General features: G+C 69.5%; 57 protein-coding genes and 1 tRNA gene (2 of these 58 only partly in view). 37 read left to right on the top strand and 21 right to left on the bottom strand.

What is annotated here, in order from left to right:
- Together F9C12_RS27285 and F9C12_RS27280 are read right to left on the bottom strand one after the other, a co-directional pair.
- Nucleotides 1-29, bottom strand: the start of a protein-coding gene (locus F9C12_RS27285; protein ID WP_409184639.1) for a YciI family protein. Its footprint begins 328 nt before the window's first position; 29 of the gene's 357 nt are visible here — the first part of the coding sequence; it begins with the start codon at nt 27-29; the stop codon falls past the left edge of the window.
- Nucleotides 29-454, bottom strand: a complete 426-nt coding sequence (locus F9C12_RS27280; RefSeq protein ID WP_409462257.1) for a YciI family protein — start codon at nt 452-454, stop codon at nt 29-31. Before F9C12_RS27280 ends, F9C12_RS27285 begins: the two co-directional genes overlap by 1 nt.
- Before the next feature lie 135 nt (nt 455-589).
- On the opposite strand from F9C12_RS27280, the gene F9C12_RS27275 reads away from it, so the two are divergent.
- Nucleotides 590-1,588 carry a small ribosomal subunit Rsm22 family protein gene (locus tag F9C12_RS27275; RefSeq protein WP_409462256.1) on the top strand — a complete coding sequence of 333 codons (999 nt, stop codon included), beginning with the start codon at nt 590-592 and terminating at the stop codon, nt 1,586-1,588.
- Nucleotides 1,589-1,674: 86 nt separating this feature from the next.
- On the top strand, nt 1,675-2,433 hold the full coding sequence (locus F9C12_RS27270; RefSeq protein ID WP_409462255.1) for a maleylpyruvate isomerase family mycothiol-dependent enzyme: 759 nt from the start codon (nt 1,675-1,677) through the stop codon (nt 2,431-2,433).
- A 5-nt stretch (nt 2,434-2,438) separates the two neighbouring features.
- Here F9C12_RS27270 and F9C12_RS27265 read toward each other — a convergent pair whose 3' ends face one another.
- On the bottom strand, nt 2,439-3,710 hold the full coding sequence (locus F9C12_RS27265; RefSeq protein ID WP_409462254.1) for a cytochrome P450: 1,272 nt from the start codon (nt 3,708-3,710) through the stop codon (nt 2,439-2,441).
- A gap of 47 nt (nt 3,711-3,757) precedes the next feature.
- On the opposite strand from F9C12_RS27265, the gene F9C12_RS27260 reads away from it, so the two are divergent.
- Nucleotides 3,758-4,486 carry an alpha/beta fold hydrolase gene (locus F9C12_RS27260; RefSeq protein WP_409462253.1) on the top strand — a complete coding sequence of 243 codons (729 nt, stop codon included), beginning with the start codon at nt 3,758-3,760 and terminating at the stop codon, nt 4,484-4,486.
- Between the two features lie 21 nt (nt 4,487-4,507).
- Nucleotides 4,508-5,332 (top strand): acyl-CoA thioesterase, encoded by an 825-nt coding sequence (locus tag F9C12_RS27255; protein ID WP_409184633.1) that lies wholly within the window; start codon nt 4,508-4,510, stop codon nt 5,330-5,332.
- 20 nt (nt 5,333-5,352) lie between these two features.
- On the opposite strand, the gene F9C12_RS27250 is transcribed toward F9C12_RS27255, so the two are convergent.
- Complete coding sequence (locus tag F9C12_RS27250) at nt 5,353-5,907, bottom strand: hypothetical protein (RefSeq protein ID WP_409462252.1); 555 nt, start codon at nt 5,905-5,907, stop codon at nt 5,353-5,355.
- Nucleotides 5,908-6,234: 327 nt separating this feature from the next.
- Here F9C12_RS27250 and F9C12_RS27245 point away from each other — a divergent pair, with 327 nt between their 5' ends.
- Nucleotides 6,235-6,447: a hypothetical protein gene (locus tag F9C12_RS27245; RefSeq protein ID WP_037354589.1), complete on the top strand. Its 213-nt coding sequence runs from the start codon at nt 6,235-6,237 to the stop codon at nt 6,445-6,447.
- Nucleotides 6,448-7,345: 898 nt separating this feature from the next.
- On the opposite strand, the gene F9C12_RS27240 is transcribed toward F9C12_RS27245, so the two are convergent.
- On the bottom strand, nt 7,346-7,891 hold the full coding sequence (locus F9C12_RS27240; RefSeq protein ID WP_409467082.1) for a TetR family transcriptional regulator: 546 nt from the start codon (nt 7,889-7,891) through the stop codon (nt 7,346-7,348).
- Between the two features lie 682 nt (nt 7,892-8,573).
- Between F9C12_RS27240 and F9C12_RS27235 the strand changes: the two genes are divergently transcribed.
- Nucleotides 8,574-9,191 (top strand): nuclear transport factor 2 family protein, encoded by a 618-nt coding sequence (locus F9C12_RS27235; RefSeq protein WP_409462251.1) that lies wholly within the window; start codon nt 8,574-8,576, stop codon nt 9,189-9,191.
- Nucleotides 9,188-9,802, top strand: a complete 615-nt coding sequence (locus tag F9C12_RS27230) for a response regulator transcription factor (protein ID WP_409184630.1) — start codon at nt 9,188-9,190, stop codon at nt 9,800-9,802. Before F9C12_RS27235 ends, F9C12_RS27230 begins: the two co-directional genes overlap by 4 nt.
- Here F9C12_RS27230 and F9C12_RS27225 read toward each other — a convergent pair.
- From F9C12_RS27225 to F9C12_RS27210, 4 genes are all read right to left on the bottom strand, one after another.
- A complete protein-coding gene (locus tag F9C12_RS27225) occupies nt 9,792-11,006 on the bottom strand; it encodes an amidase (protein WP_409462250.1) in 1,215 nt (404 codons plus the stop codon). The genes F9C12_RS27230 and F9C12_RS27225 overlap by 11 nt on opposite strands.
- Nucleotides 11,003-11,251 (bottom strand): hypothetical protein, encoded by a 249-nt coding sequence (locus tag F9C12_RS27220; protein ID WP_409467081.1) that lies wholly within the window; start codon nt 11,249-11,251, stop codon nt 11,003-11,005. The genes F9C12_RS27225 and F9C12_RS27220 overlap by 4 nt, the downstream gene beginning before the upstream one ends.
- A gap of 33 nt (nt 11,252-11,284) precedes the next feature.
- Nucleotides 11,285-11,791, bottom strand: a complete 507-nt coding sequence (locus F9C12_RS27215) for a flavin reductase (protein WP_409184628.1) — start codon at nt 11,789-11,791, stop codon at nt 11,285-11,287.
- A 96-nt stretch (nt 11,792-11,887) separates the two neighbouring features.
- A complete protein-coding gene (locus tag F9C12_RS27210; RefSeq protein ID WP_409462249.1) occupies nt 11,888-13,345 on the bottom strand; it encodes an ATP-binding protein in 1,458 nt (485 codons plus the stop codon).
- 135 nt (nt 13,346-13,480) lie between these two features.
- Between F9C12_RS27210 and F9C12_RS27205 the strand changes: the two genes are divergently transcribed.
- The 9 genes from F9C12_RS27205 to F9C12_RS27165 all read left to right on the top strand — a co-directional run bounded on the left by F9C12_RS27205 (nt 13,481) and on the right by F9C12_RS27165 (nt 21,331).
- A complete protein-coding gene (locus tag F9C12_RS27205; RefSeq protein ID WP_409462248.1) occupies nt 13,481-14,602 on the top strand; it encodes an acyl-CoA dehydrogenase family protein in 1,122 nt (373 codons plus the stop codon).
- Between the two features lie 32 nt (nt 14,603-14,634).
- Nucleotides 14,635-15,015 carry a hypothetical protein gene (locus F9C12_RS27200; RefSeq protein ID WP_409184625.1) on the top strand — a complete coding sequence of 127 codons (381 nt, stop codon included), beginning with the start codon at nt 14,635-14,637 and terminating at the stop codon, nt 15,013-15,015.
- Between the two features lie 13 nt (nt 15,016-15,028).
- A complete protein-coding gene (locus F9C12_RS27195; RefSeq protein ID WP_409184624.1) occupies nt 15,029-16,300 on the top strand; it encodes an aromatic ring-hydroxylating oxygenase subunit alpha in 1,272 nt (423 codons plus the stop codon).
- The gene (locus F9C12_RS27190) at nt 16,293-16,796 is read left to right on the top strand and encodes an aromatic-ring-hydroxylating dioxygenase subunit beta (RefSeq protein WP_409462247.1); all 504 of its coding nucleotides are present in this window, start codon (nt 16,293-16,295) and stop codon (nt 16,794-16,796) included. The genes F9C12_RS27195 and F9C12_RS27190 overlap by 8 nt, the downstream gene beginning before the upstream one ends.
- Nucleotides 16,793-17,536, top strand: a complete 744-nt coding sequence (locus tag F9C12_RS27185) for an SDR family NAD(P)-dependent oxidoreductase (protein ID WP_409462246.1) — start codon at nt 16,793-16,795, stop codon at nt 17,534-17,536. Before F9C12_RS27190 ends, F9C12_RS27185 begins: the two co-directional genes overlap by 4 nt.
- Before the next feature lie 21 nt (nt 17,537-17,557).
- Nucleotides 17,558-18,514: a PDR/VanB family oxidoreductase gene (locus F9C12_RS27180; RefSeq protein WP_409462245.1), complete on the top strand. Its 957-nt coding sequence runs from the start codon at nt 17,558-17,560 to the stop codon at nt 18,512-18,514.
- A gap of 180 nt (nt 18,515-18,694) precedes the next feature.
- Nucleotides 18,695-20,020 carry an MFS transporter gene (locus tag F9C12_RS27175; protein WP_409184620.1) on the top strand — a complete coding sequence of 442 codons (1,326 nt, stop codon included), beginning with the start codon at nt 18,695-18,697 and terminating at the stop codon, nt 20,018-20,020.
- A gap of 45 nt (nt 20,021-20,065) precedes the next feature.
- Nucleotides 20,066-20,635: a helix-turn-helix domain-containing protein gene (locus F9C12_RS27170; RefSeq protein WP_409462244.1), complete on the top strand. Its 570-nt coding sequence runs from the start codon at nt 20,066-20,068 to the stop codon at nt 20,633-20,635.
- 72 nt (nt 20,636-20,707) lie between these two features.
- Nucleotides 20,708-21,331, top strand: a complete 624-nt coding sequence (locus tag F9C12_RS27165; protein ID WP_409462243.1) for a DUF4190 domain-containing protein — start codon at nt 20,708-20,710, stop codon at nt 21,329-21,331.
- A 73-nt stretch (nt 21,332-21,404) separates the two neighbouring features.
- Here F9C12_RS27165 and F9C12_RS27160 read toward each other — a convergent pair whose 3' ends face one another.
- The gene (locus tag F9C12_RS27160; RefSeq protein ID WP_409184617.1) at nt 21,405-21,728 is read right to left on the bottom strand and encodes a 2Fe-2S iron-sulfur cluster-binding protein; all 324 of its coding nucleotides are present in this window, start codon (nt 21,726-21,728) and stop codon (nt 21,405-21,407) included.
- Between the two features lie 13 nt (nt 21,729-21,741).
- Complete coding sequence (locus tag F9C12_RS27155) at nt 21,742-22,932, bottom strand: cytochrome P450 (protein ID WP_409462242.1); 1,191 nt, start codon at nt 22,930-22,932, stop codon at nt 21,742-21,744.
- An 88-nt stretch (nt 22,933-23,020) separates the two neighbouring features.
- Here F9C12_RS27155 and F9C12_RS27150 point away from each other — a divergent pair, with 88 nt between their 5' ends.
- Both F9C12_RS27150 and F9C12_RS27145 read left to right on the top strand, forming a co-directional pair.
- Nucleotides 23,021-23,941, top strand: a complete 921-nt coding sequence (locus F9C12_RS27150; RefSeq protein ID WP_409462241.1) for a LysR substrate-binding domain-containing protein — start codon at nt 23,021-23,023, stop codon at nt 23,939-23,941.
- Between the two features lie 147 nt (nt 23,942-24,088).
- Entirely contained in the window at nt 24,089-25,099 is a 1,011-nt protein-coding gene (locus F9C12_RS27145) for a helix-turn-helix domain-containing protein (protein ID WP_409462240.1), read from the top strand.
- Here F9C12_RS27145 and F9C12_RS27140 read toward each other — a convergent pair.
- Both F9C12_RS27140 and F9C12_RS27135 read right to left on the bottom strand, forming a co-directional pair.
- Nucleotides 25,090-25,392 carry an EthD family reductase gene (locus tag F9C12_RS27140; protein ID WP_409462239.1) on the bottom strand — a complete coding sequence of 101 codons (303 nt, stop codon included), beginning with the start codon at nt 25,390-25,392 and terminating at the stop codon, nt 25,090-25,092. The genes F9C12_RS27145 and F9C12_RS27140 overlap by 10 nt on opposite strands.
- Entirely contained in the window at nt 25,392-26,651 is a 1,260-nt protein-coding gene (locus tag F9C12_RS27135) for a styrene monooxygenase/indole monooxygenase family protein (protein WP_409184612.1), read from the bottom strand. The genes F9C12_RS27140 and F9C12_RS27135 overlap by 1 nt, the downstream gene beginning before the upstream one ends.
- Nucleotides 26,652-26,964: 313 nt before the next feature.
- Between F9C12_RS27135 and F9C12_RS27130 the strand changes: the two genes are divergently transcribed.
- From F9C12_RS27130 to F9C12_RS27095, 8 genes are all read left to right on the top strand, one after another.
- Nucleotides 26,965-27,462, top strand: coding sequence for a flavin reductase family protein (locus F9C12_RS27130; protein WP_409462238.1), 498 nt, complete (start codon nt 26,965-26,967; stop codon nt 27,460-27,462).
- Nucleotides 27,463-27,528: 66 nt separating this feature from the next.
- Nucleotides 27,529-27,604: transfer RNA gene (locus F9C12_RS27125), tRNA-Thr, on the top strand.
- 194 nt (nt 27,605-27,798) lie between these two features.
- Entirely contained in the window at nt 27,799-29,304 is a 1,506-nt protein-coding gene (locus tag F9C12_RS27120) for a threonine/serine exporter ThrE family protein (RefSeq protein ID WP_409184610.1), read from the top strand.
- Between the two features lie 84 nt (nt 29,305-29,388).
- The gene (locus tag F9C12_RS27115) at nt 29,389-30,840 is read left to right on the top strand and encodes a trehalose-6-phosphate synthase (RefSeq protein ID WP_409462237.1); all 1,452 of its coding nucleotides are present in this window, start codon (nt 29,389-29,391) and stop codon (nt 30,838-30,840) included.
- A gap of 41 nt (nt 30,841-30,881) precedes the next feature.
- Nucleotides 30,882-33,416, top strand: a complete 2,535-nt coding sequence (gene otsB, locus F9C12_RS27110; protein ID WP_409184608.1) for a trehalose-phosphatase — start codon at nt 30,882-30,884, stop codon at nt 33,414-33,416.
- 131 nt (nt 33,417-33,547) lie between these two features.
- A complete protein-coding gene (locus tag F9C12_RS27105) occupies nt 33,548-34,081 on the top strand; it encodes a hypothetical protein (RefSeq protein WP_409184607.1) in 534 nt (177 codons plus the stop codon).
- A gap of 39 nt (nt 34,082-34,120) precedes the next feature.
- Nucleotides 34,121-34,726 carry an RNA polymerase sigma factor gene (locus tag F9C12_RS27100; protein ID WP_409462236.1) on the top strand — a complete coding sequence of 202 codons (606 nt, stop codon included), beginning with the start codon at nt 34,121-34,123 and terminating at the stop codon, nt 34,724-34,726.
- On the top strand, nt 34,723-35,817 hold the full coding sequence (locus F9C12_RS27095) for a hypothetical protein (RefSeq protein WP_409462235.1): 1,095 nt from the start codon (nt 34,723-34,725) through the stop codon (nt 35,815-35,817). Before F9C12_RS27100 ends, F9C12_RS27095 begins: the two co-directional genes overlap by 4 nt.
- Here the strand turns inward: F9C12_RS27095 and radA are convergent, their stop codons facing one another.
- The gene (radA, locus tag F9C12_RS27090; protein WP_182895735.1) at nt 35,818-37,179 is read right to left on the bottom strand and encodes a DNA repair protein RadA; all 1,362 of its coding nucleotides are present in this window, start codon (nt 37,177-37,179) and stop codon (nt 35,818-35,820) included.
- A gap of 44 nt (nt 37,180-37,223) precedes the next feature.
- The gene (locus F9C12_RS27085) at nt 37,224-37,904 is read right to left on the bottom strand and encodes a hypothetical protein (protein ID WP_409462234.1); all 681 of its coding nucleotides are present in this window, start codon (nt 37,902-37,904) and stop codon (nt 37,224-37,226) included.
- Between the two features lie 275 nt (nt 37,905-38,179).
- Between F9C12_RS27085 and F9C12_RS27080 the strand changes: the two genes are divergently transcribed.
- From F9C12_RS27080 to F9C12_RS27030, 11 genes are all read left to right on the top strand, one after another.
- Nucleotides 38,180-38,671 (top strand): CarD family transcriptional regulator, encoded by a 492-nt coding sequence (locus tag F9C12_RS27080; protein WP_009084200.1) that lies wholly within the window; start codon nt 38,180-38,182, stop codon nt 38,669-38,671.
- A 67-nt stretch (nt 38,672-38,738) separates the two neighbouring features.
- Nucleotides 38,739-39,383 (top strand): 2-C-methyl-D-erythritol 4-phosphate cytidylyltransferase, encoded by a 645-nt coding sequence (locus F9C12_RS27075; protein WP_409186865.1) that lies wholly within the window; start codon nt 38,739-38,741, stop codon nt 39,381-39,383.
- A 5-nt stretch (nt 39,384-39,388) separates the two neighbouring features.
- The gene (gene ispF / locus F9C12_RS27070; RefSeq protein ID WP_409186864.1) at nt 39,389-39,853 is read left to right on the top strand and encodes a 2-C-methyl-D-erythritol 2,4-cyclodiphosphate synthase; all 465 of its coding nucleotides are present in this window, start codon (nt 39,389-39,391) and stop codon (nt 39,851-39,853) included.
- Nucleotides 39,854-40,054: 201 nt separating this feature from the next.
- Nucleotides 40,055-42,052 carry a hypothetical protein gene (locus F9C12_RS27065; RefSeq protein WP_409184603.1) on the top strand — a complete coding sequence of 666 codons (1,998 nt, stop codon included), beginning with the start codon at nt 40,055-40,057 and terminating at the stop codon, nt 42,050-42,052.
- Nucleotides 42,049-43,521 (top strand): hypothetical protein, encoded by a 1,473-nt coding sequence (locus F9C12_RS27060; RefSeq protein ID WP_409462233.1) that lies wholly within the window; start codon nt 42,049-42,051, stop codon nt 43,519-43,521. The genes F9C12_RS27065 and F9C12_RS27060 overlap by 4 nt, the downstream gene beginning before the upstream one ends.
- A 70-nt stretch (nt 43,522-43,591) precedes the next feature.
- Entirely contained in the window at nt 43,592-44,278 is a 687-nt protein-coding gene (locus F9C12_RS27055; protein ID WP_409462232.1) for an HAD family hydrolase, read from the top strand.
- A 44-nt stretch (nt 44,279-44,322) separates the two neighbouring features.
- Complete coding sequence (cysS, locus tag F9C12_RS27050) at nt 44,323-45,708, top strand: cysteine--tRNA ligase (protein WP_409462231.1); 1,386 nt, start codon at nt 44,323-44,325, stop codon at nt 45,706-45,708.
- A 30-nt stretch (nt 45,709-45,738) separates the two neighbouring features.
- Nucleotides 45,739-46,695, top strand: coding sequence for a 23S rRNA (guanosine(2251)-2'-O)-methyltransferase RlmB (rlmB, locus tag F9C12_RS27045; protein ID WP_409184599.1), 957 nt, complete (start codon nt 45,739-45,741; stop codon nt 46,693-46,695).
- Nucleotides 46,696-46,734: 39 nt separating this feature from the next.
- Complete coding sequence (locus F9C12_RS27040; protein ID WP_409462230.1) at nt 46,735-47,406, top strand: TetR/AcrR family transcriptional regulator; 672 nt, start codon at nt 46,735-46,737, stop codon at nt 47,404-47,406.
- 570 nt (nt 47,407-47,976) lie between these two features.
- Nucleotides 47,977-49,410, top strand: a complete 1,434-nt coding sequence (locus F9C12_RS27035; protein WP_409462229.1) for an MBOAT family O-acyltransferase — start codon at nt 47,977-47,979, stop codon at nt 49,408-49,410.
- A 202-nt stretch (nt 49,411-49,612) separates the two neighbouring features.
- Nucleotides 49,613-49,978 carry a hypothetical protein gene (locus tag F9C12_RS27030; RefSeq protein WP_101437200.1) on the top strand — a complete coding sequence of 122 codons (366 nt, stop codon included), beginning with the start codon at nt 49,613-49,615 and terminating at the stop codon, nt 49,976-49,978.
- A 1,075-nt stretch (nt 49,979-51,053) separates the two neighbouring features.
- Here F9C12_RS27030 and F9C12_RS27025 read toward each other — a convergent pair.
- The 6 genes in view from F9C12_RS27025 to F9C12_RS27000 are tightly spaced (at most 53 nt apart) and all read right to left on the bottom strand, a layout consistent with a single transcriptional unit that may run on beyond the window.
- Complete coding sequence (locus F9C12_RS27025) at nt 51,054-51,704, bottom strand: class II aldolase/adducin family protein (RefSeq protein WP_409462228.1); 651 nt, start codon at nt 51,702-51,704, stop codon at nt 51,054-51,056.
- The gene (locus tag F9C12_RS27020) at nt 51,705-53,153 is read right to left on the bottom strand and encodes an FGGY family carbohydrate kinase (RefSeq protein WP_409462227.1); all 1,449 of its coding nucleotides are present in this window, start codon (nt 53,151-53,153) and stop codon (nt 51,705-51,707) included.
- Nucleotides 53,150-54,190, bottom strand: a complete 1,041-nt coding sequence (locus tag F9C12_RS27015) for a 2-hydroxyacid dehydrogenase (protein ID WP_409462226.1) — start codon at nt 54,188-54,190, stop codon at nt 53,150-53,152. The genes F9C12_RS27020 and F9C12_RS27015 overlap by 4 nt, the downstream gene beginning before the upstream one ends.
- A 53-nt stretch (nt 54,191-54,243) precedes the next feature.
- On the bottom strand, nt 54,244-54,699 hold the full coding sequence (locus F9C12_RS27010) for a ribose-5-phosphate isomerase (protein WP_409184593.1): 456 nt from the start codon (nt 54,697-54,699) through the stop codon (nt 54,244-54,246).
- Complete coding sequence (locus tag F9C12_RS27005) at nt 54,699-56,384, bottom strand: dihydroxyacetone kinase family protein (RefSeq protein WP_409462225.1); 1,686 nt, start codon at nt 56,382-56,384, stop codon at nt 54,699-54,701. Before F9C12_RS27005 ends, F9C12_RS27010 begins: the two co-directional genes overlap by 1 nt.
- Before the next feature lie 3 nt (nt 56,385-56,387).
- On the bottom strand, nt 56,388-56,535 hold the 3' portion of the coding sequence (locus F9C12_RS27000) for an HAD family hydrolase (protein ID WP_409184591.1). Its footprint extends 536 nt past the window's final position; the window shows 148 of its 684 coding nt (coding positions 537-684); its start codon lies beyond the right edge, outside the window — the gene reads right to left on this strand; it ends in the stop codon at nt 56,388-56,390.

Below are 56,535 nucleotides of genomic sequence, written 5' to 3'. Positions count from 1 at the left end.
CTGGCTTTCACCAGCACCATGAACCGCATCAGTTCTGCGCGGCCTGCTCGCGCAGCTTCTCTTCGGCCTCCCGCAGTTCCGGGGTGAGGTTGTCGCCGAAGTCGTCGGCCTCGAAGATCCGCCGGATCTCGATCTCGTGGTGCGCGCCGTCGGTGTTGGGCACGCGCTTGATCCACTCCACGGCTTCCTCGAGCGAGCGGACCTGGAGGATCCAGAACCCGGCGATCAGCTCCTTGGTCTCGGCGAACGGACCGTCGACCACGCTCGGCTCGCTGTCCCCGGAGAACTTCACGCGAGCGCCTTCGGAGCTGGGTGCCAGGCCCTCGCCCGCGAGCATGACGCCGGCCCGCACGAGTTCCTCGTTGAACTTGCCCATCTCGGCGAGCATCTCGGTGCTGGGCAGCTGGCCCGCTTCGCTCTCTTCGCTGGCCTTCATGATCACCATGAATCGCATCTTCGGTTCCCCTTCGGTCTCGGCTTGCTTCCACCACTGCGTCGAACGGGCCGCGGCCGGATCGACAAGGTCCGCGAACTTTTTTTCTGGACGCGAAACTAGCAGGTCAGGCGAGCCTCGGAGGACGAAACGGGCATGGGAGAATCAGTGCCCGTGGCAGTACTCCCCGAATCTCTCCGCGCCGCGCTCGACGACGAGCTGGCCCGGTTCCCCGAATCCCGGCTCGCACAGGCCGTGGACCGGCTCAGCAAGCGCTATCGGCAAGGCGGCTCGGCGACGTCGCCGATCCTCTCGTCGGAGCTGGATGTCGCCGCATACGCCGGGTACCGGATGCCAGCGACGTACGCGGCGGTCAGCGCCGTGCTGGACGAGGTGGCTGCCGCCGCGCCCGGGTTCGCCCCGAAGACGCACGTCGACGTCGGCGGCGGGACCGGAGCGGCAGTGTGGGCCGCGGCCGACGTCTGGCCGTCGCTGGAGAAGTGCACTGTCCTGGAGCAGGTGGCGGCCGCGCTGGCGCTGGGGCGCAAGCTGGCGGCGAACGCCGACGAACCAGCCGTCCGCGCCACGGTCTGGCAGCGCGGGCTGGTCGATTCCGCCTCGGCCGCGCCGGAGGCCGACCTGGTCACCCTGTCGTACGTCCTCGGCGAGCTTCCCGAACGCGGTCGCGCCGACGTCGTCCAGTGGCTCGCTGCCAAAGCCAGCACCGTCGTGCTCATCGAACCCGGAACGCCGGCGGGATTCGAGCGGATTCGCGAGGCCCGCGAAGTCCTGCGCGAAATGGGCCGCAGCGTGGTGGCGCCGTGCCCGCACGACGACGCCTGCCCGATCAAGCCGGGAGAGGACTGGTGCCACTTCTCCGCCCGGCTGCCCCGAAGCGGGGTGCACCGGCGGATCAAGTCCGGCACTCTGGGATTCGAGGACGAGAAGTTCTCGTACGTGGCGGCCACGTCGGCACCGGTCGACCGTCCGCCGGCCCGGATCATCCGGCATCCGCGCAAGCACAAGGGGTTCGTGCAACTCGACCTCTGCACGGTCGACGGGCTCGCGCCCGGGACCGTCGTGTCGAAGCGGCACGGCGTGCGGTACCGCGCCGCCCGCGACGCGGAATGGGGAGACGCCTGGAGCGTGGAGTAGCCGGGTTTCCCCGGCTGGGGTGTCTGGATGGCGGGCCCGGCTCCGACTTCCTGGTGTCAGCGGCTCTGAACCGGAGAGGACACCCCATGGACTTCCACGAGCGTTGCGCCGAGATCGTCCGGCAGACGGAACTGCTCGCCGCGGCCGTCGAGGGCGCGGACCGGACGGTGCGGGTCACCGCGTGCCCGGAATGGACTCTCGGACAGCTGCTCGAGCACGTCAGCACCGGGCACCGGTGGGCGGAGGAAACCGTCCGCACGCGGGCCGATCACTGGCTGCCGGACGACGCGCTCCGGAATCCGGTGGACACCCCGAGGCCGGCGTCGTGGCTCGTGGACGGCGCGAAGGCGTTGGTGTCGACGCTGCGCGAAGCGGGTCCAGACGCCGAGGTCTTCACGCCAGTCCCGAACGGACCGCCGCGAGCAGCGTTCTACGCGCGCCGGTTCATGAACGAGACACTGATCCACCGCGCGGACGCGACGCTGGCCGCGGGCGGAGACTTCACGGTCGCACCGGAGGTCGCGCACGACGCGATGGAGGAATGGCTGGAACTCGGGTCGCTGCCGCAGTTGCTGGAATACGTCCCCGAACGCCGCGGACTGCTCGGCCCGGACCGCACGATCCACCTCGCGCCGACCGACCACGCCGCTTCTTGGACGGTCGATCTCACCGGCGATCAGCTGGCCTGGCATCCCGGCCCGCCGGCGAACGCGGCGGTCACCGCGGCCGCGCCGCTGGGCGATCTGCTGCTGATGGTCTACGGCAGGCTGTCGTCGGAGATCGCGCACCGCACCGGCGACACGGAGTACCTGGACCGCTGGCTCTCGCTCGTCGGCTTCGGCTGAGCCGGTCAGTCCCAGCGGATCGGGAGGCTCTTGATCCCGTTCTGGAAATTCGACCGCAGCCGGCGGGGCTCGCCCGCGAGCCGGACCTCGCCGAGCTGGTCGAACACCGCCGCGAACAACGCCCGCATCTGCATCCGCGCGAGGTGCGCACCGAGGCAGAAATGCGGTCCGTGGCCGAACGTCAGGTGCTCGGTCGGCGCACGCGTCACGTCGAACACGTCCGGGTCGGGAAACACCGTCTCGTCGCGATTGGCCGAGGAGAACCACACCACGACCTTGTCGCCGGCCTTGATGTCCACATCGGACAACCGAGTGTCCTGTGTCGCGGTGCGGCGGAAGTGCATCACCGGCGTGTGCCAGCGCAGCATCTCTTCCACCGCGCCGGGAAGCAGGCTTCGGTCGTCGAGCAGTGTGCGGTACTGCTCGGGATGCGCCAGCAACGCGGCCATTCCGCCGGGCAGACCGTTGCGCAGAGTTTCATTGCCCGCTACGGAAAACAGCCAGAAAAGGTTCTCGAACTCCGCGATCGACACGCGGCCGCCGTCGTCGTCCACGTACCGCATCAGGTTGCTCATCACGTCGTCGCCAGGGTGCGCGCGTTTGTGCTCGCCAAGCGCGTGCGCGTAGGCATAGAGGTCCGGCATTCCGGCGCGGCTGCGCGGATCCGGCATCTGGCCGTCCGGACCGAGTTCCGGGCGCACGGCCAGCGCGGCACGGGCGAGGTCGGTGACGTCGTCGGCATTGACGGTGGCGCTCACCGCGTATTCGGCGTCCTGGAAGCCGATCACGCGGTTGCTCCAGTCGAACATCAGGCGGCGGTCCCGCTCCGGCACGCCGAACACCTCGGCGAGCGTGAGCAAGGGCAGATCGGCGGCGATGTCCTTGGCGAAATCGCATTCGCCGCGATCGGCCACTGCCGCGACGAGATCCCGTGCCCAGCCTTCGATCCGTTCGGCGATCCGGCCGACCGCGCGCGGCGTGAACGCCTTCGTGAGCAGCCCGCGCAGCCTGCCGTGCTCGGGCGGGTCCATGTTGAGCATCATCCGGCGCACGTAGCGCAGGTCCTCGGGGGTGGCCGGGTCGCGGATCTGCGTGCCGCCGAGCTGCGACGAAAACACCGCCGGGGTGCGGAGCACGTGCCGGACGTCGGAGTGGCGCAGCACCGCCCAGAAGTCGCCGATCCGCGTCACCGGCGTTTCCCGGCGCAGGCGGGCAAGCAGGTCGTAAGGCACGCCCGTGACGTAGGTGTCCGGGTCGGCGATGACAGCACTCGACACGTTCCGACCCTAGCCCCGAGACCGCCGCCTGCGGAAAGATCCGTCCGGTGGAAAAGCTGAAGCTGCGCGTCACCGGACAAGGCGAGCCGCCGGTCCTGCTCCTGCACGGGCTCGGTGCCACCGGCGCGGTCTGGGACGGCCTCGCCGGCCTGCTCGACCGGCGGCTGCTCGCACCCGACCTGCCTGGTCACGGCGGCTCGTCCCGGCTGCCCGAGTACACGTTCGAGGCGCTCGCGGCCGCGGTCGCCGAGGCACTGGACGAGCGCGGCCCGGTCGTCGTACTCGGCCATTCGCTCGGCGGTGTCCTCGCGCTGGAGCTGGCGAGCGGCCGCTACGGGCTCGACGTCAGCAGCGTGGTGGCGGTGGGCATCAAAGTGGAATGGAGCGAAGACGACCTGGCCCGCGCCGCCGCGATGGCCGCCCGTCCGCCACGACTGTTCGACACCCGAGAGGAGGCCGAAACCGCCTACCTGAAGATCGCCGGGCTGACCGGCCTGGCTCCGGCGGACCCGGACGGCGTCACCGAAACCTCCGATGGCTGGCGGCTGACTCTGGACCCGCCCGCCTTCGGTGTCGGCCGCCCGGACCTGGCGGGCCTGCTGTCGGCGGCGCGCTGCCCGGTGGTGCTCGCCGCCGGCGAGAACGATCCGATGTGCCGTCCGGAGCAGCTGCGTGCCCTTGTTCACGACGCAGTGGTCCTGCCCGGGCTCGGGCACAACGCGCACGTCGAGGATCCGGCCGCGGTCGCGGCGCTGCTCACCCCGCGAGGCGACTGAGCACGCGCTTAGACTGGCCTGGTGACGACGATCGATCCGACCCGGACCGGGCTAGACCAGCTGCTGAAGCTCGAACCGCTCGAGCTGAACCTGTTCCGCGGCTGGTGTCACCAGGGTTCGCCGCAGCGGGCGTTCGGCGGTCAGGTCGCGGCGCAGGCGCTCACCGCGGCCGGCGCGACCGTGCCCACGGCGCGGCACGTGCACTCGCTGCACGGCTATTTCATCCGCGGCGGCCGCACCGACATGCCGATCATCTACGAGGTCGAGCGCACCCGCGACGGCGGTTCGTTCACCACGCGCCGGGTCGTCGCGATCCAGAACGGCGAGAGCATTTTCAGCCTGTCCGCGTCGTTCCAGACGGAGGCGGAAAGCAGCGCGCACCAGGCCCGGATGCCGGACGTCCCCGCCCCGGACGAGGCGGGCGTCGTCGAACAGGACCGCTCGCCGATCGTGCTGTCCGCCATCGAAGTCCGGTTCGTCAGCAACCCGGAAACCGGCCTGCCCGACACCGGCCGCGGCCCGCGCCAGCAGATCTGGGTCCGGGCGAAGGACGCGCTGCCGGACGCTCCGCTGGCGCACGTCTGCGCGCTCACCTACATTTCCGACATCCGCCTGGCGGGAACCGCCCTGCTGCCCCACCGCGACGACCCGGGCGTACCGCAGCTGACGTCGCTGGACCACGCGGTGTGGTTCCACCGCCCGTTCCGCGCGGACGAATGGCTGCTGTTCGACATGGAAAGCCCGAGCTTCGCGAACACCCGAGGCCTCACCCACGGCGAATTCTTCACCACCGACGGACGGCTCGTTGCCTCGGTGACCCAGGAAGTACTACTGCGCAGGCGCTGACCCAGTCCGATGTAGACAGTTCAGCCAAGCCGAACCCGAACCGGCCCGACCGCCTCCGCGGCGGCCTCGGCGACCGGCTCGCGCAAGATCTTCGACAACTGCCAGGCCTCAAGCCCGGCAAGCACGGTGTTGGCGACCACGAGAACCAAGTACAACCCAGCCTGCACCGAAAGCCGGAACGGATGCTGGTCGGAAGACCCGGCCAGCAACGAAATATGGCACGCGACGACGACCGCCATCGAAGCCGCGGACAACCCGCCGAGCACGATCAGCAACACTCGCAGCACCCGGGTGCGCCGCCAGTTCAGGTAACCGGTCTGGACCAGGTCCGGGGTGCTGACCATGACCAGCCCGCAGCCGTAACCGGAAAACCCGCCGACCACCCCGCCGCCGGCGACCAGCGCGGTCGTCAGGTGGTACGAAACCGGAACCCGGTAGGCGGCGAGGATCGCGGCCACGCAGACCAGCAGCCCCAACGGCAGGTGCGGCCAGCCGTACCAGGGAAGCCGCCGCTCCATCCGGAGAATCGTCGGCAGATCGATGTCGCGGTACGCCTCGGGGTCGCGCAAAGCCATTCGCACCGTTCCTCTCGTCCCGGAAACCCCCGGTGTGTGCGCGGTGACCGGCGAAGCCTAGGGCAGGCCGCCCGGCCGTGCAAAATCCACCAGGACCCGCCCCGGCGAGGCACCAGGTCACCTGACCCCTACTTTCGCATCCCCTCTCCCCAGCGCCCGCTGCCGGCGAAGACCGCGTGACCCACACCACCACCGAGGTCAGGCACGTCCTTCCGACCAGCAGGAACTATTCCCGAACCCGCATTCATTTCTTGCGCCTGCCCTGGAGTTGTCCCGGGATGTCCGGTAGAGGGATTTTCTGTCGGTGGGGCCAGTTAGGCTGCAGGCATGAACACCGACGAACCCACCGTCGCCGCCGAAGATCTCGCCCAAGGCCAGTGGTTCTGGCACGAACCCGCGCCCGGCCTGCGTTCCTGGCCGCTGCAGGTGGCCACGGCCGAGATCCTGGAAGACGCCGTCCGCATCATCACCACCGACGAGGTCCGGGAACTGGTCTCGTACGCCCGCGACCGCCGGGTCCGCCTGGCCGTCGCCTCCTGAAAGACCACCACAACCGCACTACCACTGGGGAAATCTGGGGGGACTGGGCCGACCGCGCAGGCGAGCGGCCCGTCCAATATGGACACCACACCCGGGGCGACAGCCTCCGGTCTGATCTTGCGCTGAATTTCCTTAGCTTCCACCGCTCGTCATCGCCGCTCGCCCCGCTACGGTCGCCGCGAGGCGCTTCACTCACGCCGTAATGTCCCCGCTGGGTACGTTCGCCGTGCCCGGCTCGCGCACCACTTCGCCGCGGGCACGGCGTCGGCGTTGCCCCGCTCCCTGCGGTGCACTGCCCGCTGGGATTGTCTGTACGTCTCGGCACCACGATCACCGGACCGCGCACGGTCGTAACCGCGCCACAGCACAGCCCGCCACCGTCACAGCCGCGCGACGCTGCCTCACGCAGCTGCGCGGCCCGAACGTTTCCTGATGCCGCTCTCAACCGGACAGCTCTCGGGGACGGAATCTGGACAACACGCAACGCTGCGCGAACGGTGCCTGGCACATCACCGCAGCCACACGGCGCAGGACGTTTTCTCATGCCTCACACAGCCGCACCGCGCATCACGAGACGGTGCCTGATGCGTCACGCAGCCCCGCAGCCAATCACCAGCCGTCCTCGACCACGCAGCGCAGCCCCTTCCCAGCACCGCAGCCACACAGCACGGGGCTTTCCCATGACTCACGCGATCGAGCAGGGCCATCACGCGCATTGTCTGCCACACCTCGAAGTCCACGCAGCGATCACCGCCGATTGCGCGTAGTTCCGTTGCCTTGCAAGCAGTCCTCACCCCGGGCGGTTCGCGGTTATGCATGAATGAGACCGCCACCAGGCTGGTCATGAGCCGAAAGCCGCGTCGTCAACCGCCTGTTCAACGGCAAGGCGCGGATCGGGTCAGCGGGAAAGGACTCCTTGCAGCAGGACGTCCAGGAGGTGCCGAGCGCGGGAATCCCACTCGTCCTCGTCCAGGCGGGTCAGGTAGCCCGACAGGATGAACAAGTCTCGGGCGTCGATGTCGGAACGGAAGGCACCCTGGGCCTTTCCGGCGTCGAGCAGGAGGGTGATGGCGTCGCCGAGCGGACCGTGGCTTTCTTCGGACAGGCCTTTCCACACCGCGGTTTCCAGTGCCGCGAAGACGCCGCGCTTGACTCGGGCGTATTCGGCGATCCGGTCGAACCAGCGGGACAGCGCCTCGACCGGTCCCCAAGCAGACAGCAGTTCCGGGGCCAGTGCGACCAGGTCCTCGACCTCCTGCCGGTACACCTCGGCGAGCAGGTCCTCGCGCGTGGGGAAGTGCCGGTACAGCGTTCCCTGCCCGACACCCGCCGACTTGGCCACCGCGTTCAGCCGCAGCTCTCCCGAGGAGGCGATCGCCTCGCGGGCGATCTCGACGATTCGCTCCCGGTTCTCCCGGGCGTCCGCCCGTTGAGCCGCGCTCATCGGCGAGGCCCGGTACCAGTGGAAACGCACATGCCGCAACGTTATCGCGTACCGCGCGAGTGCCGCATAATCCGCGGCCGGTCAAGGCGGCAACGCCCCATCGGCATCCCGAGCAGGCCGAGGTGCGCTCGGCGAGCAAGAAGGCACTCAGAAGAGGGCGGCATCCGGAGCGCGCAACCGACCGGCGACCACATCGATATCCCGACCAGACAGGACACGCCCGGCCAGCAAGAAGAAGCTCCGAATCGGCGGTTCACCCCAGCAACCCGACCACACCAGGCGCGCTCCACGAGCAAGAAGACACTCCGAAAAGAACGACCGACAGAGCAACGACCACCCACAAGCCTTGCCCGACAACACCCCGAACGACCCGGGGAGACCCGACCTCCGAAGCCGGACCGCGCGGTCACCGACGCCTGTCCCCGCGTATCTGTCCGAACCAGAACACTGGGAACACCGCTATCCCACCCAGCCCATTGATAACCACCACCCCGGGGTTGAAACACGCCTCGCATAACTGCCCGTTTCGATTGACAACCCTTCCGCCCCGAGCAGAGGCTGGTCAGCAAGCTGTCTGTGCCCGGAGCGGTCCGGTTACCCTGTCCGCGAGCCGAAAACCGCAGCGAAAGGCCGACCCGGCGCTGAACCGTCAACCGTCGCTACCCCCTGGTGAGGAAAACACATGTCCCCCAACCATCCCGCACCGTCCGACTCCGCCGCTCTCAGCCAGGACCGGCGGGTGGCTGCGCTGGAGGAGACCGTCGCGGGGCTGGTGCGGCGGGTCGGGGTGCTTGAGGCCGAGGCGGAGATCCGGCGGGTGCAGGCGCGCTACATGTTCCTCTGCGACACGCCCTGCCCGGAGTTCGGCGTCGCGGACGACGACGAGCGGATCGATCTCATCATGGAGCTCTACACCGAGGACGCGGTCTGGGAGGGCGTCGGCGAGTACTACGACGGGCAGTTCGGCCGGGCGGAGGGCGCGGCCGCTATCCGGGCGCATTTCCAGCGGTTCTGGGGCGAGAAGAAAGACCCCGAACTTCTGCTGAACGCGCATTATCTCACCTCGGAGCAAATTCACGTGGACGGCGACGAGGCCACCGGGCAATGGATCCACATGCAACCGTGGCTGTTCTCCGACGGGAAAGCACTCTTGCGGTCCAGCCGGTTGAACAACGCGTTCCGGCGCGTCGGCGACACCTGGCGGATCACTCGCACTCGCACCGAAAACGTCTTCATCGCCCCGCTTCCGGAAGGCTGGGCCAGCGACTATCCGTCGGCGTCGGTGCTGATGAAGCCATGAGCGACGATCCGGTCGTGCACGTGGTGGACGACGACGAGGACCTCCGGCAGTCCCTGGTTTTCCTGCTGGAGAGCGTCGGCGTGCAGGCCTTGACGTACCCGGACGCCCAGACGTTCCTCGACGAATTCGATCCGGCCGAACCCGCGGTCGTGATCGTCGATGTGCGCATGCCCGCGATCAGCGGCTTCCAATTACAGGAAAAGCTCGCGGAAATCGACTGTCCGGCTCCGCTCATTTTCTGTTCCGCGCACGGCGACATTCCGATGTCCGTCCGCGCGCTCACCGCGGGGGCGGTCGATTTCCTGGAGAAGCCTTATCAGGCCCAGCGCATGGTCGAGGTGGTCCAGACCCAGCTCGTCGAGGCGCGCCGCCGGTTCGCGGAGCACGCGGAGCGGCAGGCGGTCCGGGCCCGGCTCGACACCCTGACCCAGCGCGAGCGGGAGGTGCTGCGGCTGGTGGTCGACGGGATGCCCAGCCAGGCGATCGCGCACCGGCTGGGCACCAGCGTCAAAACCGTCGACGTGCACCGGGCGCGGATCAAGGCGAAGACGTCGGCGGACAGCCTGGGGACGCTGGTCCGCGACATCCTCACCCATCGCGTCACCGTGTGAGCGCGGCCTCCACCCAGCAACCCGTGCCCAGCAGCGCGGACTCGCCGGAAGCACTGCCGACCAGCTGCAAGCCCAACGGCAACCCAGCCTCGTCGCGCAGGCCCGGCACGGCGACGGCCGGCAGGCCGAGCGCTTGCCACGGGCGGCTGAGCACGGGATCGCCGGTCGCGGCCAGGCCAGCGGGGGCTGAGCCGAGTGCGGCGGGGGCGAGGACGGCGTCGTAACCGCCAACGATCTCGGCGAGGCGGGAAGCACCGGAAGCGACGACCTCCAGCGCGGCCTCGTACTCCGCGCGCGGCATCTCCGCGCCGGTACGCAGGAGTTGCGCCAATGGAGCACTGAGCCGGTCCGCGGAAGCAAGCTCGACCGAACGTTCCCGCGCCGCCTCGTAGGCCATCACCACGGGATGTGCGGCGGTCAAGGCAGGCACCAGAGCCGGGTCCGGGAATTCGTCGACGACGGCACCGGCGGCACGCAGCCGAGAAACCGCAGTGCCGACCGCATTCTCCATCGCGGGGCTCACGTCGGCAGACGACCACACCAGCAAACGCGGGGCGACGGGAGCGACCTCTGGCTCCCCCGACAGCGCGGACCAGGCCAGGGCCAGGTCGGAAACCGTCGCGGTGAACATGCCGTGGCTGTCCAGGCTCGGGCTCAGGCCAGTGACGCCGTCGACCGGGTACCGGCCCCGGGTCATGACCAGCGAGGCGACTCCGCAGAACGCGGCCGGTCGCGTCACCGAGCCGGCGGTCTGCGAGCCCAAAGCCAGCGGGACGTGTCCAGCGGCGACGGCGGCGGCGGAACCGCTGGAGGAACCGCCGGGGGTGTGGCCGGGCGCGGCGGGATTGTCCGTGGGTCCGGGAGCGAAAAACGCGAATTCCGTAGTCACCGTCTTGCCGATCGGCACCGCTCCGGCGCGACGCCATTCGCGGACGATCGAAGCGTCCACAGTGGCCGGTGGAGCGTCCGCGCGCAGGACCGAACCGCAGCGGGTCGGGAGTCCGGCCAGGTCGATGATGTCCTTGACACCCAACGGAACTCCGCCAAGCGGACCCGGCGAAACAGGCACGTAAGCCGACGAAACCCAAGCGTCGAAGGAAGCCGCGGCGATCCGCGAACGAGCCTCGGCAACAGCGGCTTCCGGCGTCGTCCGGCCGGCGGCCAGATCGGCGACCAGCGCGCGCAGCGACCACCGGGCGGTCACGGCTGGATCCAGGCGGCGTCGGCGGTCCAGTAGTCCATGCCGCTCGCGCTGACCGCGTGCCGCCACTCCGACGTCCGGCGCAGCAGCGGTTCGACGCGGGCGGTGGCCTCGTCCGCGGCGTCCGGGCCGTCGGCCGGGGCCTGCCAGTGCACCCAGTCCAGCTCGCAGCCGTTTTCGTCGTGCACGAAGAGATCGACGTGCCGCCAGCCGTAGCCGTGCGTGTCGTTGTAGCAGGTCAGGGTCATCCGGTCCACGGGTTCTCCTCGATCAGGCGTCGATCAGGCGCTGAGTGCGGCAAGCCGGTGGAAGCGGCGCTGGAAGTACACCAGAGCGCCGGTGTCCGGCGCGGTCAGCACCTTCTCGATCTCGACGAACAGCACCGAATGCGAGCCGTGCTCCTGTTCTGCGACGATCCGGCCGACCAGCGAGGCCGCCGCGCCGCGCAGGACCGGGGCGTCCTCGCTGTCGAGGTCCCAGCAGTCCTGGTCGAAGCGTTCGGCGGTCGGCACCTTCGTCGCGCCGGCGAAGTGCATGGCCAGGTCCTCCTGGCCGGGGCCCAGGACGTTGACGCAGACCCGGCCGTTGCCGACCAGGATCGCGTGCGACCGGCTCGCCCGGTTGACGCACACGAGCACGGTCGGCGGGCTGTCGGTGACCGAGCAGGCGGCGCTCACCGTCATCCCGGCGAGGCCGTGCGGGCCTGCGGTGGTCACGACGTTGACGGCCGCGGAGAGGTTGGCCATCGCGGTGCGGAATTCGCGCTGGGTCCGGGTCAGCTCGGACACGGTGCCTCCTAGGACTGGGGCCGGGACTGCCTCGACCGTACAAAGCCGCACCGCTCGCGGGATATCGAGAACTTCCCCGGCACAGCTGAAGAATTCCTAACCCGGGCCGGTGGCGGGCAGTGCGAAGCCGAACCGCGAACCGCCGCCTGCCCGGTGTTCAGCCCAGATCGTCCCGTGCTGGCGGGTGATGATGCGGTGGCTCAGCGCCAGCCCGATGCCGCTGCCGCGCTCCTTCGCGGTGAACGACTCGTCGAACGGGTTGCGCGGGAAGCCGCGGCCGCGGTCGTCCACGGTGACCACCCCGGTGTCGCCGTCGCGGCGCGTGGTGAGCACCAGGCTGCGCCGCTGCTGCGGGCACTGCGCCATTTCCTCGATCGCGTTGAAGCACAGATTCAGCACGACCTGGCCGGTCAGCACGCGTTCGCAGTGCACCGGAACCGGCTCGGCGGACCGCTCGAAGGTCACCTCGATCGCCGCCGGTTCCGCCCGCAACCGCACGAAATACAGGCATTCCTCGACGATCTCGTTGAGATCCGCCACCTGCTCCACGTGCTCCAGATGCCCCACGAACGCCCGCACGGACGACACGATCTGGCTCGCCCGCTCGATCTGCCGGACCGCGCTGTCGATGCCGTACACGACCGGCGCGGCGTCGAGCGTCCGCGACCGGACCCCGGCCAGGAAGTTGCCCGCGGCGGCGAGCGGCTGGCTCAGCTCGTGCGCGATCGCCATCGCCATGTCGCCCATCGCGGTGTAGCGCGCCAGGTAATTCTCCCGGTGCAGTTCCCGCTCACGCCGGACCTCGCCGCGGACGCGTTCGGACACGTCGTAGAGCAGCAGCAGAAACGCGTCCCCACCAGGCTCGCGAAGCCGTTCGACGCTGCCCTCCAGCCACACGCGACCCTCGATCTCCAGCCGTACCTGGGTGGCCGGCGCCGCGCGTTCGCGGACCTCGTCCCAGGTGGCCGGACGGTCGTCGAGGCGCAGGCCGGCGTAGTCGGTCAGGCGGCCGAGCGGTTCGTCCGGCGTCGCGCCGAACAACGCGACCGCGGAGTCCGTCGCGAACCGCAGCTCGCCCGAGCCGTCGAGCATCAGCGCGACCGCCGACGTCTGCCGGGCCAGCGCGTCCACCCACGACGTGGTCAACCGCAGCTCGCGCTCGATTTCCTGCTCGCGTTCGATGTCGCGGAACTGCACCATCACCGCCGGGCCCTGTTCCAGCTCGACCCGCGTGGCCACCGCGTCCGTCGGGATCACCCGGCCGGATTTCGTCCGGTAGTGCCATTCGATCCGGCTGACGCCCTTGTCGACCGCCTCCTGCAGCCAGGCCCGGCCGATCACCCGGTCGTACTGCTGCGCGGAGCTGCTCATGTGGTTCGCCTTGAGCGGCCGCAGCTCGGTGACGCTCCATTCGAGCATCTCGCAGGCAGCCGGATTGGCCCACAGGATGTTCTTCGTCGCGCCGTCGTGCACGAGCACGCACGTGCGGCTGGCGTTGAGCATCGCGACGAAATCGTGCGTCGTCAGCTCGGGCGCGCGCGGGTCCGCTTCCATCGGCTCAGGGTAAAGCCCCTGGCTGGCGGGCCGCACTGAAGAAATCCCCTACGCCCGCTCAGGCACTACCAATTCCCGCGCGAGGGCGGGATTCGTACCGTCAGTGCCACCGCACCGGCATTCTGAGGAGCAGCGATGAGCGAAGTCACCGTCGAGGAGGTGCTCGCCGAGCTCGCCCAGCGCAAGGACGAGTTCCAGCAGCAACGCTACGTTCCGCGCGACTTCGTCGACCGGCTCAAGCAGCTCGGCGTCTACCGGGCCAGCACGCCGGCGAAGTTCGGCGGCAACCCGCTCCCGCCCGCCGAATTCCTCCGCCTGATCGAGCGGATCTCCACAGTGGACGGTTCGACCGGATGGGTAGCCAGCTTCGGCTCGTCGCTGGTCTACCTCGCCGCGCTGCCCCTGGACACGCAGGCCGAGCTGTACAAAGACGGTCCGGACGTCGCGTTCGCCGGCGGGCTCTTCCCGGTCCAGCCCGCCCCGGCGACCGAAACCGGCTTCCGCGTGAACGGCCGGTGGAAGTTCGCCAGCGGGTGCATGGGCGCGGACATCCTCGGCGTCGGCATCCCCGGCGACGAATCGACCGGCGGGAAACCGCGCACCGCGCTGCTGCGGCCCGAGCAGGTCGAGATCGTCCAGGAGTGGGACGTCGTCGGCATGCGCGGCACCGGTTCTTTCGACCTGGTCGTGCGCGACGTCGAGGTCCCGCGCGAGTGGACGTTCATCCGCGGCGGCGCGCCCACCGTGGACGAACCGCTCTACCGCTACCCCACGATCGCTTACGCCGCACAGGTTCTCGCCATCGTCGGCGCGGGCGTCGCACGGGCCGCGCTCGACTACGCCCGGGAGGTCGGCGCTGGCTACACCGGCGTCACCGGCGCGCCGAAGCTCGCCGACCGCGGCTACTACCGCACCGGGTACGCCGAGGCCGAGGCCGCGCTGCGGTCCGCCCGCGCCTGGTTCTACGAGGTCAGCCACGAGGTCTGGGACACCGTCGTTTCCGGCGACGAGGCCACCGACGAGCAGAACGCCCAGCTGCGGCTTTCGTCGGCGCACCTGGCCAAGACAGCGTCCGAGGTCGTTTCGAAGCTCGTCGAGATCTCCGGCACCGCGCCGATCTACTCGACCCATCCGTTGCGTGGACTTCAGGGCGACGCACTGGTACCCAAGCAGCATGCGTTCCTGGGCCCGGCCATCCACGACGCCGCCGGCGCGGTTCTGATGGGACAGCCGCCGACCAGCCCCGGATTCCGCTGACCAGCCACCACCACGACGAGGAGTCTCCGACCGTGAGCACGCAGCCCCTGCGGGTGCTTTTCTGCATCGGCATCAACCAGAACTTCTTCGACCTGCCCGCCGACGGCATCACTATCGGCGACGTCTGGCAGGCGTTCGTGTCCATGATGGACCAGCTGAAAGCGTTGCCGGGCATCACTTTCATCGGCGACATCGACGACGACTCGCACATGGTCGGCCCGTCCGACGGCTGGCCGTGGACCTGTTACATCCTCGCCGACGCTGACAGCCAGGAGACCGTCAAGGCCGGGTGCAACCTGCTGCGCACCACGGAGGTCGGCTCGAACGGCGTGAAGCTGTGGCGCTTCGCCAAGATCGAAGCCCGGATCGGCCGTCCGCTGACCGTCCGCGAAGACGTCGAACTGCCCGACTGAAATCGGAGACCTGATGACTGAAAACGCGACAGTTCCCGCCGATTTCGCCGAAAGCGACCGGGTCGCCGCCCGGCTTTACACCGACCCGGACATCTTCGAACGCGAGATGACGCAGATCTTCGAGCGTTCGTGGGTATGGGTCGCGCACGAAAGCGAATTGGCCCAGCCGGGAAACTTCAAGTCCACTTACGTCGGCCGCCAGCCGGTCATCGTGACGCGGGACCGCAAGGGCACGCTGCACACGATGCTCAACCGCTGCCGCCACCGCGGCGCGAGCCTGTGCGAGAAGCCGAGCGGCAAGGCCAACGGCTTCACCTGCCCGTACCACGCCTGGAGTTACGGCCTCGACGGCAAGCTGCGCGGCATCCCTTACCCGGACGGCTACGAAGGCGTCTTGGAAAAGGGTGAACTATCGCTGAAGAAGCTGCGCACCGAATCGTACGGCGGCATGGTCTTCGCGACCTTCGTCGAGGACGGCGAATCGCTGGAAGACTTCCTCGGCGACGCGAAACTGTGGATCGACCGCTTCATGAAGCAGGGCGGCGGTTACCCGATCAAGGTGCTGGGCAAGCACCAGTTCAAATTCCGCGGAAACTGGAAGATCCAGCTGGAAAACACCACCGACGGCTACCACTTCCCGATCGTGCACCGGTCGTGGATGGCTTCGGTGGACGCGGAAACGGCCGACATGATGTCGTTCATGACCGATCCGTCGGCGATCACGCACGCGCTCGGCAACGGCCACAGCGTCATGCAGATGGTGCCGGAACACTCCGACCTTGACGTCGACGACGGCACCGAGCCGCTGCAGGCCCGGTTCGACCACGTCGTGGCCGAACTGTCGAAGACGCTGGACGAGGCGCGGGTGCGCAAGGTGGTCCGCGCCATGCACGGCACCGGATTCAACCTCAACCTCTTCCCGAACGTTTCGATGTCCGCGGCGTTTTTCCGGGTGCTGCGGCCGATTTCGGTCAACGAGACCCTGATCGAGCACGTCGCGATCGGTCCGGACGGACCGCCGGAGCTGGACATCGTCAACCGCGAACGGCTGCGCATCCACGAGCATTTCCAGGGCCCGTTCGGATTCGGCACGCCGGACGACGCCGAGGGCTGGGACCGCGTGCAGCGCGGCGCGCACGGCGGCCCGGACCTGCCGATCCTGGTCAACCGCGGGCTGGCGCGCGAAAAGGCGAGCCCCGAAGGCTGGCCGACCTCGCACGTCACCGACGAAACCGGCATGCGCGCCGCGTACGCCCAGTGGAAGGAGATGATGGGCGATGACTGAAACCATCCCCACCACTGACGCCCGGGTCGCCCGCGCCGTCGACCTCGTCAACCGCGAGGCGGAACTGCTCGACCGCACCGAATACCACGCGTGGGAAAAGCTGTTCACTGAGGACGGTATTTACGTCATCCCGATCGACCGGGAAACCGACGATTTCGCCGGCTCGCTGAACATGGTCTACGACGACGCGCGAATGCGGCAGATGCGCGTCGCCCGGATGACCGAGGGGTACGCGCTCGCCGCGGTCGATTCCGCTCGCACGGTGCGCACGGTGGCGCGATTCGTGCCGGAATCCGTTTCCGACGAGGAAGTCGTGCTGCGTTCGGCACAGATTCTCGTCGCTTACAAGCGCGGCAACCACGACCTGTGGGCGGCGGATCTGGTGCACCGCATCCGGTTCTCGCCGGAGGGCCCCGAGGGCGACCGGATCGCGTTGAAGATCGTCCGGCTGGTCAACAGCGACGACGCCGTTCCGGCCGCGGGTTTCCTGCTGTGAACGCGCCGGCGGAACCGCACGTCGCGGTCGTCACCGGCGGCGCGAACGGTCTCGGCGAAGCGATCGTGCGGCAGCTGCATGCCGAGGGTTACCGCGTCGCGATCGCGGACGTCAACGGAGAAGCGGCCGAGAAGCTTGCCGCGGAACTCCGCGGCTGCCGCGGCTACGAGGTCGACGTGCGGGACCGGGCGGCGCTCGCGCAGCTGAAGGACGAGGTCGTCCGCGATTTCGGCAGCGTCCAGGTGCTGGTCAACAACGCGGCCCGCACGCAGGCGCGGCCGCTCATGGAGATCACGCCGGAAGACCTCGACGAGGTCCTCGCGGTCAACTTCACCGGCACGTTCACCGCCTGTCAGATCTTCGGCGCGTACTTCGCCGAACAGGGCTACGGGCGGATCGTGAACATGGCGTCGCTGGCCGGGCAGAACGGCGGGACGGCCACCGGCGGGCACTACGCGTCGTCCAAGGGCGCGATCATGTCCGCCACGAAGGTGTTCGCGCGGGAGCTCGCGCCGCGCGGGGTCACCGTGAACGCCGTGTCCCCCGGGCCGCAGGACAGCCCGATGGTGCGGTCGATCGTCGGCGAGGACAACCTCGAAGCCTTCACGAAGAACATCCCCGTCGGACGGCTCGGCGACCCGGCGTTCATCGCGCGGATGGTGTCGCTGCTCGCCTCGCCCGGCGCGGCCTCGGTCACCGGGGCCTGCTGGGACGCCAACGGCGGACTTTACCTGCGCTGACCCGCTTGAAACGGAGAGCCGATGCCGAACACCGTGGTCCGGGTGGCCGAGATCGTCGAGGAAGCGCCCGGGATCCGGGCGCTTCGCCTCGTGCGCGCCGACGGCCTGCCGTTCGAACCGCATCCCGCCGGTGCGCACGTCGACGTCACCGGTCCGACCGGGATCCTGCGCCAGTATTCGCTGTGCGGGCGGCCGGACGACACGTCGTCGCTGCTGATCGCGGTGAAACGGGAGCCGGATTCGCGCGGCGGTTCCGCGGCGCTGCACACCGTCGCGGAAAACGACAAGCTGGAGATCGGCGAATCCCGGAACCTGCTTTCACTGGCTCCGGACGCCGACCGGCACGTGCTGATCGCAGGCGGCATCGGCATCACTCCGTTGCTGAGCCTGGCTTATCAGCTGCACGCGGACGGCGCGGAATTCGAACTGCACTACTTCGCGCGCAGCCGGGAGTCGGCGGCTTTTGTTTCCCTGCTGGAAGAACAGGTTGAATTCCGGGACCGGGTGCTGCTGTATTTCGGCGTCCCGCGCGACGAACAGCCAGCCGTGCTCGCCGAAGTAGCGACTGGGCTCAGCACCTCCGGGCACGTCTACACCTGCGGTCCGGAGGGATTCATGGAGCAGGTCACCGACGTGTTCGCGCCGGTGGTCGGCGAGGCGCAGGTGCACGTCGAGCATTTCACCGCGGCCGAGGTCGACACCAGCGGCGACCGCCCGTTCACCGTCGAACTCGACACCGGCGAGGTGTTCGAGATCCCGGCCGGGAAGTCGATCCTGTCGGTGCTGACCGAAAACGGGATCGAGGTGTTCAAATCGTGCGAGGAAGGCATCTGCGGTTCGTGTGTTTCCGGGGTGCTGGAAGGCACGCCGGAGCACCGCGACCAGTGTCTTTCGGCCAGCGACAAGGCTTCCGGCGACCAGATGGCGCTGTGCGTGTCGCGGGCCCGCTCGGAAAAACTGGTGATCGAACTGTACTGAGCCGCCGCGGCCGGAATCCTCGCGATTCCGGCCGCAGTGCGCCTTGATTGATAGATTTTATTTATCAATCCTCCGCAAATCGGACTTTGCCTCCTTCGTCACGTTTTCCCTAAGCTGTGTCCACCGTTTCCCACCACCGGACACTCCGCGCATTCCGCGCGAGACGACGAAAGGCCGGCTATGGCCAAGCGCGACGAAGCGCATTCCCCCGGCGTGCTGCGGCTCGGATTCGCCGCCGGCGTCGGCACTTCCCTCGAAATGTACGATTTCTCGATCTACGGCACCGCGGCCGCGCTCGTGTTCGGGTCGGTGTTCTTCAAAACCGGCAACGCCTGGTTCGGCACCTTCATGAGCCTCGCGACCTTCGCGATCGGTTTCGTGATGGCCCCGCTCGGCGCGGCGCTGTTCGGCTGGCTCGGCGACCGTCGCGGCCGCCGGACCGCGCTGTACGCCGCGTTTCTCCTGATGGGTTTCGCGACGCTGGGCATGGGCGTTCTCCCGCCGTACGCGGTGCTCGGCATCGCCGCGCCGTTGCTGCTGGTCGGGCTGCGCCTGCTGCACGGCGCCGCCCGCGGCGGGGAAAGCGCCGGCGCGGCCGTGTTCGCCGTCGAACACGCGCCGGAAAACCGGCGCGGCCTCTACGGTTCCTTCGTCGCACTCGGCTCGCCGATCGGCGTCGTGCTGGCGAACCTGGCTTTCGCGCTGGTTCTCCTGCTGCCCAACGACGACGTCACGAGCTGGGGCTGGCGGCTCCCGTTCCTCGCCGGCGGGATCGTGCTGGCGATCGGCATCTGGGTCCGCCGCGGCGTCGCGGAAAGCCCGGAATTCGAGAAAATGGCCGCCGCGGAAACGCGCGCGAAAAAGCCGCTCGCCGACGTCCTCCGCTCGAATTGGCGACGGCTGCTGCTGATCGCCGGCGCGAACCTCGGCCTCACCGCCTGCACTTTCGCGCTGGTCACGTTCATGCTCTCGTACGCGACCGCCGCCGCCCCGGAAGGCCTCGGCCTGCCGCGCGCCCCGATCGTCACCATCTCGACGATCACCCTGCTGTGCCACGCCGCCGCGAACGTCGGAGCCGCCTGGCTGTCCGACCGGATCGGCCGCAAACCGGTGATGCTGACGGGTTCGGCCTTGTCGATCCTCGCCGCGCTCGTGATGTTCCCGATCGCGTCGGCGGGCACCATCAGCTCGGTGTTCCTCGCGCTGCTGCTCGGTTTCACCGCCACCGGAATCCTTTTCGGACCGATGTACACCTGGTTCGCCGAACTGTTCCCGCGGGAGCAGCGCCAATCCGGTCTCGGCGTGGGCTACCACGTCGGCGCGGTGCTGGGCGGCGGGCTGTCGCCGATGATCGCCAACCGGATCGTCGCCGCGACCGGCGACGCCATCGCGGTCGGCTACTACCTGGCCGCGCTGCTCGTGCTGAGCCTGGTCTGCCTGCTGCTCCTCCCGGAAACCGCCCCCGCGCGGCGCGCCGCGAAACCGGCTCCCGAACTGGTCGGCTGACGCGGACCCACCCCAGTCCCGCTGTTTCGGCGAGACTGGGGTGTTATGGCGGAGATCGACGAAGTCCTGGACGCGGTCGGCCCCCGGTTGCGGACCCTGCGCAACCGGCGCGGCATCACCCTTGCCGACCTGTCGGCGGAGACCGGCATCTCGGAGAGCACCCTGTCCCGGCTGGAAAACGGTCAGCGCCGGGCGAACCTGGAACTGCTGCTGCCGCTGTCGCGCGCCTACGACGTGCCGGTCGACGACCTGGTGGGCGCGCCCCGGGCCGGCGACCCGCGCGTCCATCTGCGCCCGATCCACCGGCACGGGATGACCTACGTGCCGCTCACCCGGCGGCCGGGCGGGGTGCACGCGTACAAAATGCTGATCCCGGCCGGCTCCGCGGAACCCGCGCTGAAAACGCACAGCGGTTACGAATGGCTGTACGTCCTCAACGGCCGCCTCCGGCTGATCGTGGGCGCGAAGGACCTGACCGTCCCGCCCGGCGAGGCGGCGGAGTTCGACACCACGGAACCGCATTGGCTCGGCTCGGCCGACGGAGGCGCGGTCGAGCTGCTGATCCTCTTCGGACCGCAGGGGGAACGGGTGCACGTGGAGCCGCGCCAGAATTAATTCCGGACATCGCGTAACACTCGTGGCGATTCGAGCGACCTGTCTGTGCACGTTCGATCACGAAAGGCTCGCATGTCCGCCCCTGACTTTCCTCCGCCGCCCGCGCCTCACCCGGCCCCGGCCGCCCCTCCCGCCCCGCCGAAGAACGGGCTGGGCACCGCCGGGTTCGTGCTCGGACTGGTCGGCCTGATTTTCGCGTTCCTCCCGATCATCGGGATCATCGCCTGGCCACTGGTGATCCTCGGGATCATCTTCTCCGCGCTCGGCTTCGTCCGGACGCGGTCCGGAAAGGCCACGAACAAGGGCCTCTCGATCGCCGGTCTCGTGCTGTCGGTGATCGGCCTGGTGATCTGCATCGTGTGGACCGTGACGGCCGCCAAGGTGGTCAACGAGGTCAACAACGAGGCAAACCGTTCGGTAACGGTCCACTACGAGGTCACCGGCACCGCGAAGGACGCCTCGATCACGTACACCACCTTCGGCGACGGCAGCACGGCCACCAACCAGGAACACCCGCAGTCCCTCCCGTGGTCGAAAGACATCACCACGAAGGGCCTGTTCAAGGGCGGCAGCCTGCTGGTGACCACCGGAGCCGAGGGCGGAGAGGTGACCTGCAAGGTCACCGTGGACGGCAAGGAAACCAAGACGTCGAAGGCGGCAGGCAACTTCGCAACCGCCACCTGCGACGGTTTCTGATCTTCCGGATTACGGGTGGGCCTAGCGCGTTCGCCGGGCCCACCCGTCGTTCTGGACGCGGCATTCTCGCGATTCAGATTTGCGTCTCCGGCAAATCCACCTCAACCTCCTCCAGCCCACCACCCAACGTGAGCTGGCAACCCAACCGGCTGCGTCGCCCGTCCCGGTCCGCCGCGGTGCACTCCAGCATCTCGTCTTCCTCTTCCGACAGCGGTGGCAACGCGGGCAGATACGGTGCCCGGACGTACACATGGCAAGTCGCGCACATCGCTTGCCCGCCACATTCGCCGACAATCCCGTCGATGCCGTTTTCGACCGCAGCGCGCATCACGTTGCTGCCGTCCTTCGCGACGACCGTGCTGACGTTGCCGTCGTAGTGGAAAGTGACCTTGGGCATCCGAAGCTCCTCGTCAGTTCCAGTGCACGGGCAGGGTCAGCACGCCCCGGAAGACCCAGCCGCCGACGGTTGCCGGGCGGGCTGGATCCAGGCGCAGCTCCGGGAAGTCCTCGAACAGGCGCGGCAAAGCGACCCGGACCACCGACGTGCGGGCGACCCAGGCTCCGGCGCAGAAATGGTTGCCGCCGCCGAAGGCGAGGTGTGGTTTGCGGGGACGGTCGATGTCGTAGGAATCCGGGTCGGCGAACGCCGCGGGATCGCGGTTCGCCGCGCCGATCACCACTCCGAGCCGGGTGCCGCGCGGGATTGCCACGCCTGCCAGTTCGGTGTCGCGCGTCGCCTGCCGCGGGTACATGCCGATCGGCGCGATCCAGCGGATGCACTCCTCGAAAGCGTCCTGCCAACGGTCCTGTTCCCGCACCGCCGCCAGCTGATCGGGATGAGTCAGCAGCGCCCACGCGGTGGTCGCGAGTGCGTCCCGCGGTTCGTTGAGTCCGCCGCCGATGGTCATTTTCACGTTGGCCCGCAACGCTTCCAGCGGCATCCCAGAAGCTCCGAGCGCCGACAGCAGGCTGCCGTCCGGCCGGTCGCGCACCACCGGCAGCATTTCGTCCACTGCCTCGTCGACCTCACGGGATGAGCGCTCCGCGGCAGCCCACACCTCCGGGTCGTCGGCGTAGTTTCCGGTGCCGTCGATGAGGGTTTGCGACCAGCGCTGCAGATCCTCCGGGGCTGCGTTGGGGAAACCGAGTACCGCCCGGAGGTTTTCCGCGGCGTACGGCGCGGCGAACTCGGCGACCAGGTCCGCGCCTGGACCCGCGGCTCGCAACCGGTCCGCGCAGGTGCGGTAGTTGCGTTCGAAGACCGCTTCCCACTCTTGTTTGATCGCCTTCGGCCGCAGCACGCCGCCGTAAGCCTTCCGGTCCTCGGCGTGTTCCGGATCGTCCTTGCGCAGCATGCTGTGCCCCATGGACCGCTTCATCAGCGACTGTTCCTCGTCGGCGGAAAAGCGTTCCTGGTCGACTTCGATCTCGTGGCTGGCTTCGTAACCCACGACCAGGCACCGGTCGAGCGCCGGAATCCAGTGGATCGGCGAGCGTTCCCGCAGTCGCCGGTAGATCGGGTACGGATCGGCGTAGAGGGCGGGAATGTCCACCCACTCCGCGGTCGGGATCTCCTGGGCCGTCGTGCTGTCGGTTGTCATCTCGACCTCCTCGCCGATCAGCGTGATCCAGCACACCACCGCAGGTAAACTTCAAATAACCTGCCAATAACCACAGGTGAGGTTGGTTATGCCGCGCTACACCCTGCGTCAGCTCGAGTACTTCGCCGCCGTCGCGGAGGCGGAATCGATCTCGTCGGCGGCCGCCGCACTGCACGTCACGCCGACCGCGGTGGCCTCCGCGCTCACCGAACTGGAACGCGTCCTGCGCAGTCAGCTCGTGGTCCGCCGCAAGGCGCACGGCATCACGCTCACGCCGACCGGCCAGCACCTGCGCACGCGGATCGCCGCGCTCCTGCGCGAGGCCGACGAACTCGAGCGGGCCGCCGCGGGCGGGGCCGGCGAACTCGCCGGACCGCTCGTGCTGGGCTGCTATTCGACCGTGGCCCCGACGATCGTCCCCATCCTGATGAAGTGGGTCCGCGACCACCATCCGCGCGTGGACCTGTCCGTCGTCACCGGCAATCAGGCCGAACTGCCCCGCCGCCTCCTCGCCGGGGAACTGGACTTGGCGATCGGCTACGACATCGCCTTGCCGGACGGCCTCGATTCCGTGCGGCTGTACAGCGCCCCGCCGTACGCGCTGCTGCCCGCCGGACACCGGCTGGCCCACCGTGAGACGGTCTCCGTCGCCGAACTGGCCGTCGAGCCGATGATCATGCTCGATCTCCCGCCCGCCGCCCAGCACACCCGGATGCTGTTCGAGCGCGCCGGCACCGAGCCCCGGGTGGAGCAGCGGACCACCGATTTCGAACTGACCCGCTCGCTCGTCGCGCGCGGCTTCGGCTATTCGGTGCTGATCCAGCGCCCCACGGTGAACCGGTCCTACGAAGACCTGCCGCTCGCCTTGCGCGAGATCACGCCGGCGGTCCCGGTCGCGAACGTGCTGATGATGTGGTCCCGCGAGGTACGGCTCAACGACCGCGCCGAGGCACTGGCCGCCTTCGCCACCCGCAACGCGGAATTGCTCGACCCGCGCCGCCGCGGCTGAATCCTGCGGGCGGAGTGCACTGCTGTGCGCGCCCGGACAAGGTCCGCGCTCGCCGCACCAACGACAATCAGAACGGCCGTGCATGCGGGGAGCCCGCCGTTTACATTCGGAAGCAGGCCGTTCGACGCTGGAGTCGGAGGAGGATCCATGGCAGCCCCGGCGACCAGGAAACGGAGCGCCACCCTCCTGCCGCCGGTCGCGTTCGCGACCGAATCGGCGCTGGCCTGGCAACGCGTGGTGTCGTCCTCGTTCGTGCCGCTGATGGTCGACGACCTCAGCGACGGCCAGTTCGCCGGCACCATTCGCGGCCGCGTCATCGACGACGTGTTCTTCTCCCGGTTGCGCGTGACGCCGCACGAGGTGCACCGAACCCAAGCGCTCATCGACGTCTCCCGGCGGCTGTTCTACAAGATCACCTTGATGATCGAAGGCACCGGAGAACTGGTGCAGGACAACCGCACCGCGCTGATGCTCCCGGGCAGCATCAGCGTGTACGACACCGCGCGCCCCTATGACCTGCGTTTCGCCAGCCCGGTCGACACCGTGGTGATCATGTTCCCGCGCGATCTGGTCAGCCCGAGCCCGGATCAGATCCGGACGATCACCGCCATTTCGCTGGGTCCGGAGGAATCACTGACCCGGCTCGTCACGCCGTTGCTCACCGAGATCTCGCACGATTTCGCTTCGCTGGAAGGCCCCGCCGCGACGCGCGTGGTGCACACCGCGGTGGAGCTGATTTCCGCGCTGCTGAGCACTGCCGCGCTAGCGCGCACCACCGAAGGCGACCGCGAACATTTGTCGTTGCTGCTGCGGATCCGGGAGTACATTCTGGACCACCTGGGCGACGCCGACCTGAATCCGGACCGCATCGCCCGCGCGGTATTCATTTCCACCCGGCATTTGCACGGATTGTTCCAGCACCAGGGCACCACCGTGTCGGCCTGGATCCGGGAGCGGCGCATCGAGGCGATCCGCCGCGAACTCGGCGATCCGCTGCACGCGCACCGGGCCATCGCGGACATCGCCGCGGGCTGGGGTTACCCGGAGGCCTCGCATTTCTCCCGCACCTTCCGCCAGCAGGTCGGCATGGCGCCGAGCGCGTTTCGCCGCGCCGCGCTGGACAACGCGCGACGCGGCGAAAGGCGGGGTCAGGACTGAGCGACCGGGTAGTCGAGCACGATGGCACCGCCGGTGGCGTAGTTCGGCACGTCTCGGCGGACCGCTTCGCCCTGCGGAGTCGCCATCGCCGCGGCGTAGGCAGCCGCGTCGGCGAATTCCGCTTCGAAAACCGCGAAGTACGGGCTTTCCGGTTCGGCGTGCACTTGCAGGCTGTACCGCCAGCCGAGCAGTCCCGGCAATTTCTGCACCAACGGAAGGTGATGCTTTTCGTAATACTCGGCGAAAGCCGCGGGATCGTCCGGAGGCGGGTACAGGACCAGGAGTTTGTGCATCAATTCCTCTTTCGCTCGGTGGGATCCGCTCCGATCGCGGCGTGTCGCGCGATCGCCGCGGCGACCCGTTCCGGAGTGGCCAGCATATCCCCGTTGCGGTGCGGATAGCTGAAGTTCTCGGTGAACTCGTCGCACAGCGTCCGCATGCCGGACATCGCCCCAAGGAGTTCCTGGACGTGCGGCGGAGTCGGCGTGGCGATCATGGTGTTGACCCAGGTGCTCAGCCCGTCGACCCGTTCGCGGCGGCGCAGCGCGACCTTCTGGGCGAAGCGCTCGTCGACCACGCCGTCCTCGATCACCGCGTCCGCGGCGACTTGCGCTTCGAAGGACGCGGAGTTGGCCCCCTGCCCGGTGACCGGGTCGACCGTGGAATGCGCGTCGCCGAGCGCCAGCACCACCGTTCCGTCGTCGAGCAGCCGGTAGTCCTCCCGCACCACCGGCCGGACCGCGCCCTGCAGGATGTCGCCGGGACGCATCAGCCGGAACCGGGACTGGTCGATGCGTTCGTAGACGGTCGGATGGTGCTGTTTGAGCTTTTCCAGCATCAGCAGGCGATAGGCCTCGGGATCGTCCGATTCCCGTTGGGTCATCAGCACTTCCAGATCCCCGCCCGGAACGTTCTCGCACAGCAGCGCGCTCGCCCAGCCGTCGAACGTGGTGATCGGCAGGTCGAGCAGTTCGCCGTGGCCGGGCGAGATGCTCATGGTCACCGCGCGCGGATCGGTCTGCGCGACGCCGTCCCAGAACCCGACCGCCAGGTGCCGTTGCGGCTTCGAGTAGGGGGAAACCTCCGGCCGTTCTCCGAAATACTCGGCGAACGACCGCTTCCCGGCCGCCACCACGATCAGGTCGTGCCGGCGGGCCAGCTGGTCGAAATCGCCCGGTTCGACCGCGCGCTGCTCGATCGTCCCGCCCCGGTCCTCGTATTCGGCCATCAGCCGCGGCAGGTAGATCCGGTAGTCCAGCACTCGCGAGGGACGCAGGAAATCGCCGCGGAAGACCGGCGGCCCGCCGGGCACGTTCAGGTGGTGGAAATGCACCTGATAGCCGTATTCCTCGGCGGGCCAGAAATTGACCCCCATCGCGCTCTCCCGCGCGATCGTCGGCGCGTGGTGCGACACGCTGTTCTGCGGACGCCCCGCCGCCACCTGCCCGGCGGTCTGGTTCGTGTAGATCCGGGTGGGGATCCCGGCCTGCTGGAGCAGCAGCGCGAGGTGCAGGCCCGCGGTGCCGGCTCCGATGATCCCGATGTCTGGCATCTGCGTCTCCTCGTTGAGGCGTGGACGTGCCGACAGCGCGGTCGGCCCGGCCATGGTGACCCGGAGCGGGGACGTGCGGTAGCGCGCGGAGCCGCTGTTCGCTGTGGTTCCAGAACCGCTGCGCTGGATGTCAAGTCGGCTCGGACCGCGAATGGCCAAGGCGCGCAGGAGTCTGTGCAATCCCCGCACAGCGCCTGATTCGCCTGGTCCGGCCGTTGCCGCGGGTTTCCGGCAGTTCCTACCGTCGTCCGCACTCGTCCGCCGCGCCTTCGCGGCGGGCAGCCCCGACGACGTGACACAGGAGCGTTCGGAGATGACCGTGACCAACGACTTCCCCCGGCTTCCCGCGCAGTTCCGCGGCTGTCTCGGCCGGTTCGCGACCGGTGTCGCGGTGGTGACCTTCGACGGCGTCGACCGCACCGGCGCGGCGAAACGGCACGGGCTCACGGTGAACTCGTTCACCTCGGTTTCGCTGGATCCTCCGCTGGTGCTGGTGGCGATCCAGCGTTCGGTCCGCGCGCACGCCTTGCTCGCCGGGAGGCCGTTCACGGTGAACGTGCTCGGCGCCGAACAACGTGCGGTGGCGTTGCACTTCGCGGGAAAGCCGGCGGTGGAACCGGAGTGGGTGGAAGGCGAGTACGCCCCGCGGCTGGCGAATACCGCGGCGTGGTTCGAATGCACCCCGTGGAAGGAGTACGACGGCGGCGACCACACCCTGTTCGTCGGCGCGGTGGAACGCTTCAGCCAGCGAGACGGCGCCTGCCTCGGCTTCGTGGACGGTTCGTTCGTGACCATCGACAGCGCTCGATAGCCCAATGCCCGAAAGCCCGCGCGGCGCGGCACCCGGATACACTTCCCGGTGCCTGATACAGGCGACGCCGGCATAGCTCAGTTGGTAGAGCAACCGCCTTGTAAGCGGTAGGTCAGGGGTTCAAGTCCCCTTGCCGGCTCCACGCGGTTCCTCCCCTCGCCGCCTGCCCTTCCCCCGGCGGCCGACCCGTTCCCAAATTCCCAGGTCAAGGCCGGAAATCGGCAAGATCCACCCCGGTGCGGCACGATCGTGCCCAGGTGTGTCGGACACCACTGCAACAGCTGGGGCGAAACGGCCGATGGTCCCCGGGAACGAACGAGGAGGTGGGGATCGATCATGAAGATCAACGAGCGTGCCGGCCAGGGGGCAGCGCGCAGACGGTGGCCGATTCTCGAGCCCCCGCACCCGAGGTCGAACCAGCGGCACCGGCCCAATCTGCTGCGCCGGCGCGCCTGGCACATTCTCGAGGCTCCGACGGCGGAACAGCCCGCGGTCGAGTCCGAGGAGGCGATCGGGCCCAAGCCGCCGGACGACGCGACCGTCAACTTCGTTCTCGATCTCACCCTGCGGATCGGCGAGGTGCAGATGGCCAGCGGCGCCGGGGCTTCCGACGTCACCGCGACCATTCTCGCGCTCACCTCCGCGCTCGGGCTGCCGCACTGCGAGGTCGACGTCATCTTCACGTCGATCACCGTCACCTGTCACCGCGGCACCGACCTCGCGCCGGTGACCGCGTTGCGAGTGGTCCGTTCGCGCAGTCTCGACTACACCCGGCTGACCGAGACCGAGGCGCTCGTGCGCCAGATCGTCCGCGGCCGCACCGGGGCCGAGGAAGCGGTCACCGAACTGGACCGGATCACGTCCGCGCCGCACCCGTACGCGCGCTGGACCGCGACCGCCGCCTGGGGCGGACTGGCCGGGTTCATCACGCTGCTGCTCGGCGGGGGGCTCGACATCGCGCTCGTCGCGATGGTCATCTCCGCCGCGGTCGACCGGATCGGCAGGCTGCTCAACAAGGTCAACCTGCCGTTCTTCTTCCAGCAGGTGGTCGGCGGGCTCTTCGCGACGCTGTCGGCGATGGTGATCGTCAGCAGCAACATCCTGACCACCGACCGGCCGACGCTGGTGGTCGCGGCGGCGGTCACCGTGCTGCTGTCCGGGCTCTCCACCGTTTCCGCGGTGCAGGACGGGATCACCGGGTACTACGTGACCGCGTCCGGCCGCACGATGGAAACCGCGTTGATGAGTGCCGGACTGATCGCGGGCGTCGTGCTCGCGCTGCGGATCGCGGTGCTGCTCGAACTGCCGCGCACCCCGTTGCCGGACGTTCCCGCTTCGACCGCGCAGCACCTGCCGATCATCGTCGTCGGCGGAGCGGGCGCGGCTGCCTGCTTCGCGCTCGCCTCGTACTCGAAACTGCGCGCGATGCTCGTGGCCGCCGCGGCCGGGGCGATCGGCGCGCTCGTGTACGGCGCGTTGATCCTCGCGACGCTGGACGCGGTGAGCGCTTCGGCGATCGCGGCGACACTCGTCGGGTTCTGCGGCGGCGTGATGGCCCGGCGGCTGAAAGTTACTCCGCTCGTGGTCGCCGTGTCCGGGATCACTCCGCTGCTCCCCGGCCTTTCCACCTATCGTGGTCTATACCAATTAGCGGTGTCGCCAGGCGGCAACATCTCCACCCTGATGACCGCGGTCGCCATCGGGCTCGCCCTCGCGGCGGGCGTTGTACTGGGCGAATACCTCGCCCAGCCGGTCCGCACCGGTCTCGGCAGGCTCGAGCGCAAGCTCTCCGGGCCCCGGCTCGCCGGACCGATGGAACCGACCGAACGGCGTCTGGAGTAACCAGCTGGTCACCGGCCGGTCACTCCGCGCGCGCTAGGGTTTCTCTTGGGGCCGCGACCCGCCGATGACGAGGGAGCAGCTGGAGTGACTGACGCGATCGCCGACCGGAAAAGCGCACCGTCCGCCGACTTCGTCGTGGTGGCCAACCGGCTGCCCGTCGACCTCGAACGGACCGCGGACGGGGAACAACGCTGGACCGCCAGTCCGGGCGGACTGGTCTCGGCACTCGAACCGTTCCTGAGGTCCCGCAAGGGCGCCTGGGTGGGCTGGCCGGGCGTGCCGGACGTCGAGGTGGACGAGTTCGACGACGACGGGCTCGTCCTGCACCCGGTGTCGCTCACCTCGGCCGAGGTCCGCGACTACTACGAGGGCTTCTCGAACGCCACGCTCTGGCCGCTGTACCACGACGTCGTCGCCCGGCCGGTCTTCGACCGGTCGTGGTGGGACAGCTACGTGAAGGTCAACCAGCGCTTCGCCGAGGCCAGCGCCGCCGTCGCCGCGCACGGGGCGACCGTGTGGATCCAGGACTACCAGCTGCAGCTGGTGCCCCGGATGCTCCGCGAACTGCGGCCCGACCTGCGCATCGGGTTCTTCCTGCACATCCCGTTCCCGCCGGTCGAGCTGTTCATGCAGCTCCCGTGGCGCGCGGAGATCGTGCGCGGCCTGATCGGCGCGGACCTGATCGGCTTCCACCGGCCCGGCGGCGCGCAGAACTTCCTGTGGCTGGCCCGGCAGCTGGTCGGCCTCGAACCCACCCGCGGCGCGGTCGGCGTCCGGTCCCGGCCGGGCATGGTGCAGGTCGGCGACCGCACCGTGCGCGTCGGCGCGTTCCCGATCTCCATCGACGCGGCCGGACTCGACTCCCTCGCCCGCAGCAAGGGCGTCGCCGAACGCGCCAAGCAGATCCGCCGCGACCTCGGCAACCCGAAAGCGGTGCTGCTCGGCGTCGACCGGCTCGACTACACCAAGGGCATCGACCTGCGGCTGCAGGCGCTGCACGAGCTGCTGCACGAGGGCAGGCTCGAACCGGGCGACGTCACGTTCGTGCAGCTGGCCACGCCGAGCCGCGAACGCGTCGAGCACTACCAGCGGATGCGCGGCGAGATCGAGCAGATGGTCGGCCGGATCAACGGCGAGTTCTCCCGCGTCGGCCACCCAGTCGTGCACTATTTGCACCAATCCGTGAACCGCACCGAGCTGGCCGCCTTCTTCTCCGCGGCCGACGTCATGGTGGTGACTCCGCTGCGCGACGGGATGAATCTCGTCTGCAAGGAGTACGTCGCGTGCCGGCCGGATCTCGGCGGCGCGCTGGTGCTCAGCGAGTTCGCCGGCGCGGCCGCCGAACTGACCAGCGCTTTCCTCGTCAACCCGCACGATCTGGACGGGGTGAAGAACGCGTTGGAGGCTGCCATTACGCTCGACCCCGCCGAGGGCCGACGCAGGATGCGCGCCATGCGTCGCCAGGTCCTCACCCACGACGTCGACCGGTGGGCGCGTTCGTTCCTCCAGGCGCTGGGTGCCGAACCGGCCGACTGACCCCCTCCCCCGTACCGCGCTGGACCTCCTGAGGAGGAGTGTTGACCGCCGAGGCGTTGCCCGCGGAGCTACGGCGCGCGATCGTGCAGATCGCCCGTACCCCGCGCCTGCTGGTCGCCTGCGACTACGACGGCACGTTGGCCCCCATCACGGCGAACCCGGACGAGGCGCGGCCGCTGCCCGAGTCCGTGGGTGCGTTGAGATCTCTCGCCGGCCTGCACGAAACGACCACCGCCGTGATCTCCGGCCGGGCCCTGCGCGACCTCGCGACGCTGTCGCGGCTGCCGTCGGAGGTGAACCTGGTCGGCAGCCACGGCTCCGAGTTCGACATCGGCTTCATCCACGCCCTCGACGAGGACGCGAAGGCACTGCACCGGCGGCTCGAGCACGAGCTGGAGCAGCTGGTGCTCGACGTGCCCGGGGTGTCGCTGGAGGTCAAGCCGGCGAGCATCGCGGTGCACGTGCGCCGCGCCGAGCACAACGCCGGACGGCGCGTCCTCGCGGCCGTGCACGAGGGCCCGTCGAAGTGGGAAGGCGTCACGACCACCGACGGCAAGGAGGTCGTCGAGCTGGCGGTCGTGAAGACCGACAAGGGCAACGCTCTCGACACCCTGCGCCACCAGGTCGGGGCCACCGCGGCGGTGTTCCTCGGCGACGACGTCACCGACGAGAAGGCGTTCGCCCGGCTGGCCGGTCCGGACCTGGGCATCAAGGTCGGCGACGGCGAATCGCTCGCCGAGTACCACGTGCCCGACACCGTCGACGTCGCGATGGTGCTCGCGTTCCTCCTGGAGGAACGGCGCAACTGGCTCTACGGCGAGTCCGCGCCGCCGATCGAGCGGCTGTCGATGCTGGCCAACGAGCGCTCGGTCGCGCTGGTGACGCCGGACGCGAAGCTGACCTGGCTGTGCCACCCCGGCCCGGACGCCCCCGCGGTGTTCGCCGACCTGCTCGGCGGTCCCGGGGCCGGGCATTTCTCGATCAAACCGCACCGCAACGGGCTTCCGCTCGGCCAGCGGTACCTGCCGAACACGATGACGGTCGAGACGCGCTGGTCGCGGCTGCTCGTCACGGACTATCTCGAACCGGAAAGCCCCGCGCACCGCACCGACCTCGTGCGCGTGATCTCCGGCGAGGCGGTGGCGCAGGTCGTGTTCGCGCCGCGGCCGGAATTCGGCGGCGTGCCGGTGCGGCTGGTCGCCGAGGAAGAGGGCCTGCGCGTGCTGGGCACGTCGGAGCCGTTCGTGCTACGTTCGCCGGGCGTCGAATGGTCGATCGCCTCCGACGGCCTGCAGGACACCGCGACCGCGCTCGTCCAGCCGACGCCGGACCAGCCGGTGGTGCTCGAACTGCGGTGCGGCACCACGGATCTCGCCGCGCACGAACTGTCCGAAGTGGACCGCCGGGACCGCGCGGGCCGGTACTGGAGCGACTGGGCGGCGAAGCTCAAGCTGCCGACCGTCCAGACCGAACTGGTGCGCCGCTCCGCGCTGACCCTGCGCGGGCTGGTCAACACCGACACCGGCGGCGTGCTGGCCGCCGCGACGTCGTCGCTGCCGGAGGAGATCGGCGGGGTCCGCAACTGGGACTACCGCTACTGCTGGATCCGCGACGCCGCGATGACCGTGCGCGAACTGGTCCACCTCGGTTCGCACGAGGAGGCCGAGGGCTACCTGAAGTGGCTGCACGGCGTGCTCGCCACGCTGGCCGGCCCGGAGCGGCTGCACCCGCTGTACACGCTGGCCGGAAGCGTCATCGGCGCGGAGGCGGTCATCGAATCGCTGCCCGGGTACGCCGGTTCGCGCCCGGTGCGCGTCGGCAACCTGGCCAACCACCAGGTGCAGCTCGACGTGTTCGGTCCGGTCGTGGAACTGGTCGCCACGCTGGCGCAGGTGCGCGGCGAACTGCGCGACGAGGACTGGCAGATGGTGCGCGCGATGGCCGAGGCCGTCACGCGGCGCTGGAACGAGCCGGACCACGGCATCTGGGAAGAGCGGCACGTGCCGCGGCACCGGGTCTACTCGCGGGTGATGTGCTGGGTGACCATCGACCGCGCGGTCCGGCTCGGCGACGAGTACGGCCGCGACGTCCCGGGAGCCTGGCCGAAGCTGCGCGACGAGATCAAGGCCGACGTGCTCGAGCACGGCTGGAACGAAGAGGTGCAGGCGTTCACCACCGCCTACGACGGCACCGACCTCGACGCGGCCTCCCTGTTCGTGGGCCTGACCGGCCTCATCGACCCGGCGGACGAGCGGTTCCAGAAGACCGTGACGGCGATCGAGGCCGAACTGCGCAGCGGCTCCACGGTGTACCGCTACCGGCGCGACGACGGTCTCCCCGGCGGCGAGGGCGGCTTCCACATCTGCGCGGCCTGGCTGATCGAGGCGTACCTGTGCACCGGGCGGCGCAACGAGGCCGAGGAGCTGTTCGCGCAGATCGTCGGCGCGGCGGGCCCGACCGGGCTGCTGCCGGAGCAGTTCGACCCAGTGGCGGAGCGCTCGCTCGGCAACCACCCGCAGGCGTACTCGCACATCGGCCTCATCCGGTGCGCGAATCTCCTGGCCGAGAAGGCTTGATCAGGCAAGCCCGTTAGCACGCCTCGGTGACAAGTGCCGTGAAGGCCGCCTTGCCGGAATCGCATTCCGTTAAGGTGGTCTTCACGAGCATTTGCACGTTCGTTCGGGTTTGCCGGCGCGGAGGTGATGCGGTGAAGCAGTACTACGGGCAACAGGCCGTGGAGTACGCCCCGCTGCCGCCGCTGTTCGCTGCCCGGGTGCGCTTCGCCTCCGTGGTCACCGGGGTTTCGCTGGCGATCGGCACGCTGCTCGTGCTCGGGCTCACCGCGTTCGTGAACCGGCCGCTGCACGGGCAGATCCTGCCGCGCGGCCCGCTCGGTCTCGCCGCCTTGCTGCTGCCGATGCTGTCCGTGCTGGCCATCGCTGCGGTGGTGCTGTCCGCGCGGCGCTGCCTGCAAGGCGACTACCTGGTGATCGCCCGGGCCCGCAGCACGCGCGCGGCGCTCGCCATGTGTTTCACGCTGCTGTCGATCAGCTGCATCGTCGCGCTCGGGGTGTCCGCGCTGGTGGATCTCTGGGGCAATCACGGCAGGCTCGGCTTCACCGAACTGCTCGCGACCTTCGCGAATTTCGCCATCGGCCTGATCGGCTACAGCGCCGGTCTCTGGTTCGTCCGGCCGTCGGTGAGCACGCTGGAGAAGTTCAGCGACCACCCCATCTGGTGACGCCGTGAACGCTCGCCGGCGCCGCGGGCAAGAACAGGCATGCAGGTGACCCATGACGGTCCCGAGCCGGTGTCGACCGGCCCGCAGGACCGCCCCTACCTGGGCGGCCCCGATCCCGCCCCGGCCTTCGGGCGGCTGTTCGACGCGCACGCGGCGACCATGCACCGGTACCTGGCGCGCCGCGTCGGCCCGGACACCGCGCACGATCTCGTCGCCGAAACGTTCCTCGTCGCGCTGCGCCGGCGGGATTCGTACCAGCCGGAACTGGGCACCGCGCGCTCGTGGCTGTACGGGATCGCGACGAACCTGCTGCGCCACCACGTCCGCAGCGAAACCCGGGCGCTGCGGGCCACCGCGCGGCTCGCGAACTCCAGCGACCGCGGCCAAGGCGGGCACGACACCCGGGTCGCCGAGCAGGTGGACGCACAGGCCCGCGCGGCACAGCTGGCGGGCGCGCTCGCGAAGCTGAGCGTCGCCGACCGCGACACGCTGCTGCTGGTCTCGTGGGCCGGGCTGGAACCGGTCGAAGTCGCCGAGGCGCTCGGCATCCCGCCGGGCACCGTGCGTTCGAGGCTGCATCGGATCCGCAGATGGCTGCGCACCAACGCGTCCGCATCGACCCGCGAGGAGGCGAAGGAACAGTGAACGACGACACCGTGCGGCAGTTGTGGTCCGACGCCGAACTCGACGAGGCGCTCGCCGCGCTGCACCCGCACGAGACGACCACCGACCGCGCCGAACTCGCCCGGGCCCGCGCGAGCCTGCTGCGGGCCGCCGAGGGAGCGAGCGGATCCGCCGAACCCGTTGTCCCGCAACGGAAAAAGCGCTCTGGCGCGTGGCGGTGGATCGCCGTGGCGGCGGCGGTCGCGCTCGTCACCGGCGGCGTGGTCGTGGTCCGGGAACTCGCGAGCGCGCCGACGTCGCTGGCTCCCGCCGGCCCGGGTTCCCCGGTGGACCGCCGCGAAGCGGGCGCGCCGTTCACCCACGTCGTGACCAAGTACAGCCGCACCGCGCTGGTGGGCGGGACCAGTGTGTTCCGGGTCCGGGAGCAGGCGGACCTGTGGATCCCGGCCGAGGAGTCCGGCATCTGGAAACGCCGCTGGACCCGGGCCGGATCGCCGACGCTGCTCGGCGGGGACGACCGGGCCCGCGCGAAACTGGACGGGCCGTCCCAGGCCGAGCAGTCCGCGCCCGGCGGGCGGTTCGCCCACGACTCCCGCTTCCCCGGCGAATCGTCCCCCGGCGCCGTGCCGGGGTGGTTCCACCCGACCCCGGAATTCGTCGCGAGCCTTTCGACCGACGCCAGCGTGCTGACCGGCCGTCTCCTGAAGGACAGCGCCCCTCCGCAGCCGCCGCCCGCGAACGCCGGGCCGCTGCCGCAGCCGCTGAACTACGGCGCTCCGCAGCTCCCCAGCCCGATCAGCTATCCGGCGGCGACCGGGATGGTCCTGAACGTGCTCGCTTCCGGATACGCGTCGCGCGAACTGCGGGAGACCTTCCAGAAACTGATGGACAACCCGGCGCTCGGCTTCGAAATCATGCAGATCGGCCCGGACTTCGTGCAGTACGCGGTGCCCGCCGGCCCGTACCGGCTGCTCGTCTCGGTCAACCGGTCGCGAGCCCAGCTGACCGACATCCAGGCGCTCGCCACGAGCGCCGCCACCGGGTTCTCGCCCGGCACCCTGGTCAGCTCCGCGCAGTTCTCCTACGAGACCACCGACCGGGCGGGAGACTGATCATTTCGCGTGATTCGCCGCGTTGAGCGCGCTCGCCACGTCGGGCACCTCCAGCACCCGGATGCCGTCCGGGAGCTTGCCGGAATCCGGCGGCACCAGCGCATGCGTGAAACCCAGCCGGGCCGCCTCGGCCAGCCGCCGCCCGACGTTCGGCACCCGCCGGATCTCGCCGGCCAGCCCGACCTCGCCGACGGCCACCAACCGCGGCGACAGGGCCACGTCGTGCAGCGACGAGGTCAGCGCGAGCACCAGCGCCAGGTCGATCGCGGGCTCGGTGATCTTCATGCCGCCGACGGTGGCGACGTAGACGTCCTTGTCGCCCAGCTTCATCCGGCCGCGCTTCTCCATCACGGCGAGCACCATGGCCACGCGTGCCGAATCGAGGCCGCTCACCGCGCGCCTCGGCTGCGGCATGCCGCTGCTCGACACCAGCGCCTGCACCTCGCCCAGCAGCGGCCGTTTCCCCTCGACCGCGACCGTGACCGCGGTGCCCGGCACCGGTTCCGCCGTCCGGCTCAGGAACAGCCCGGACGGGTCCGGGACGCCGACGATGCCTTCCTCGGTCAGCTCGAAACAGCCGATCTCGTCCGCCGCGCCGAACCGGTTCTTGATGCCGCGCACCATCCGCAGCGTGGAATGCTTGTCGCCCTCGAACTGCAGCACCACGTCCACCAGGTGCTCCAGCACGCGCGGACCGGCGACCGAACCGTCCTTCGTGACATGTCCCACGAGCACGACCGGCAGCCCGCGCTCCTTGGCGAGCGCGACGAGCCCGGCGGTGACCGCGCGGACCTGCGTCACCCCGCCCGGCGAGCCCTCGACCTGCGGCGATGCCATGGTCTGGACCGAATCGACGATCAGCACGCCCGGCTTCACCGCGTCGACGTGCCCGAGGATCGCGGACAGATCGCTCTCCGCCGCGAGAAACATCTCACCGTGCACGTTGCCGGTGCGCTCGGCGCGCAACCGGACCTGTCCGGCGGATTCCTCGCCGGTGACGTACAGCGAACGCCCCGCCGTGACCGCCCACTGATAGGCGACTTCGAGCAGCAGCGTGGATTTGCCGACCCCGGGTTCGCCGGCCAGCAGCGCGACCGCGCCGGGCACGAGCCCGCCGCCGAGCACCCGGTCCAGCTCCGGCACGCCGGTGGCCTTCGCCCGGGCCGCCTCGACGTCGACCTCGGCGATCGGCCGCGCGGGCGCGCTCGGCGCTCCGGCGGCCACCCGGGCGATCGCCGGTTTCGCCGAGCCGCGCTCCTCGAGCGTGCCCCACGCCTGGCATTCCGGGCAGCGGCCGACCCACTTCGCCGTCTCGTACCCGCATTCCGCGCACCGGTGGACGGTGCTGGTCTTCTTCACCACTCCGCGAGGCTATCGGCGGGCACCGACAGAAATCGCGGCCGCGATCAGGACGCCGCGCGCGCCGGCGCGGCGACCGGCAGCTCGACCACGATCGGGCCTGCGTTCTGGAAGGTGAAGGTGACCTTGATCGTCGCGCCCGGCCACAGCGGCTGCTTGAGGCCCTGGAGCACGACCTTGCCGGTGCCCAGCTGGCTCGCCGCGCCGCCGTTCTCGCCCGCCTGCGGCGCGTTCGACGCCGAGCCGGGGGCCGAGTTCGCCGAGCTGTTCGGGGCGGAGCTGGGCGCGCTGGAAGGCGCCGAGTTCGCCTCCGACGCCGGGGTGCTGTTCGCCGACTCCGGCTGCGCCGGGGCGCCCTGCTCGACCGCGGCGGCCGGGCCGATCACGAGCGAGTGCCCGGCGACGATCGCCGAGTCCCCGGAGATCTGCGCGGGGGCGGAGGTGGCGTCCGACGTCACCGAGACCAGCTTGTCGTCCTTCTGGCCCTGGTTGACGACGGTGAGCGTGAGCGGGGCGGGCGAACCGGCGGCGTAGCCGGGGCCCTGCGCCGGGTACTGCACCGCGGCGTTGCGCAGCACGATCGTCTTCACCTGGGCGTAGGTGCCGTTGACGGCGGGCTGCTGGGTGTCGGTCTGGGTGATCTGACCGGCTCCGCAACCGGCGAGCACGAGTGCGGCGCCGAGCGCCGACACGCCTGCGCCGAGCACGCGGCGATTCTGCAGCCTCACGTCAGAGTCCTTCCCTTTCACGGCCTCGTCCTTCCCGAAGACTAGCCGGGCGCTTTCCCGCGCGCGGAACCGGTGTGCGTTCCCGGCCGATCGACTGTCCACAAAGGATCCCACGGTGCCGGTCCGGGCGCTGTCGGCTCACCTGCATGAGCACGGCGAAAACCGGTTTGTCAAGCCCTGCCCAGGCCGCTGACCTGCGACGACGATCCCGGGTCGCTAGGTGGCCGCCGAACAGCCGTGATAGGATGGACCTCAGCGAAAGGGGCAGAGGACACATGGTTTTCAAGGTCGGAGAGACCGTCGTCTACCCGCACCACGGTGCCGCACTCATCGAAGCCATCGAGACCCGCGTGATCAAGGGCGAGGAAAAGAAGTACCTCGTCCTCAAAGTCGCGCAAGGGGATCTTACGGTTCGCGTGCCCGCGGACAACGCCGAGATCGTCGGCGTACGCGATGTCGTCGGGCAAGAGGGACTGGACAAGGTCTTCGATGTTCTGCGTGCTCCGCACACCGAAGAGCCCACGAACTGGTCTCGTCGGTACAAGGCCAACCTGGAGAAGCTCGCCTCCGGCGATGTGAACAAGGTGGCCGAAGTGGTGCGCGACCTCTGGCGGCGAGAAAAGGACCGCGGACTTTCAGCCGGCGAGAAACGCATGCTGGCGAAGGCACGGCAAATCCTGGTCAGCGAGCTCGCGCTCGCGGAGGGCACCGACGAGGGCAAGGCGGAAACGCTCCTCGACGAGGTCCTGGAGACCGCGACGGTCTGACCCCGGGTCCTCCGGTTCGCCCCCTCGGCAACCGGTTCCCTACGATCACGACCTGATGAACCCACAGGTGCACAGCGTCGCGTTCGTGACTGTCGCGCACCATCCGGCCGATTCCGAGCTCGCGCTCACGACGGTCGGCGGTGCAGCACTACTCACGCACACCGTGCGGGGGCTGCTCGGCACACCGGAGATTGATCTGGTGGTCGCCGCAGCCCCCGAGCGGTGTGCGAAGTCGTTTTCCGAGGCGGTGCGCGGCCTCGCCTGCCGCGTCGTTCCCGGCGAATCGCTCCGGCAGGTGTTCCCCGCCGTCGAGCCGCTTCTTTCCCCGGACGCCGTCGTGCTGGTGCACGACGCGCTGCGGGCGTTCACTCCACAACGGACGGTCGGCCGGGTGCTGGCCGCGGTCCGGGACGGCGCGCCCGTCGCGGTGCCGGTGCTGCCGATGTCGGACACGGTGAAAACCACCGACGAATCCGGAATTGTCACCGCCACCGTGGATCGAGACGGTCTTCGCAGCGCGCAAACCCCGGTGGGTTTTTCCCTTTCCGCTTTCCGCTCCGCACTCGCCGATTCCGCCGACCCCGGTCTCGCCGACACCGCGGGCGCGGCGGTAGTCCCCGGCGATCCGGACGCGATGCGCGTCGCGAGCGCCTTCGAACTCACCCTCGCCGAGGCGCTCGTCGCCGGCGGGGACCGAGAGGATCCCCTGTGACCGATCTGCGGGTAGGCAACGGCGTCGACGTCCATCCGATCGAACCCGGCCGCGAATGCTGGATGGCCGGCCTGCGGTGGCCGGAAGCCGACGGCTGTGCGGGCCACTCGGACGGCGACGTCGCGGCGCACGCACTGTGCGACGCCCTGCTGTCCGCCGCGGGCCTCGGCGACCTCGGCGCGGTATTCGGCACCGGCGATCCGCGCATGGACGGCGCGCACGGCACCGACATGCTCGTCGAGGTGCGGGCGCTGCTGCGGGCCGAAGGGTGGCAGGTAGCCAACGCGACCGTGCAAGTCATCGGCAACCGGCCGCGGATCGGAAAACGGCGCGACGAGGCACAGCGAGTGCTGAGCGAAGCCGTCGGCGGGCCGGTGAGCGTCTCCGGGACCACGTCGGACGGGCTCGGGCTCACCGGCCGCGGCGAGGGAGTCGCGGCGGTCGCGACCGCGCTGCTCGTGCGCGGCTGAGCGAATTCGCGCACCCAGGAAATCGTCATATTCCTTTTTCGCCGATACCTGACCAGCGAGAACAACACGGCCGGGAAAAACGATCTTTGCCGATCGGACACAGATCCGCGCTAACTTCTGCGCGGGTACCCCCGGCTCTTTATAGTTATTCCGCGACGTTCGCGGCGGCAGGGAGCGGGGCCGCCCGGCCAAAGGGGGACGATGCCCGTCGATGCGCATCGATTGTCCGGAGTACGTTCGATCACCGGGAGGCTGGTCGAGGAACTGCTGTCCCGTCCGGGAGGGCAGAGCAGGCCGCTGCCGATCGTGGTGGCGCTCGGCGTGCGCGGCTCGGGGAAGTCGGCGCTGCTGGAGGAATTGCGCGTCCGCTGCGAGGACCTCCCGCACGCGCTCGTCGATTTCGAGCGGCGCGACTGGGAGCAGATTCAGCCGAGGGAACTGCTGGGCCACTTGGCATTCGATCTCGGCAGGCAATGGCGGCAATTCGGCCGGATCGCGTTTCCCCGGCTGTGGTTGTGCATGCTCGTGCTCAGCGCGCCGGTCGATCTCGGCGACCGCAGGGCCGCGCTGCGCAAACTCCGGGACCTGATCGCGAAAAACCAGCCGCTGGAACGCAATCGCGACGCGATCGTGGACGTCGTCAAGCTCGTCGGCGGGGTCACGTCCGGCAACAGCCTTCCCGGGTGGAACGAGGCGACCGAACTGTTGCTGCGCGGGCTCAGCTGGTACGACCGGCGGCGGCTGATGGGCAAGGTCAAAGCCATGCCGACCGGGCACGGCAACCACCAGGACTTCCTGATCGAAATCGCCAAGCACGCGCACGGCGACGAGGAGGACCGGGCCGCGGTCGACGCGATCATCTGCGACGCGTTCCTCGCCGACCTGCGCCGCGCCTACTCCGGGATCTCCGGCACCCGCCGGACGATGAACTGCCTGGTATTGCTGGACAACGCGCACACGAAAGGCGGACAGGACTTCCTGCGCGCGCTCGTCGAGGCGCGCCGGCACACGCCGGACGAGGCCGATCCGCTGGTGGTCATCGCGACGAGCCGGACGTGGAATCCGGACTGGGGCGAAAGCTGGTCGGTGGTCACCGCGCATCCCGGCAGCGACCGGGAGGTCCGCCGCAATCCGGAGCACCGGACCAGCGGGCTCGACTGGCCGGTGCCGCGGCTGCCCGCACAAGTGGAAACCGACTGGATCCCCGGACAGCCGGACAACCGCTGGTCGCCGTGGTACCTGCTGGAACTCGGCGCTCTGTCCACTGGCGACGTGGTCGATGTCGCCGCCGCGCACGACGTGCACCCGACGTCGCGGCTGCCGCGGTTCCTGTCCCGGCTCACCGACGGACATCCCGGCGCAGTGCGGGAAGTGCTGCGGACTGTCGCCGCTCGATACGATCCCGCCAACCCGAACACGTTGCGGGAAGCCTTGTACACCAAGGTCATCCTGGACGACGGCAGCGAGTCCACCTTGCTCGCCGAGATGTGCGACTACCTGCTGCAGGACTTTTCGACGGCGAGCCGCCAGGAACTCGTCACCGCGAGCGCCGCGGTCGACGTGGAAATGCTGTTCCACAAGGAAATTCTCGATCTGCGCAATCCGATGGGCGAGGGGCCGCTGTTCAAGCAGCTCGCCGACCAGCTGTGGCTGCGGGCGGATCCGGACGACCCGTCGCGCTACGTGCTGCACCCGTGGCTGCGCCGGCTGCTGCTGCGGAAACTGGCGACGCGCGCCGACGACCACCCGCTGAACTGGGAGAAGGTGCACACCCGCTGCCGCGATTTCTACGAGAAGAACGGCCGCGTCGCCGCCGCCCGCTACCACGATCTGGCGCTCGAGAACGTCGACGCGGTGGTGACGCATCTGTGCAAGCCGCTGACCGCGCCGCACGCCGAGTTCGACGTGCCGACCGCGGAAGCCTGGCTCGCCGAACTGGACACGATCACCGCCGCGCCGAACCGGCTGGTGGAGAACGCCGATCCGTACACGCAGGTGCAGCAGCGGGTCGGGGACTGGGAAGGCGAACTGGAGACCACGGTGGCGTGGCTGGTCGTTTCGCTGTGGCTGGCGCGCGATCCGCTCGGTGACCCGGGCGGCACCCTCAACGCCACGATCGAGAGCGGATTCCACCATCTGGCCCAAGGCCGGGGACGAGGATCGATGCTGCTGCACGAGCGAGCGGAGCGCTACCGATGACGCAACGGATCAAACCGCCGCGGCCGTCCTGGGCGAAGTGGCTGTGGGCCGGCGGCGCGGTGCTGCTGGTCGTGGTCATCGTCGTCGCCGCGTTCGTCGTGGTCCCGGCGATCAGCCAGGCGAACCGCACGTGCGGCGCCGGCGTCGAGGAGCGTGGGGAGAATTCCGAATGCGTCGGCACGACTGACGGCGAATTCGTGTTTTCTCCTGACCTCGCGGACGTGGAAAACAGAATTCATCAGGAAAATACCGAAACCGTCGGCTCCGGGAAGCCGTACGTGACCATCGCGGTGCTCCTCCCGATGACGCTCACCGAGCACGACATCCTTTCCCGCGAATGGGTGCGTCATCAGCTCGAAGGGGCGTATGTCGCGCAGCACCGGGCCAACAAAACGCAGTCGTGGGGCAGCGTGCCGCTCATCCGGCTGCTGCTCGCCAACCCCGGCAGCCAGCTCAAACAGTGGGAGCCGGTGGTCGACGACCTGATCGGCCGCACCGGGGCCGACCGGATCGTGGGCGTGACCGGGATCGGGCTGAGCCTCGGCACCGCGCGCGGCGCCATCCAGAAGCTGTCCGACCACCGCGTCCCGGTCGTCGCCTCGCACCTGGCCGCCGACGAGTTCTCGCAGATCCCCGGGTTCCTGCGGGTCTCCCCGACCAGTTCGACCTACGGCAGTTCGATGGCGGGCTACGTGAAGCCGGCCGCGCGCACCGCGACCGTCGTGCAGGACCAGAATCCCGGCGACCTGTACCCGAAGACGCTGGCCACGGCGTTCGCCAAGACGTTCGCCGACGCCGCGCACCGGATCGTCGGGCGCACCGAGTCCTACGACTCCAGCCTGCCCGGGATCGAGAACACGTTCCTGCAGATGATGCCCAACATCTGCGGCGACAATCCGGACGTCGTGTACTTCGCCGGCCGCGAGGACCACCTGAAGTCGTTCGTCGCGCAGCTCGCCCAGCGGCCGTGCGTCGAGAAGCACCTGACCGTGCTGACCGGCGACCTCGCCCAAGTCGGCCCGCCCGGTCCGGAAATGCGCCGCGGGCTCCAGGCGAACGTCACCGTGCTCGCGCCCGGGCTCGCGCATCCGCAGGCCTGGCGCGACCATCCGGATTCGTTCAACAAGGCGGCCGTCGCGAGCTTCGAGGAACCCGCGTGCGACGGCTGTTTCACCGCGGTCTTCCCCCGGGAACGGCTGGACGACGGCATCGCGATCCTGGCGCACGACGCGGTGCTGACCGTGGTCTGGGCCATCCGCGGCATCCCGCGGGTGTCTCCGGAGCAGGTCACCGCACAGGACGTACTGCAGGCCAGGAACCGGCTGCACGGCCAGTCCGCGGTCCCGGGAGCGAGCGGCATGATCTCGTTCGACGACCGCGGCGACCCGGTGAACAAAGCGGTGCCGATCCTGCGGGTCCGGCTCGACGCGACGCCGGAGTTCGTGGAGCTGTACGTCCCGGCCGGCTGATCTTCGCGAAGGTGAGCCGGGGGCCACAAACGGGCGGCGGCGCACCCGGCCCGCCGGATAAGGTTGGCGCGTGGCCATCAACGCGGTGTTGTTCGATTTCTCCGGCACTCTTTTCCGGCTTGAGCAGCAGGACGGCTGGCTCGACGACGTACGCGACGACGACGGCGAGGCGCTCGACGTCGAAGCCCAGACCGAGCTGATGCGGCGGATGACCGCGCCGGTCGAGCAGTCCGTCGAACTGGACGAGGAGCACCTGCACGCCTGGCACAACCGCGACCGCGATCCGGAACTGCACCGGAAGGTGTACCTGGAGGTGCTGCGGCTGTCCGGCGTTCCCCGCCGCGACCAGGCCGAGGCGCTGTACCAGCAGCTCATCACGCCGGACCAGTGGACGCCGTACCCGGACACCGAGGCCGCGCTCAAGGCGGTCGCGAGCAGCGGACGCAAGGCCGGCGTGCTGAGCAACATCGCGTTCGACATCCGGCCCGCGTTCAGCCAGCGCGGCTGGGACGCGCACGTCGCCGAGTTCACCCTGTCCTTCGAGGTCGGAGCGGTGAAACCGGAGCCGGAGATCTTCCAGGCGGCGATCGAGCGGCTCGGCGTGCGCGCCGAGGAGACGCTGATGGTCGGCGACAGCGAGGAGGCCGACGGCGGCGCCCGGGCGCTGGGCTGCCAGTTCGCCCTGGTGGACCCGCTTCCCACGGCCGAACGACCGGACGCGCTGCTGGGCGTGCTGCGGGAGCACGGCGTGCTCTGACGTCCTGCGACGTCTCCCACAGTGCTCCCGGTACCCTTTACCTCGTGGCTTTGCACCTGTACGACACCGCGACCCGTGCCCCTCGGGAGTTCACTCCCGTCCGCAGCGGAACGGCGTCGATCTACGTGTGTGGGGCCACCGTGCAGGGAGTACCGCATATCGGGCACGTCCGCGGCATGCTGAACTACGACGTGCTGCGCCGCTGGCTGCTCCACAGTGGACTCGACGTGCTGCTGGTCCGCAACGTCACCGACATCGACGACAAGATCCTCACCAAGGCCGCCGAGGCCGGACGGCCGTGGTGGGAATGGGCGGCGACGCACGAGCGGGCGTTCGAGAAGGCGTACGCGGACCTCGGCTGCCTTCCGCCGTCGGTCACGCCGCGCGCGACCGGGCACGTCACGCAGATGGTCCAGCTGATGGAGCGGCTGATCGAAGCCGGGCACGCGTACGCCGTCGACGGCGACGTGTACTTCTCGGTGAAGTCGTTCCCGGAGTACGGCTCGCTGTCCGGCCAGCAGCTCGACGAGGTCCAGCAGGGCGAGACGCCCACCCGCGGCAAGCGTGATTCGCGCGACTTCACCCTGTGGAAGAGCGCGAAGCCGGGCGAGCCGTCGTGGCCGACGCCGTGGGGCGCCGGACGGCCGGGCTGGCACCTGGAGTGCTCGGCGATGGCGACCAACTACCTCGGCGCCGAGTTCGACATCCACGGCGGCGGCGTCGACCTGGTGTTCCCGCACCACGAGAACGAACGCGCGCAGTCGAACGCGGCGGGCGACGGGTTCGCCCGCTACTGGCTGCACAACGCGTGGGTGACCATGTCCGGCGAGAAGATGTCGAAGTCGCTGGGCAACACGGTCGCGATCCCGGCGATGCTCGAGCGCTACCGCGCGCCGGAACTGCGCTACTACCTCGTGCAGCCGCACTACCGGTCCACTGTCGAGTACTCCGACGGCGCGGTTTCCGAAGCCGCCCAGGGGTACCGGCGGATCGAGGCGTTCCTGCGCCGGGCGGAGTCGGCCGGTTCGGTTCCCGTGGGCGAGGTCCCGGCGGAATTCGCCGCGGCGATGAACGACGACCTGGCCACCCCGGCCGCGTTCGCCGTGGTGCACAACACGGTCCGCGACGGTAACGCCGCCCTCGACGGAGGCGACACCACGAAGGCGCTCGAATTGGCCGGCACGGTCCGCGGGATGACCGGTGTGCTCGGCATCGACCCGCTGTCGCCGGACTGGGCGGACGGCGGCTCGGACACTCCCGTCCGCGAAGCGCTGGGCACGCTCGTGGAAGCCCTGCTGGCCGAACGCCAGGAGGCCCGTGCGGCGAAGGACTTCGCCCGCGCGGACGCCGCCCGCGACCGTCTCGTGGCGGCGGGGATCGCGGTGGAAGACACCCCGAACGGTCCGCAGTGGACGGTCAGGAACTCCTGACCTCCTCGCGGCAGCAGAGATTGAGGACTCATGGCAGGCAACTCACAGCGCAAAGGTGCCATCCGGAAGGCCGGCACCAAGAAGGGTGCCGTCGTCGGTTCGGGCGGGCAGCGGCGCAAGGCGCTCGAGGGCAAGGGCCCGACGCCGAGGGCTGAGGACCGGCCCGGGCACAAGGCGTACCGCGCTGCCAACGCCGCCACCAAGCGCGACCAGGCCCGGCAGAAGAAGGCCGACCGGCCGGAGCTGATCGCCGGCCGCAACCCGGTCGTCGAGGCGCTGCGCGCGGACGTGCCGGGCACGGCGCTGTACGTCGCGCTGAACATCGACATCGACGACCGGGTCAACGAGGCCGTCCGGCTCGCGGGCGACAAGGGCATCTCGATCCTGGAGATCCCGCGCGAGGAACTGGACCGCAAGACCAACCGCGCGATGCACCAGGGCCTCGGCCTGCAGGTGCCGCCGTTCGAGTACGCGCACCCGGACGACCTGATGCAAGCCGCGCGCGACTCGGGCAACACCCCGCTGTTCGTCGCGCTGGACGGCGTCACCGACCCGCGCAACCTGGGCGCGGTGATCCGCTCGGCCGCGGCGTTCGGCGCGCAAGGCGTGCTGCTGCCGGAGCGTCGCAGCGCCGGAATGACCGCGGTCGCGTGGCGCACGAGCGCGGGCACCGCGGCGAAGCTGCCGATCGCGGTCGCCACGAACCTCACGCGCCAGCTGCGCGCGTGGGCGTCGGACGGCCTGATGATCGTCGGCCTCGACGCCGACGGCACGGTCGACATCGACTCTCTCGACCTGGCCGCCGACCCACTGGTCGTCGTGCTCGGCTCGGAAGGCCGCGGCCTCTCCCGACTGGTCCGCGAGACGTGCGACGCGACGGTGTCGATCCCCATGGCGGCCGGCGTGGAATCGCTGAACGCCTCGGTCGCCGCCGGAGTGCTGCTGGCCGAGGTCGCCCGTCGCCGCCGGATCGCCGGACGCGTCTGACGTTTCCGGCGGAATCGCGGGCCTGTTATCGTCGATAACATGCCTGCCGACGCCCGCGCCCGCATCATCGAGGCCGCCCTGAACCTGCTGGCCACCGAGGGCCCCGACGCAGTGTCGACCCGCGCGGTCAGCTCCAAGGCAGGCGTCCAGCCGCCGACGATTTACCGCCTTTTCGGGGACAAGGACGGCCTGCTCGACGCCATCACCGTCCAGGGCTACGCGGATTATTTGGAAGCGAAAACCGCCCAGCCCCCCGCCGAGGACCCGCTGGAGGACCTGCGGCGGGGCTGGGACCAGCACCTGGAGTTCGGCCTGGCCAACCCCGCGCTGTACCGCCTGATGCTCGCCCGCCCCACCCCTTCGCCAGCGTGGGAAAAGGCCCTGGAAATCCTCGCGGCCCGAGTCGGCCGCGTCGCCTCCGCCGGACGACTCCGAGTGCCCGAACCCCTCGCCGCGGCGTTGCTCCACGCCGCCGGTTCGGGGGCGACGTTGAGCCTGATCTCGACGCCACCGGAGTCCCGCGACCTGACAGTGTCAGTCGCGGCCCGAGAGGCGGTGATCGCCGCGATCAGCACGGATCGGCCGGTCTCCCGAACACCGGGGCCAGCCGCGGCGGCGACGGCTTTGCGCGCGGTGTTGCCGCAGGTCACGGGGTTGAGTGGGGCGGAGAAGGCGTTGATGGGCGAGTGGCTGGATCGGATCACCGACTGAGCCTGACTGAGACTGACTGCGAATGCCTCGGCCTCGGTTCGGGGCTTTGTCCGGCCTAACCCGCCTGGGACGTGCATCAGGCCTGGCCTTGCCCGCGATCGCACCTCGCTAACCCCACCGGGCTTCCATCTCGCGTGCCCACCAGCGCCCACCTCTCGCCAAGTCCGCCCGCGCCCACATCTCCCCTGCCCCACTCGCTCCCATCTCGCCAACCATGCCCGCGCCGCCCTCCCCGGCCCGCCGCGCGCTCACATCCCGCCTACTCCAGCCGCCTAGCCACCCGCCTCACCGCCGGATTCCTGCCGGTCTCCCGCAAAGCCGCTGACCTCTCCGGATTCCCGCACGCATCCCCCTCCGCCCCAGCCTCGCCGCCGCCTCTCGCCGAATCCCGGCACGCCGAAGCTCCCGCCCTTCCAGAACCCCTCGTGCCCCCGGTCCCCCGTCGCGAAGGGCGAAATCCCCCCAAATCCGTCACCGACCGTAATTCGCGCTGTGATCCGTCGGGCATCGCCCCGCGGAGCCACCCGCTCGGGCTAAGGTCTCCTCCGGAACCGAGGGGGTCCGTCACCGATGTCGTTCGTTTCACCGCTGTTCTTGTGGTACTTCATGCCCGCGGTGCTGATCTCGGTCCTGGTGTGCCCGCGCAGCTGGCGCAACGGCATCGTCGCGGTCGCGAGCCTGCTGTTCTACACGATCGGCGCCGGCCCGTACCTGTTCCTGCTGCTGCTCTGCATGGCGGTGAACTTCCTGGCCGGCCCGGCGCTGGAGCCGAGTCCGTGGGACGTCCGCGGCACGCGCCGGAAGCGGATCCTGATCGGCGTCATCACGCTCGACGTCCTCGTGCTCGTCATCTGGAAGTACGCCGGTTTCGCGACGCAGCAGATCGCCGCCGTCGCGCACTGGTTCGGCGGCGACCTGGGCGTCGCGAACATCGTGGTGCCGATCGGCATTTCCTTCTACACCTTCCACCACATCTCGTACGTGGTGGACATCTACCGCGGCGAGCGGCACGCACTGCGCAACCCGGTGTCGTTCGCCGCGTACATCGCGATGTTCCCGCAGCTGGTGGCGGGCCCCATCGTGCGGTACCGGGAGATCGCCGACCAGCTTCCGCAGCGTCGTTCGCATCGGCTGGACGACATCGCCGCGGGCTTCCCGCGGTTCGCGCTGGGACTGTGCAAGAAGTCGATCATCGCCGACTCGCTCAGCCCGATGGTCGAGGCCTGCTTCTCGACCCCGGCCAACCAGATGACGTTCACGACGGCCTGGCTCGGCGCGATCGGCTACACCCTGCAGTTGTTCTTCGACTTCTCGGGTTATTCGGACATGGCGATCGGCCTCGGCCGCATGCTCGGCTTCCGGCTGCCGGAGAACTTCGCCCGCCCGTACTCGTCGGTGACGATCACGGAGTTCTGGCGCCGCTGGCACATGTCCCTGTCCCGCTGGTTCCGCGACTACGTCTACATCCCGCTGGGCGGCAACCGTTCGGGGGCCGGAAAGACCTACCGGAACCTGTCGATCGTCTTCGTGCTGACGGGTTTCTGGCACGGCGCGCAATGGACGTTCCTGATCTGGGGCTGCTACCACGGCGCGCTGCTGGTCATCGAACGCCGCTTCAACCTCGGCGACGCCCCGTCCAGCCCGGCCGCCCGCATCGCCCGCCGCCTGCTGACGCTGATCCTGGTCGTGTTCGGCTGGGTCTTCTTCCGTTCCGCCGACCTCGGCCACGCGTTGTCGATGATCGGCCACATGCTGATCCCGGACTTCGGCGGCCTCGGCGACGTCGTGGAGAGCGCGCTGACGAACCAGCGCATGGTGATCCTGCTGCTGGCGCTGATCGTGTTCATTCTCCCCGCGCACCCGGTGACCGGCCCGCTGCTGGAATCGTCCCGAAGCCGCGGAGCGACCGCACTGCGCATCGGGGTCATGACGGTGGGCCTGGTTTACGCGGCGATCCTGGTGGCCACGGGGACTTTCAGCCCGTTCCTGTACTACCAGTTCTGATCTGGCCTCGGCGCGGGATATTCAGGTCCGAAGCACAGACGTCGTCTTCAAGGGGAAATACCGCGCCGCTTGACGCGGAATCGGGGCCGTTAGCTGCCTGCGCCGCCGCGGGAGTGCGGGGCACCGACGCTGGCGAGAACGCTGAGGCACCCCGTGCGTCGCGGGTAAGCTTCGTCCGTTGCCGAACGGAAGGCCCGGACCAATGACCGACCCGACCGAGCCGCCAGACCTGGCTTCGACCCCGAACGTCATCCCGTACGTCGACCCGCACGACGGCCCTCGGCGGTTGCTCACGATCGACATTTCCACGCACATTTTCCACGCCGGCGCGTACATCCCGTTCGCGGGCATCGACGGCCGGCAGTACGTCGTTTCCTGGGGCGCGGTGTCGTTCGAGATTCCCGCTGACCGCAACGTCCATGTCAGCGTGCACCTGCAGAGCAACGGCGGGGCCGGGTACACGCCGTCGCCGTTCGCGTCGATCATCCTGTACCCGAACCCGCTGCCGCAACGACTGGCGACCCAGTTCGCCCGGGCGGGCATGGGGGCGCTCGTACCGCTGCCGTAAGCCGCTCCCGAATCGGGGGAAAAGGTGAACACGGAGGGGGAAGTGATGGGATATCCCGGCATGCCCGGACAAGCGCGGATCCCCGCCCTGGTGCTCGCGGGAGTGCTCGGACTCAGCGAGATTATCGTGCTGTGGGCCGAAACCGCCACCATGATCAACCGTAGTTGGGAGAGCGGGGGTTACGTGCGTCCGCTGCTGGCCGTGCTGAGTATCGCAGTACTGGCCGGAGCGGCACTGCTCGCGACCCGCGGTCCGCGCCCGGCGCGTTTCCTCGTGGTGCCTACGGTCGCGCAAGCGGTGGTGCGATTGTTTCGTTGTCACGCTTGCTTCCGCGACACGTACTCGCCGTCGAGGAAACTCAGACGGGAATCGCGGCCATCGTCGCTGGACTGGCGGCGATCGCGATGCTGCTGCCTCCGGTCACCAAACTTCTTGCGGGCGCACAACCTGCCGGGCCGGGCTACAGCCCAGCGTCCTGGACGGCCCCGGGCCCGCAGCCCACGCCGCTCGGTTACGCCGGGCAGGCTCCGCAAGCGTGGCAGGTTCCGCAAGCGTGGCAGGTTCCGCAAGCCGGGCAGGTTCCGCAAGCCGGGCAGGTTCCGCAGGCCGGGCAGTCTCCGCAAGGCGGGTATGCGCCTCAGCCGGGCGCGGGGTATCCGGGACAGCCCGGAGTTCCCGCTCAGTCCGGAGTTCCCCAGCAGCCCGGAGTTCCCGAGCAGCCAGGGATTCCGCCCCAACCGTGGGCACCAGCCCAACCTTGGCACCCAGCGCAGCCTTGGCAGCCGGTGCAGGCTGGCCAGCCAGTGCAGGCTGGGCAGCCGGTGCAACCTGGGCTGGGGAATCCCTTGCCGCAGAACAGTTACCCGCCGCAAGCAGCCCCACCGCAGCCCGCATACCCGCCACAGCCTGAGTATCCGCAGCAACCTGGATACTCGCCACAGCCCGGGCACCCGCAGCAGCCCGGACACCCGCCACAGCCCGGATACTCGCCACAGCCCGGGCACCCGCAGCAGCCCGGGTATCCGCCAGGGCAGCCTGACCAGCCAGGCGGGCCGCCGCCCTCGTCTTGATCAGATCAGCGTTGGCCGTATCCCTTCAGTTTCTCCACCACGTGCTCGATTTCCGCGGGCGGCAGCAGCGTCGGACTGCCGGCGGACCGAGCCGCCAGCCACACCTGGCAGACCCACTCCAGTTGCTGAGCCCGGCTGTACGCGCTCGACAGCGAGTCGCCATAGGTGATCGTGCCGTGGTTGGCCAGGAGGCAGCCGCGGCGGGCGTCCAGGGCTTGCAGCATGGCGTCGGCTAGCTCGGTGGTGCCGTAGGTCGCGTACGGGGCCACTCGGGCCGTGGGCCCGATCGCCGCGAGCATGTAGTGGATCGGCGGGACTTCGGTGACCAAAGTGGACACTGCGGTGGCATGCACCGAATGCGTGTGCACGACCGCGTTCACCGGGGCGGATTCCGGGTCGGTGGCGCGGGTGTACACGGCCAGGTGCATCGGGAGTTCGCTCGTCGGCTTCAGGGCACCGTCCGCGACCTTGCCCTCGAGGTCCACCACCGGGATGTCGGCCGGGGTGAGGGCGGCGTAGTCGACACCGGTCGGGGTTACCGCGACCAGGTCGCCGGACCGCGCGGACACGTTGCCGGACGTGCCGACGACCAAGCCGTCCGCGGTCAGCCGGCGGGCGTACTCGCACACTGCGGCACGCTCGTTCTCCAGGATCATTCACAGCCTCCACAGCCCGCGCGCGGCAGACAGGGAAGTCTGATAGTCGGCGTAACCGCGCTCGTAGTCAGTCACATTTTCAGGCCGGGCCTCGACTGTTCGCGAGTTCGCGGCCCAGCGATCCCGATCGTACGGCGTTCCCAGCGCGTCCGCGGCGGTCAGCACGGCACCGCGGGCGCCGACGCCGGGATCGCTCGGGATCACGACCGGACGGCCGAGTACGTCGGCGAAAATCTGCAGCCATTCGGGCGAGCGGACTCCGCCGCCGCAGGCGTAGAGCTGTCCCGACAGCCCGGCTGCTTCGAAGCAATGCCGTGCGGCGTAAGCGATTGACTCGCAAAGCGCCCGGACCAGGTCAGCTCGGCCGGTTTCCAGGCTCAGCCCAGAGAATTGTGCCCGCGCTCCGGCATCGACGAAGGGCGCGCGTTCCCCGGACACCGAAAGGAACGGCAGTGCGCGCACCCCGCGAGCGCCTGGTTTGCTGCTCGCTAGCAGCGGGTCGATTTGCTCGACGCTGATGCCCAGCAACTCGCAGACCCAATCGATCCCGGCCGTACCGACCATCGCGGGCATTGCATGCAAGTACTCGTGCTCGTCGGGCGTGCACAGGAACATGCCCGCCGGTTCCGCTTCGGGATCGAAAGTGGGGTCGGAAGTGAGCACCTGGCAGGCGAGCGTGGTCCCGGCGGTGAGGATGCCGTCGCCCGGTTTCCGAACGCCAGCACCGATTGCGCTGGCTGGCAGGTCGAACGGCCCCGCGGTGACCGGCAATCCCACCGGCAGCCCGAGCAATTCGGCCCCGCGCCGGTCGAGCCGGAACACCGATTTCGCCGGAGCCGGCTTCGCGAACAAGGAACGGCGATGCCCCAGTCCGCAGGCCTCGATCGCCCCGTCGTCGTAGTCGCGGGTGGCCGGGTTCAGGAACGGCAACGACGCGTCCGAGACGTCGACGGTGATCTCGCCGGTGAGCCGCTGCAACACCGCGTCCACGCAGTATCCGGCCACCGCGGCGCGGTCGAGTACCTCGGGCTCATGAGTGTCCAAATAGGACATGATGGCCGCGGTGCAGCCGGGGAACATGCCGGAACCAGTACGCCGGAAGACTTCCGCGGTAACGCCGTCGGCCTGCCATTTCGCGAGCACCGTGTTCGCCCGGCCGTCGAGCCAGGAAATGGCCGGGTGCACCGCGTTGCCTGCTTCGTCGCGGAGCCAGAGCCCGTCGCCCTGCCCGGTCAAGGCCAACGCGGACACCGGCTCGGGCAGCGCGGCCGCGACCTCGCGCACCACTGTCGCGACCGTGCCGACGACCTGGTCGAGGTCCTGCTCGACCCGGCCGCCCGGAAGGTGGTGCACCTCGGACGGCGTGCACGCGCTCGCGATGGAGCTGCCGTCCTCGTCGAACACCACGGCCTTGGTGAGCGACGTCCCGATGTCGACCCCGACAATCACGGCCGTCGCTCCAGCACCTCGGGATTCGCGAGGTTGGCCAGCTGCTCGCCGCGCGCGTACCGGCCGACTTCCGCGGCGACGATCGTGGCCGCCCGCTCCGCCGTCTGCTTGCTCGCGCCAGCGAGATGCGGGGTCGCGATCACGTTGGGCGCGTCGCGCAGCGCCCAGTCCGCCGGCGGCGGCTCGACGTCGTACACGTCGAGGGCAAGCGCACCGAGCCGACCGGAACGCAGGGCTTCGGGCAGCGGCGCGTAGTCGAGCAACCCGCCGCGAGCGGTGTTCACGAGGACCGCGCCCTCCGGCAGGAGGGCGAGTTTGCTCGCGTCGATGAGGTGCCGGGTTTCTTCGGTGAGTCGCGCGTGCAGGCTCACGACCCGGCTCTGCCGGAGCAGCTCGTCAAGCTCGACGAGCCGCGCGCCGTCGGCCTCCACCGCGGCACGGTCGGCATACGGGTCGGCTACCAGCACGTTCGCTCCGAACGCGACGAGCACCTTGGTGACCCGGGACCCGATCGCGCCGTACCCGACGAGCCCGACCGTGGTGCCGCCCAGCTCCAGTCCGGCCTGGTCGTAGGCGTAGTAGTCGCCGCGCCAGGTGCCGGCGAGCAGTTCGGCCGAGGACGTCGAGATCCGCCGCATCGCGGCGAGGATCATGCCGACCGCGAACTCGGCCGCCGCGCCCGCGTTGCGGCCCGGAGCGTAGGTGACGGCGACTCCGGCCTCGGTGGCGGCGGCGAGGTCGACGTTCACCGGCCCGCCGCGGCACACCGACACGAGCTTGAGCTCCGGCGCGGCGGCGAAGACCTTCTTAGTGAACGGAGCCATCTGCGTGACGACGGCCTCGGCACCGGCGAGTGCCTCGATCACCTGGTCCTCGGTACCGCTGGCCTCCAGCACGTTGCCGACCGGCCCGAACGGCTCGACCGGCCACGGCAGCGTCAGCTCGGCGACCTCGTGGTCGCCGCCGAGTTCCGCGCGGACGGCTCCGGCCAGCAGGCCGGGGCTGACGAAGTGGTCTCCCGCAGCGAGAATGTGCAACTCTGCTCCCTCACTCGCTCTGTGCCGATTGTGCGCCACGACGGACGCCTTGGTCAGTGGGCGTTCTCGTATTCGGTGATGTGCGCGACCTTGGTCGCGCTGGCCGAGGCGGGATCGAAGCGGTACCCGACCCATTCGCCCACGATCTTCTTCGCCACCTCAGGGCCGATCGCCCGCGCTCCGAAGGTGATCACCTGGCAGTCGTTCGATTTGATCGACCGCTCGGCGGAGTACGAATCGTGCGCGACCGTCGCCCGCACGCCGGGCACCTTGTTCGCCGAGATCGCCATGCCGATGCCGGTGCCGCAGACCAGGACGCCGCGGTCCGCTTCGCCGCGGGCGATCGCTTCCGCCGCGGCCAGCCCCAGCAGCGGGTACGCCCGGTCGTCCGACTCGTCCGGGACGCCGAGGTCGGTCACCTCGGTGACTCGTTCGTCGGCCCGCAACAGGTCGCGCAGCTGATTCTTCAGTTCGACCCCGGCGTTGTCCGCCGCCACCACGATGCGCATCAGTCCGCGCTCCTTTCCAGCTCCTCGCCGACAGCCGTGACCAGCAGCGAGAACGACACCGCGCCCGGGTCCGAATGACCCTCGCTCCGTTGCGCGAGCCGCGCGGCGCGTCCCTTCGCCGGACGCAACTGCGCGGTCTCCCGCGCGGCCACGGCCGCGGCTCCAGCGGCTTTCCGCCATGCCTGCACTACTTCCGAGCGCGTCTGCTCCCGCAGCGTGGCCCGGAACGGCTCGATCGCGTCGAGCATTGTCTTGTCGCCCAGTTCGGCCTTGCCCAGCTCGCAGAACGCGCGAACCGCACCGTCAACCGCGTCGGCGAGCATTGCCGTCGTGATGTCCTCGGCGGCGGCACCGCTCAGCCCGGCACCGGTCTCCGCCAGCAGCACGCCGTACAGCGCACCGGAGGCTCCGCCAGCCGCATCGGCGAACGCCGTACCGGCTGCCAGCAGCGCACCGGAGACCGTGTCCGGTTCGCGCCGCGCGGCGGCGACCGCGGCACGCATCCCACGGGTCATGCCGAGCCCGTGGTCTCCGTCCGCGGCTACCGCGTCGAGCCTGCCCAGTTCGGCTTCGTTTTCCTCGATGCTGCGCAAGGCCGCGGTGAGAACCCGGTCGACCACGCTCGTCCCCGGCTCTTCCGTGGCCAGCAATTCGTCCACTGTGGACTCAAGCTCGACCGTGGTCAGCTCGGCGCCGCTGGTGCGGTAGCCCGGGGTGTCGCACGGCGCGGCGTACAGCTCGGCCAATTCGTCGTCCAGCACCAGGATCGACAGCGAGACCCCGGCCATGTCGAGCGACGTGACGAACTCCCCGACCTCGGAATGCACCGGGCTGAGCCCTGCTCGCGCCAGCCGTTCGTGCACCCGGGTGTAGGTGACGAACATTTCCTCGTATTTGGTGCGGCCGAGCCCGTTCACCAGCACGACCACGCGGCCGTCGCCTTCCGGCAGCTCCGGCAGGAGACCGTCGACCAGTTCGTCGGCCAGCTCCTCCGCGGACAACCGGCCCACCGTGCGCACGCCTGGTTCACCATGAATTCCGAGGCCCAGCTCCATTTCCTGGTCCGCGACCGTGAACAGGGGCGCGTCCGCGCCGGGCAGCGTGCAGCCGCCGAACGCGACACCGAACGTCCGCGTGCGAGCGTTCGCCTTCGCCGCGACCTCGTAGACCGCGTCGAGGTCGTAACCGCGTTCCGCCGCCGCGCCCGCGATCTTGAAGACCAGGAAATCGCCCGCGACCCCGCGCCGGCGCTCCGGTTCAGTCGCCGGACCGCTCGCGATGTCGTCGGTGACCAGGATGGTGCGGCTCGGGATGCCCTCCGCGGCCAGCCTGCGCGCGGCGAGTCCGAAGTGGAGCACGTCGCCTTGGTAATTGCCGAAGCCGAAGAGGACGCCGGCACCGTTGTCGGCCGCCCGCGCCGTGCGGTAGACCTGCTCGGCACTCGGGCTCGTGAACACATCGCCGACGACCGCTCCGTCCGCGAGGCCAGGGCCGACAAGACCCGCGAACGCCGGGTAGTGCCCGCATCCGCCGCCGATCACGACCGCGACCTTCGGGCTCGCCGGAGCCTCGCGGCGCACGACGCCGTAAGCGTCCGGCACCTTCCGCACCGTACGGCCGTACGCGGTGACGAACCCGTCCAGCCACTGCCGTTTGAACGTGTCCGGGGAACCCAAGGTGGTCATGGTTCAGTCCTTCGCAGCCACCGGCTCGCCGGCCAGATAGGCCAGGAGCTTCAGTCGGACGTCGTCGTTGCTCTCGGCCACCGCGCTGGCCAGCTCCAGCGCGTCCGGCTTCGGCGGGTACGTCGGGTTGGGCAGCGCGATCACGGTGAGC

The organism is Amycolatopsis sp. GA6-003, from assembly GCF_046267895.1.
GTDB lineage: Bacteria > Actinomycetota > Actinomycetes > Mycobacteriales > Pseudonocardiaceae > Amycolatopsis.
Note: the sequence above shows the minus strand (reverse complement) of the source record. Positions and strands in the feature narration are given on the sequence as shown.

Coding starts and splice junctions, on each gene's coding strand:
- F9C12_RS27280 (WP_409462257.1), bottom strand. CDS start 454: ATGCGATTCATGGTGATCATGAAGGCCAGCGAAGAGAGCGAAGCGGGC.
- F9C12_RS27275 (WP_409462256.1), top strand. CDS start 590: ATGGGAGAATCAGTGCCCGTGGCAGTACTCCCCGAATCTCTCCGCGCC.
- F9C12_RS27270 (WP_409462255.1), top strand. CDS start 1,675: ATGGACTTCCACGAGCGTTGCGCCGAGATCGTCCGGCAGACGGAACTG.
- F9C12_RS27250 (WP_409462252.1), bottom strand. CDS start 5,907: ATGGCTTTGCGCGACCCCGAGGCGTACCGCGACATCGATCTGCCGACG.
- F9C12_RS27245 (WP_037354589.1), top strand. CDS start 6,235: ATGAACACCGACGAACCCACCGTCGCCGCCGAAGATCTCGCCCAAGGC.
- F9C12_RS27240 (WP_409467082.1), bottom strand. CDS start 7,891: ATGAGCGCGGCTCAACGGGCGGACGCCCGGGAGAACCGGGAGCGAATC.
- F9C12_RS27235 (WP_409462251.1), top strand. CDS start 8,574: ATGTCCCCCAACCATCCCGCACCGTCCGACTCCGCCGCTCTCAGCCAG.
- F9C12_RS27230 (WP_409184630.1), top strand. CDS start 9,188: ATGAGCGACGATCCGGTCGTGCACGTGGTGGACGACGACGAGGACCTC.
- F9C12_RS27220 (WP_409467081.1), bottom strand. CDS start 11,251: ATGACCCTGACCTGCTACAACGACACGCACGGCTACGGCTGGCGGCAC.
- F9C12_RS27210 (WP_409462249.1), bottom strand. CDS start 13,345: ATGGAAGCGGACCCGCGCGCGCCCGAGCTGACGACGCACGATTTCGTC.
- F9C12_RS27205 (WP_409462248.1), top strand. CDS start 13,481: ATGAGCGAAGTCACCGTCGAGGAGGTGCTCGCCGAGCTCGCCCAGCGC.
- F9C12_RS27195 (WP_409184624.1), top strand. CDS start 15,029: ATGACTGAAAACGCGACAGTTCCCGCCGATTTCGCCGAAAGCGACCGG.
- F9C12_RS27190 (WP_409462247.1), top strand. CDS start 16,293: ATGACTGAAACCATCCCCACCACTGACGCCCGGGTCGCCCGCGCCGTC.
- F9C12_RS27180 (WP_409462245.1), top strand. CDS start 17,558: ATGCCGAACACCGTGGTCCGGGTGGCCGAGATCGTCGAGGAAGCGCCC.
- F9C12_RS27175 (WP_409184620.1), top strand. CDS start 18,695: ATGGCCAAGCGCGACGAAGCGCATTCCCCCGGCGTGCTGCGGCTCGGA.
- F9C12_RS27170 (WP_409462244.1), top strand. CDS start 20,066: ATGGCGGAGATCGACGAAGTCCTGGACGCGGTCGGCCCCCGGTTGCGG.
- F9C12_RS27165 (WP_409462243.1), top strand. CDS start 20,708: ATGTCCGCCCCTGACTTTCCTCCGCCGCCCGCGCCTCACCCGGCCCCG.
- F9C12_RS27160 (WP_409184617.1), bottom strand. CDS start 21,728: ATGCCCAAGGTCACTTTCCACTACGACGGCAACGTCAGCACGGTCGTC.
- F9C12_RS27155 (WP_409462242.1), bottom strand. CDS start 22,932: ATGACAACCGACAGCACGACGGCCCAGGAGATCCCGACCGCGGAGTGG.
- F9C12_RS27150 (WP_409462241.1), top strand. CDS start 23,021: ATGCCGCGCTACACCCTGCGTCAGCTCGAGTACTTCGCCGCCGTCGCG.
- F9C12_RS27145 (WP_409462240.1), top strand. CDS start 24,089: ATGGCAGCCCCGGCGACCAGGAAACGGAGCGCCACCCTCCTGCCGCCG.
- F9C12_RS27140 (WP_409462239.1), bottom strand. CDS start 25,392: ATGCACAAACTCCTGGTCCTGTACCCGCCTCCGGACGATCCCGCGGCT.
- F9C12_RS27135 (WP_409184612.1), bottom strand. CDS start 26,651: ATGCCAGACATCGGGATCATCGGAGCCGGCACCGCGGGCCTGCACCTC.
- F9C12_RS27130 (WP_409462238.1), top strand. CDS start 26,965: ATGACCGTGACCAACGACTTCCCCCGGCTTCCCGCGCAGTTCCGCGGC.
- F9C12_RS27120 (WP_409184610.1), top strand. CDS start 27,799: ATGAAGATCAACGAGCGTGCCGGCCAGGGGGCAGCGCGCAGACGGTGG.
- F9C12_RS27100 (WP_409462236.1), top strand. CDS start 34,121: ATGCAGGTGACCCATGACGGTCCCGAGCCGGTGTCGACCGGCCCGCAG.
- F9C12_RS27080 (WP_009084200.1), top strand. CDS start 38,180: ATGGTTTTCAAGGTCGGAGAGACCGTCGTCTACCCGCACCACGGTGCC.
- F9C12_RS27065 (WP_409184603.1), top strand. CDS start 40,055: ATGCCCGTCGATGCGCATCGATTGTCCGGAGTACGTTCGATCACCGGG.
- F9C12_RS27060 (WP_409462233.1), top strand. CDS start 42,049: ATGACGCAACGGATCAAACCGCCGCGGCCGTCCTGGGCGAAGTGGCTG.
- rlmB (WP_409184599.1), top strand. CDS start 45,739: ATGGCAGGCAACTCACAGCGCAAAGGTGCCATCCGGAAGGCCGGCACC.
- F9C12_RS27040 (WP_409462230.1), top strand. CDS start 46,735: ATGCCTGCCGACGCCCGCGCCCGCATCATCGAGGCCGCCCTGAACCTG.
- F9C12_RS27035 (WP_409462229.1), top strand. CDS start 47,977: ATGTCGTTCGTTTCACCGCTGTTCTTGTGGTACTTCATGCCCGCGGTG.
- F9C12_RS27030 (WP_101437200.1), top strand. CDS start 49,613: ATGACCGACCCGACCGAGCCGCCAGACCTGGCTTCGACCCCGAACGTC.
- F9C12_RS27025 (WP_409462228.1), bottom strand. CDS start 51,704: ATGATCCTGGAGAACGAGCGTGCCGCAGTGTGCGAGTACGCCCGCCGG.
- F9C12_RS27010 (WP_409184593.1), bottom strand. CDS start 54,699: ATGCGCATCGTGGTGGCGGCGGACAACGCCGGGGTCGAACTGAAGAAT.
- F9C12_RS27005 (WP_409462225.1), bottom strand. CDS start 56,384: ATGACCACCTTGGGTTCCCCGGACACGTTCAAACGGCAGTGGCTGGAC.